Source organism: Bradyrhizobium sp. NBAIM03 (genome assembly GCF_020194055.1).
Lineage (GTDB): Bacteria > Pseudomonadota > Alphaproteobacteria > Rhizobiales > Xanthobacteraceae > Bradyrhizobium > Bradyrhizobium yuanmingense.
The window spans coordinates 57672-115342 of sequence record NZ_JADYVS010000021.1 but is presented as its reverse complement, the minus strand read 5'-3'; the positions used below and the strand labels follow the sequence as shown (position 1 = coordinate 115342).

Genomic DNA, 57671 nt, shown 5'->3' with positions numbered 1-57671 from the left:
CAAAGCCGTTCGCTACACCGAAATTGTCGGCCCGGTAGATCGCCTCGGCCTTGCGGATCGCATTGGCGGAGCTGCCGGCCTCGACGATGACCGTCCACTCTTCGTAGTCAAACGCCTTGACGACGAACCGGCGGAAGGTAGCGGCGCTCATCGCGCCGCCTCGTTCTTGGCATGGGCCTTGGCGGTGCGCACCACCAGGCGCCCGTTAAGCGGCAGGGCCGCCGTGAGCGAGATGTTGTAGCCGTCGCCGTCCTCGTGCGCCCAGGCGGCGCCGACCTTGGTCGTGAATCACCTTCGCCTTCGACCACGTAGACTGTGTGGGTCGGACGGCTTTGACTTCTGAAATGGCTCAAAAAATCAGGATGCTGCTGTCCTGAAAAGGCGGAGCTCGCGCGCATGCGCGAACGCGTCGCAGCCTTTTCGGCCGTGAGTTCGGATCTCCTAAAAAGAGATCGAGCGACGAACGAAGGAAGTCGCGTCTTGAGCAGCTGTCGATAGGGGCCTAGTAGGTGACCAGGTCGCTGATAACCACGGCGAGAGGTCCTTCGTCCCCCTTAAAACTAGCAATCATCGCATCCAGAAAGTATCCGGCTCAAGATCTTCGAGGTCGATGGGATGACCGGCATGATCGGCCAGAAGGAGGAAGAACGAAAGCTGCGTGCGACCATTGCCTTCGCGGAACGCGTGAATGACGTTGAGTTCGGAGAGGAAGTGGGCCAGCGGCCCCGCCCCGGCGGTGCACTTGAAGGGAGGAGGGTGAAGAGCCGGGGCCGCGTTCCGCTAAAGCGCGGACGGGCAGTGTGCCCAAGCTGCGCGCGGCTCGCATTAAAGCAGGTAAATGGAGGTTCGCTGCGCTGCAGAGCTCGAAGCTCACTCCGAGCGGCATTTAATTTTCTTGGTATTCGACACCCGGAGAAATGTATTATCCGTATTTGATTCGCTGATGATTATTTTCACAAGAGCATGTTCATGGCCCAGCGAGCAGTATCCCGTGAGGATGTCCAAAGCTTATTCGCCTTCTATGCATTTGTTGCCCGACACCACAACAAGCATGACGGCGCATCTCGGTGGCTGAAATTATTCACGTCGAGCCAAAACCTTTCCGATGAACGTCTGAACCAGTGGTCAGAGCGTGTTGATGCAGTCGGTCCGGAAATGGTCGGTCGCGTGCTCGATCCGCGCGCTCGCGCGGTCGTGGACGGTGATGCAAATTATGACCATGCGAGCGCGTTTCTCCACGCGCGACTCAAGGCATTGGATGAACCCCAGCACTAAACTCCGCCGGCCAGCTTCAGCAGCGAACCAACTTAGCAGGACGCCTGCGCCGCCACTCGCAAGCGCAATGATGCGACCGCCAGTCAGCCGAGCAGTCGGGCTTGCCTAAAATGAAAACGACTTGGAGTGAACCCCTTCGCCACGGCGCGCACGTGGGCTTCGCATGTCTCCAACGCAATCTTCTGGGCGAGCATCACGTCTCCTATCGGCAGAGAGCCCACCGGCATGAAACACAATCCCTCTTGCGGATGATCGCGCTCGTCCACCACGCAAACATTACCGGAAGTTCCGGCGTAGACCCTGTATTGGCTCCCACTCTCGTTTCCGATCACCTCGAAGTAACCTTTGCGGGCTAGCTGCTCGCGTTGCGCCTGCGAAAGCCACTCCCGCAAGCGCCGGAGCGAGCGGCCTTCCGGCGTGCTCTCGGCGCCGTGCTTGATGAAAAGGGCTCGTGTCGCTCTCATGCGAGAACGGCTGCCCATGCCCAACGATCGGAAGGCCAACATGGCTGGGGCTCCCACTAACCTCCAACGAGCCTCGGAAAAAAGATGGTCTCTTCCGCATTCCGGTCGAATGATTTGATTTGTGATAGCTGGTCCGTTCCGGTACGGACCGCAGCGGTGAAGCCAACCTTCGTCAGCTCATTGAAGCGCTGTTCGGCCCTGACCAATTCCTGTGCGTCGTGAAGATTGAAGAGATGACGGCTGTCGCCGGTGCGGTCCATGACGATCTGGATTGCCATAATTGCTCTCCTCGAGTTGCGGGTTTTATGGGCTGAACGCACGGATATTCAGAAGACGAACTTCAATCAGAACTTACCCGTGTTCTGCTGATGGTAGACGGCGGTACGCCCGGATCGGGAGGTGGCGCTTGCTTGCGATCGGCGGCATCGCCGAGGCTCAAAGTGAACTCGTGAACCGGCGCTGCTCGCCCCTTAGGTTGATACCGCTCCACCAGTTTCAGGAGGCGCCTTTTAACAAATGGGTCAGCCTGCTCTGCGAGTTCACGCAGTAACTTAGCGCGCTGTTCATTGAATTCGTGATCCAACATGTCTATCCCCTACACAACGCGCATGCGGTCATGCTCTGTAAGAAGACACTCAAAGCGGCTCATCACGTGAGCCAAACAATTTCGCGATCAAAAGGTCTGGATGCAGAAGATAGCGCCTGAGCGGATCAGTTGGCTACAAATTCGATCTCAGATTTGAAATAAACTGAAATCTAGTTGCCGAATGCCACTAACCAAAAGCTTCCAGGGCATCCTTTCTGTGACCGAGATGCAACGGGGCTCCACCTTCGGCTCGGAACTTTGCACGCCGGGCTGTTCACCCGCAGAGCTTAAATTATCACAGATGCCGCCGGAGCTGGGGTCAGCCGCCCTGGTTTTTAGCCCCGGTGGCCTCGGAATGTCCGAGCGGCCCTTTCCTTATTCGCGGGCCGCAATAACTTGAAGTACGGCGCTGCAAGGCGCGGCTAATCGGAACCCAATGGGTAACAAGGGACTTAGTACGGAGATTCCCTTGATTGGGTGCTACCGATGGCGATCGAGGATTTCAGAGAAACAAGGCCGATCTTTCTCCCGGAGCAATTCTTTGTGGGGCGGATCGAAGGCTGGGCGGTGCTGGAAAGCCTCGTTGGCGGATTGCTAAAGCGCGCGACGATTGCGGCGCACGGCGAATTCGAGACAGATACCCAAATCGTGATCTTCACCGAGACGTACACATTCGATGATGGCCATTGCGACACGATGCACTGGACCATACGAAAAGGTAACGAAGGCAAATACACCGGATTGGAAAACCGGCTGGAAGGTGAGGCTCTTGGAGAGCAAGCCGGCTGCGCCTTTCATTGGAAGTACACTCGCGACACGCCGCAACCAGGCGGTAAATCGATCAAATTGAATTTCGATGATTGGTTCTACGCAATAGATGATCGCGCCTGCATCGTGCGTGGGAGCGCCGGACGTGCGGGCATCCCGTTTGCGACGGCACACATTACCTATCGGAAGCTGTGATCCCAATGCCCGCGGATGTCGAGCGCTCTGGCGCAGCATTAAGATGAGATTGTAGGCGCAGGAACCGATCCTTCGACAAGGCGCGCCAAGCTCTTGCATGCCAAAGCCACCTGCAACCACCTCATCCGTTCGGCCGGACAGGTCGCTGCGATCGCCTTCTTCATTGCCAGCACGGCTTCAGCTTGATGGTCATGTTCTCGGTCTGGATGACGCGCACTCCTACTCCGCCGCCGAGCACGAAGGGTTCCGCAACGCTGTTCTCTCACTTTACGATTACATCTTCAGCGCGCTGTTGTCCGCCGAGATGACGAGCCGCCAAAATACGCTCTTTCACTTCACGATTGAGCTGTTGCTGACTATTCCATCTGCAACACTCGATACCCTGATTACTGGACAATGAGGTGTCGGTAGAGCGATCTGGCGCGAGCTTCCTAGAAAGCGGAAGTGCCGAGTTCTTTCATCGCACTGAACGGCTCTACGAGCTCGCGACAGCTATGTCCGCCGAAGCGCTCTCCGTCTACGACTGGCTTTGGGGATACGGCTAGTCCTGACAATCGTTCTCGCCTGAGCGGCTCGTAGGCGACGGCGGAGAGTCTGCAGTTCTCGAAATAGTGCGACCAGTCCCTCGACCCGCTCGCCCAGAATAGTCGAATAGTGAACCCGACCTCGATTACTCATTACTGGAAACCATAATTGTTAAAGGCAACAGGCGGTCGACAACGGAAAAAATATGCAATCCAAGGTAGGAAAATACAACCCATAAACTGCGGCGGTTAAAAAGGGCCACGCAAAAGCCCCGATACCAATGTCACAGCGCACTCCTTTCGCTTGTCTTTCGGGTCAGTTTCGTTCTGAAAGTTCGCCCAGTTCGGCAAAGCTAAGCCTGGTATCGCGGCATTCACGTGCGCCCGGTCTCTCGAGCTGGTAGTCCCATTCTGCCCTTTACTCGCGCAACGGCTGCCTAGCCCGGCGCGCTCCTTCTCGCGAAGGCAGCCCCTTCGCGCTCTACGACTTCTCTTTAGTCGTGCCGAGCGCACCGGCAGTTAAGAGTTAGTTTAGCTTCCGGCACGATCATTGGCGACCGCAGGGAGCCAAGCATGCAATTGCACCATGCGAATACCTTGGAAAGGATCACGATCGCCCCAGATCACGGCAGTGGCGAGCTCACGTGGCCCATCACTCGCGATCAATCGGATTTCTCGACCCCCAATCGAGCTCTTGGCGCTATTGGCGCCGGGCCGGCCTCCAAAACTGACTATTTGTCTCGTCGCGGCGGCCGCATTGGGGGCGGGCTTTGCGTTGGGTTGGGCTGGCGCTTGGTACGGTCCTGCAGCTATCTCGGCTCTCGACCCGACTGCTCAGGTAGAAACGGCTTCGCGCCGCATGCGAGACACAAGGGCAGGCGGTAAAGCCGAAGGCCTCCGAAAGATTGCATCGGGTTCGCGAACAGCGCCTGCTTTGGGGCAGCCCTCCACATTCATCGCGAGCGTTGCTCCGAAGCCTGGGACCAAAGCGCCAAATGCGGCGCAATCGGCGGATGCTCTCGAAGTGGACATGTCTGTGACGGGCTCGATCCAGCCTGCGGGGCCGCTCCTGTCGGTTCCCGAGACAAGACCAACGACCCTGGCAGGTTGGGCAGTGCTGGACGTTCGCGGCGGAACAGCGGTGCTCGAAGGGCCCGATGGGATTCGAATGGCAGCACGAGGTGATGTGGTCCCCGGCGTCGGGCGAATCGAATCTATCGTGCGCTGGGGCAACCGCTGGATAGTTGCAACGGCTCGTGGATTGATCTCGACGCCCTAGGCGTGAACGCTGGCGACGCAATCAATTTTCATCGTCAATGCTCAGTTGAGCACGTTTGAGTTTCATATAACGATGAAACCGTACAAATATACGTAAGAACACAGGCCGCTTGGTCGTCTTGAGAGACCTTGACGGCTCGTGCGAAAATGCTGCCAGCCGGCTGCCGAAGTCAGGCTATTTATCCGCCGTGCAGAGCTGGTACTTGTCTTGTTGTTCATGCTTTTCCACGTTCATTCGCGCCATGTATTTGTCTTTGACCTCCTCCGAAGGACAAAGACACGGCGGCTTGCTGCCGTAGTGGATCTTCCAACACTCGCTTGCGGTCGCATCAATGAGCTCCCAAGCAATGACATTTTCTGTCTGCACGAGAACGCCAGGGCCAGGAATTGCTGTCGTCTTTTTTCCGTCTACCTTGCACGCAGGAGATAGAAAGACCTGAGCGGGATCAAGTTCGGTCGGGTAAACGCGGATAAATCCCTCGACGGTCGCATAATCCTTTACGATCGCTCGTACCATCGCCTTCGTATAGACCAGCGTGTTGTTCTCACGAGCATCGATAGGACGCACAGCCACACAGGTGAAGCTCTTCTTTAGTACGTATAAAAGCGGGTGGTCTTGAGTTGTTTTGGTAAGCGACACGAAAGGTATCTTGTTCACCGCCGTGATTACCCAATCATCATCGTAGGCAACCGACACGAAAATTCCGAGAACCAGCGCGACTACATATGCCAGCACTATCTCCGCCGTTGCGACTGCTTGCGCTGGTTTCCGCTTCTTTGCGCGCCATTGCCGCATCGCGAGCGAGGCAATCCCAAAGGATGCGATGCTGATCGCAATCGAAATAAAGGCGTATGCAAGTTCACCGAACCGCAGATCGACCAAATAACTTGCGAGGCCCAGACCAATGAAGCCTGGCAGGAACGCGGCTACAAACTTGATAGCCTTCTTGGGATCATCGGAAATCATTGCCACTATTTGTTACAGCAGTCGTTGTTGCAAGAGCCGTCCTTGCACTTGCACGCGGAGCCATTACAGCCATCGTGAACGCCGCCACAGTCGGGACACAGCTGGAATGAGCCATTGTCGTTCATGACGTACACGGCGAGCTTAGGCTGACGACATTCGCCGCCGGCCATAAAGTTGAGTTGTCCAAGGACGGTATCGAACGAGTCGGCACGCATGCTCGCAGCAACTCGGTCAGGAGCAGGATCATTCCGCGCGGCGCGTGACAGGATTTGAAAGGCTGCGTAGCCATAGTAGGCATCCGCTCCCTTCATGTCCCTCAAGGAGTTGGGCAAGCTACGTGGCTCTCGAAGGCTGGGATCGTGCGGCGCGATAACCGCCACTTTGATCTGGTTTCCGAGGCGGCCGATCTCCAGGAGGCTGATGCCACCGATGAGAAGGCTGTTTGATGGGAGTTCGTCCAAACGAATGTTACGAGTATCCCCGCCAAACATGAACACAATCGCCGGCGAGCCAGCTGTGCCATTCCAATTTTGCAACGGCAGCTGGCTGACTTGGGCTTCACGGCTGAGCGCTTCGGCGAAAAACTGGCTTTCAAAAATGTAGCTCGTACGACGATCTTGATTGTCTTTCGCATACCGAACGGCGAGCTTTGCAAGCTGCTCGGCGCTATCGCCGATGTGGAATGAGTACTTTAGTCGCTGGTCCGAAAATGGCCCCTTAGATAGCCCGACCAAGACGGTTGGCGTCTGTTGCTGTTCGCTCACCCCGGACACGGCCAGCATTACAGATGCGCCGCCTTTTGCAATCAGGAAGTTGACGCGATCGACTTCAATAAGCTGGCGGGCCTTGTTGACCGCGATGTCCGGCTTATTCTGATGATCATGGAAAATGACCTCCACCGGTCGGTTGGCTATTTGCCTCAGATCATTCTGAGCGGCGGATACTCCCGCCCGAAACTGCTGGCCTTCATTTGCCCCGAAACCGGTGAAGGTCGCCACTACACCGATACGAATTACTGGGTCTTGCGCCTCTGCCGGAAGGTGCATGACGAGTAAAGTTAAGACTACTGCAAAGATCGTTTTCCAGCGACCCATGTGAGCCTCCTATGGATACAGTATGGCAAGTACTGTCCAGATAGTTCTGGACGAGCAATAAAACGCGCGAAATGATTCAATTCCAAACTCTACCTTTGGTAGCTTTGAGGAACAAGAGGGCACCAGCTGGGACGTGCAAATTTGTGGTCGGCCGACTCGAACCGCTCGGTAATCCCCGTTTCCCTGCGGAGCACTTGCCACGATCTTGATCTTATCGGTGAAGTCAGTGAACAGAGATAACTCTGTGCCAATGGCATCACGGCATCTCTTGGCCGATAGCCCCCAATCGGAGAGCCATTTTTGAAAGAAGCGAATAAGCTCGTCTACGTGCGCTTGATCAAGCGATACTTCGGTAGTTCACGTGAATTTTGGATCTTGCAAGCCTGTTCTGCCCAGCCATTTATGGTGCCACAATAGGTAAAGGCATCATGATCAGGACAACTCCGCTCATACTCTCCTTCGCGAACCGAGAAACTAGTTGGTTGAGAAGAGGTTGGTGGTGTTCCGGAGCCGGCGAAACAACAAATGGGGCGATGATGCAGATTGAGGGGATAAGCTTTCCCAACATAACGTCTGGCTCCTTTCTTAGAGACGCCGCGATCGCTGTCAGGTAGCACCAACCGTAGAATATCAGGTTGCTGTCCACAAATCAGCGACGTGCCCGGATCTAAACGTAGAAACGACCGAGCAGGCGTGGGCGGAGCAGGAGTCAGGCCGGAAAAGCATCCGCCGCGTATTTCCCCGCCGTCATCGCAGGTGGCAACTTGGGGTTCGTACTGTGCCAAGTCGGTGGCCATTGGTTCGGCCTGTGTCCCCACATGTTGAGCTGTCCCAGGGCGTCGAAAAGCCCAAGGTATTGATAATAGCTGACGCCCTCGACATCCGTCGAAATCGGGCAGCCGAGCGTTACGAGCCGGAGTTCGTGTGATCGGTCCGGTGGAAGGGATCTGATTGCATTGCCGATCTGCAGGGCGCCCTTGCTGTGTCCAACCAGAAGCTTGAATGCCGCGTCACGATGAAGGAGGAGTGCGTGAAGAACGTCTGAGGAGCCGGAGCCGTGGCGAAAGACTGGCGCGCCGTGCAGGGACTTTGCATCCGGCGTAGACGCGGGCAGTTGGCGGCCTATGCTCGCTGTCCGGGGCGCGGCATTGGCAAGAGCGTTCTGGATCTAAGCTCTTTGCATGCAGATAGTCGTAAAGGCCGAAGCCGAACCAGCCCCCTAGCGCCTGCAGAATGACGTCGGCCATGCCGTATCCCGGGACGATGGCAAGCACAGGTTTTCCGAGTGCTATCGAGATGTCCCACGCCAGCGCGGCGCTGCCAAGGGCCGAACTACCGACCCCCGTGATTGTTACGATCTCGACAGCCCGCGTTTCCGGGTGAGGCGAAGTCAAGAAGACCTCCACATTGGTGTATCTGTGCACATATGGTGCGGTATTAGCGTCGATGAGCAGAAGCGAGCCTTCAGGGTCACTGAGTGCATCGAGCTGGACGATCCGGGAGGGAGGTTTCTCCTCCCGAGCTCGCACGGACGCGTCTTTTTCGGCCAGCTGCGCGGCCAACGTCGCTACATCGTAAAAGACGATATCCAGCGCCGTGTTGAATAGGCGGCAGGCGCGGACGGCGGGTTCAATTAACTGTGGCGGCGGCTCAAACAGATTGAGAAAGGATCGCTCAGATTGGGTCGGCAGATTGTCTCCGATTGGCATGTGAAATTCTCCTCGAGGCTCAATTGAGCATGCCACACTTCTGTGATGGCGTTGGAAGCATGCAATGCGCGCGGGTCGACGGGACGGGGCGAGTGTGGGGAGTAGAGAGGGACAATGACGCCCCCGGTTCATTTTTAAGTTCTTCAAGCCGCCGATTGCCCGGCCGTTTTTTAGTCGTGCTAACGGTCGACGAGACGTTCCGCTCAGACTTTCTAGGGGGGCGGTCTTCGGTGCGCCGTCAGACGACGACAACAATCGCGATCTCGTGCCGTTGCGGGATAGCTTGCCATGGATCTCCCCTTATCACCTCGATGCGGGCCTGCCCTGATCGAAGCGCACGAAACAAGATGTTGGTTGGCGGTCCGAGTGGGCTTAGCACCCGGCCATCGTCCGAGAGTACGCCGGTCGAGAAGACACCTAACAGCTCGATCGCCGTCTCGCCTTCCAGAAGACGACCGCCGCTTGCTCCAAACATCAGTACGTCTCCCACCCGCACGTGCAGCACGGGTGGAAGGTCCTGGGAGGCCTGAATCTCGACGAGGCGCGGCAAAGCGTTACGGTACCAGTTCCTCGTCCACCTCCACATCTTCCGATGGCGACCATTCGTCGGCGAGGCCCATTTGAGCTTGGATCGACGGTGCACCCTCTGACGAAACCTTCGGGTAGATCTGTCCCGCGAAGGCATAGTCGGTGGCGTTGATGTCCGAACCTCCCCGGATCGGCTGACCGTCTTTGGTAATCGATCCCGGAAGTTGATAGCACATGATCGAATCTTGGTCAGGTGGGGTGGCCATTATCGAGTCCTGGCTGAGCGGTGTCAGCACCTGTTGGTCCACCATCTCACGAGACCATCCCTGTGTGCGCAGGAAGAACTCATAGGCCTTTTGTGGGTCTATGAGGTCAACCAGCTCCTCACGCATGTGTTCATGCGGGAAGCCGAGCGTGTGCCCAGCTTCATGACGCACGACGCGATGGAATTCGCTGTCCGCTGTGTTCATGGTGAAACCCTGGAGGTTCAACGTCGGCCGATTACTGGGAATGTGCAGGATGTCGGTCCCGAGATAAGACCAGTATCCTGCTTGATTTCGCGAGATGCGCACCTTACCCACACCACGGGTCTCCACGAATGAGATCCCTGCGGTTTGGTTCCAGGCATTCATGTGCTGAATGATCCGGCGGCGCAGATCACTTGGCCCGCCATCCAGGAAGCTGACCGTGAGCCGGCGCTGTTGCGGGCCCCAATACTTACCAACCAAAACTGCAATCGCTGCTGGCGAGAGTACCAGGCCGCGTGCCACGGAGCCAATGGCACCGAAGTTAACTCGGTTCATGGGATTGATGGTCGTTGCAGTCTTTGCCGCTTTTTCGGCTAGACGGCCGGGCAGTTGCTTAATTGAACAATGCGCGTTTTTTCCACCCGCGTGGTTATGGGGGCGCCGCGCAGCTTCGCCGCCATTCGGCTTATCGTCCTCGTCCACATATCGTCCCGTATCCGACGCTGCCTGAGCCACCTCTGCGATTCTCATTAATGCTTGGCGGAGTTTCTGTTCGCTATCGCTCATGTCGTTCTCCTCTTGCTGGTTGCTGGACACCGACTGTTCCACCAAAGAGATGGCATATACCGGATCGCGACAGTTGGTGGCGGCTGCCGCGCTTCGTCCATCTCTTCGAACCGCCTTTACCGTCAAGATGGTCTGCTTGCGCTCGTATTCGGCGTTGATCCGTCACGGACTTTCGGATTGCATAGCGAACTCGGCCGTCCGGGCCGAGGATGACGGTTGAGCCGCCGATGACTTCAGTGAACGTTCCCGATATCTGCTTGCACCAACGCCGCTGGGTGATCTCGGCGACCGTATCGAAGGTGACCTGCCGGTCCGGGCCGATGCGGCGAAGGGAGCGAATAGAACCAACAACTGCAGGATCGACGTGATCTCCGTTCAGTTGCACGTCGCCCGGTAAAGCGCAGCCGAACGCGCGTGCGTACCCCGGCCGCATGACGTAGGATCCGAGTGCTTCGGCCTGCCGGCGCAGTTCGGTCTCGTCGGCTGCTCGTCCCGGGTCGCCCGCGAAACGTAACCTCTTGAAGTGCAGGTCTTCGATCGGCTCCATTTGCTTGTCAGGTGGTCGCCATAGCAGAGTGTCCTCCGCGAGATCGGGCACGTCATCCGGGTAGATGCGCCGACGGGCGAAGGAATCGATGATGGCCTCGCGATAGCCGAAGGGGTCGTCCTGAACGAGATCGAAATCCGCAGTGATAACTGCTCGCAGATACTCGCCAAAACACAGGTCGAACGGCGGGCAGTAGTCGATGGCACGTATGCAAACCGAAAGGAACTGTGATGCCAGTGTGCTTGCTTGGTCGGCGAGAATTTCGCAAAGCTCAGAACCTGGAGCCTCACCGGGAGTTAGACGTGCCAGGCGAATGAATCGCTTTGTCTTCCGGCGAAGTATCGTCGCGAATGCTTCGAAAATGGCCGTTACTAGAAGCGAGCCACGCTCGTGCGGTTCGTCGCCAGCTTGATCATATCGTCGGACGCTGCGCTCCTCGTCTTGTCCAAGCCCCGCTGCATCGATGGCCGATCGCAACGGCCCGCCCGAACCCGTGGTATGTCCGAATTGGTTAGCGAGTGACAGAAGCAGCGCATCGGTCTCGAGTTTGCCGCCTGACCTCTCAATTGCGGCGCGAACGACATCCGAATACGAGAAGTGCATGAGCATCGCCACGAGGTCGGCAAAACCCTCGTGAAAGGCCGCGACATCCGGGTGGGTCGGCAGCCGAAAGCGCGGCCGAAGACCGTCCAGCAACGCATGGGTCATCTCATGCACGATGATGTCGTGTGAGAGACTCGTGAACACCCGACCGCCGGGTCGATTTCGTCCCTGAACGCTACCATCGGCAGTGTAGTAGCCGAACTTGAGTTCCCCTGCTGATGAATCGTAATAGGCATTGCGGCCGCAGAAGGCCTGTGGCCGAATTCTGAGCTTTGCATAAGCTTGACCAGGACGAGAGTGAAAGCCCCAGCACGGATCGCGTCCGAGCGCGCGTCTGAAGACATCGTACGTGGCCGCGCAGACCGCGTAGACCATCTGCTGCCGGAACATAGGGTCGGACGGCGAGGGGGGCCGTCCATTTTCTATCAGGATGCGAGGATCATCCAACTCGACCGGCTTGTTGAGCCGCCCCGTCGTCTCGTCCCAATCGACCACCTCCAGGATGCTGCCCGCGGGCCCCGAGCGCAATCGCTCGAATGGGACATTTAACACGGCCACAGCGCCATCCTGCCGACTCGCCGCTGGATCAAGCGTGTAGATCCTGAGCGGCCGATGGATCGGGTCCTGATGCGTTCGTTGATACGGTTGCAAAGAGGCGGTAGCTAGAAAGACCGGGTCCACTACAAAATAGTTGGCCGATGCAGTCAGCTCACGCTGTACCTTGCCGATCCTCGGGAAAGGTACACTCGATGCCCTTTCAGGCTTCACGTAAGGAAGGGGCGGGTGCGCCTGAATATCCATAAAACGACTCCCCAGCACAATTCAGCCAGCAGAGCGCGATCCTTTTGGCGTAGATTTCACCCGGGTCACCGAAACACTTTTTGTACGATGGCGACCCAAGTTTATCGACATCCCACGTCAAAAGCGGCACGCAGATATTGCAACGTCCTTGGCCGCCGGCGTGTGAGCTGGTTCACTCTACAAGCTTGAAAAAGCCACCCGGCATTTAGCAGCCTAACTTAGTTCAATTCTTGCCAAGAATGGCGGGTCCGCCAATGTGCCCGCGAAGAGTATTGCTAAAGGTAAAGTAACTCGCGCAGTCGACGCTTGCCGCGGCCACGGTTGTCGCGTTGCCTGCTGGGGTCTCGAAGGTCATGTATGCTGCCCGACGACAGATTCCGTAGTTTAGTCCAAATCTCAACCGTCAGGTAGTTTTTGTCTCTCGGACAACTTGTCGCGCAACCGCCGGCGCACTCATGAGACTCTCGCGGCTTCGAATCTAGAAGGTTCGATGCTGATGGCATCTTGTCTCGCGGCAGGGCCGTTTGGCACCGGGCATTGGCTTTCGGGAATTCGCATCGCGCGGACGGGCGGTTCGAACATTAGCCGACCCCTTCAAGCACACCGCGATCTTCTTGGATCTTATTAGACATTTCATCGTTCGGTGATGATGCGGCAGTCGATGGACTCGCGCACCACGCGACCTGCGCATAATCGGCCCTGGAGCTCTAAAACTATGTCCCGCATCTCTCGTATATCGGAAACCCGTTTGTGCCGTTGGTTGCCAGTTTTCCCGAGGATCGTTTTGAACGCACCGAAGCGATCCACGGTGCCGTTCGCGTCACGCATGATCTGAATATCAGCCTCAATCTCTTCAGATCTCTGACTTTCGCCGAAAATCCATTAATGTCTTGCACGACGATGAAATGCAACAATACGCATCACACCAAGTCACCTTCCTTGTCTCAAATTCGTGCACCACTTGGTGAAGGTAGCCGTCAGAATATTCAATTTCTTCAAGTATTCGTTTCCTTCGCGTTTCATCGAAGAGATCGCGCTTAGCAGATCTATGCTCCCAGCGGGTCAGCTCCAGTAGCCATCGGTAGCCATTCCGCTTCAGAGAGCTTGGAAGCCACGCTAGATCTGGATAAACTTGTTACGCGACATGCTGCAATCGTTGGATTGACCGGCGCAGGAAAATCGAACACCGTCGCAGCAATTTTGAAGGCCCTCACAACAGGATCCTTTCGCATAGCGAATACGGCGCCGCACGTTCAGACGAGTAGTCGGCGCGACGGTCTACGCTACGCTCTCGCCAGATCTGCCGTCAACGAGCCCCATTGTTCACGGCCGCGTTTATCGGGTCAGATAGGAAGCTTTGTACGCATTCCTCTCGGTTTTCTCAACGCATACGGGATCGTTTCGATGGTCGGCGCGGTGGCAGTGCCAGGAGAGGATCCGCTCATGACGGCGCGATCAGCGGAGTGTACGTTGGAGATTAAGCTCATAGGTGAGGCCTACCGCAATTCACCGTTTCAACGGGGACTAAGCGTTTATGCGATATCGCCTTAGGTGCCCGACAGGGCTTTTGCGATCCATAGTGTGCTGCTCGCACCTAGGGAAATCCCTAGGGTGTACGGGCGCTGATGCGGCTACGCCGATTTCGTATGACGGCACGGAACCAGCTCTGTGGTCGAATAAGGGTGGCACAGAGCCTCGTTGAACGGCACTTTGCCTCCTTGTGACTGACTATCGCCACGCTGTTGCCGCGAGTGGTGCATCGTGCAAGAGTCGCGCGAAGGAAGGCTACAGGGCGCGGGCTAGAGACTACAATTCCATGGGGCGACGACGGGGTAAATCATCTGACGCCGGAACCATCTTCCTGATCCTGATCGGCGGATTGGTGGCGGCCGTTATGGCCATCTACCGGTTCGTTGTGGAACACGCAGCCGCAATAGGAGCGTTTGTTTTGGGGGCCGGGGTCGTTTGGCTCCTCTATCTCGCTCTGAGGGGCAGGTCGCAGAGCGTTTCTCCTTCCGACGGGCATTCCGAGCTTCCGAGTTCTGGTCAAAGCCCGCCACCAGCGATAAGCAAGCTTCGTTCGAGTGAGTCGCCGGCAGTGTGGTTGGCGGCGGGCGAAAGGGCAGTCTTCGGCAAGGCAGAAATTTCTGGGGGCATGTTCTACTACGGCGCCTTGATAGCTGGGCCGAACGGTGAGACCAGGCAGTATGCCATAAATCCCGCTCTGCCGGCGTACTCGCGGCAGCCCGATGTCGATGGTCAGTCGATGCCTTATTGGCCATCGTACGAGCAAATCTCGCCGGCCGCCCGACGTTCTTTTTTGGACTGGATGCGTACTGGACGGCGAGATCCCAGCTACGGCATTGGATATGTGTTTCTCTTCTTCTATGGCCTTGAGCACCGCGTGTTCATAGATCAAGGGTCAGATGTTCCCGCGGTTATTCAAGAAGTCGAAAGATTGCTTTCGATCTACGGTGCGAACAATTCCTTCCAGAACTACGCCACGAAATTCCTCAACGTTGTTCGGATATCGCGCGGCATCCGCTTGGCGTTGCCACCCCTTTCTGCCGAACGCAGCGTCGGTTCGGAGATGGAGCTCGCCACGCGTCTGTATCTGGCCGAGCGGCTCGCAGCGTCCCCGAGCGTTTCGGCTGACGACGCGCTCTATTGGGTTATGGCGATGCCGGACACCTATCTTAGAACCCCGGCCGTGAGGTGCTTCGAAGAATTTGTCGCATTGTGGAAGCTGCGTTTCGGCACACGCTTTCCCAAGGGTTTTGCCGTGAATTCCAAGGGCAACGTCTGGCTGCGGTATCGTGCTGCGAGCGGTGCGTTCGAAATCGACGTTCCAGGACAACATCAGCGCCAGCCTGATGCGAGCCTCCTCGTGCGAGACTTAGAGATTTTGAGGACTTTGCTAGACGATTGCACAAACGAGCTCGACAGCTTCAGCCGTCTGGTCGGTCGGAAACCGGCAGCAAGGCATTCGATGGCCGCGGCGGCGCTTCTTCCTATCGATCTTCAACGGGCGGCCAAAGTCGGTCCCGTGGAAGACTTCAGGCGCCAGATCGATTCCCTGGTAGGAAGCCAAGGCCGCGGCAGTACGACCGCACAGGTGCTCCTAGAGATGGCTGGGATCGAAATACCGGAAGGAGGCAAAATACCAAGTGCCGCTCTGGATACGCTGAGCGGCGCCTTGGATGTCGTTGGGATCGCAATAGAGCCCGATCGCCGATACGGGAGCGGCGCGCCTCGGGCGGACGACCAAGTGTTCGTGTTCCGGGCGGCTGACGGCGGCCCGGTGGATCCAGCCAGGGCGCCGTTTCGAGCGATGCGAGCGCAGATCGAAGTCGCTGTCCTGGCCGCTGCGGCCGACGGGGATGCATCGTACGAGGAATTACAGCGCACCATCGCAAGGATTAGGGCGGAAGGCGATCTATCGGGGGTAGAACAGGCCCGACTGATCGCGTTCGCCGTCATCACATTCAACAATCCGCCCAAGCGCGACAGGGTCATGCGCAAACTTGCAGAAACCAGTCAAAGCGAGCGGCAAGCAATAGCCGAGGCTGCGGTCGCGGTGATCGGCGCAAATCAGAATATCGATGCCGGAGAGGTCAAGTTCCTTGAGCGACTGCACAAGTCGCTAGGTCTGCCGACGGAGCGTGTGTATGCCGGTCTGCACCGCGCTGCCGCCGAGAAGGATGAGCCGGTAGCATTGACGGAGGAGGCTCGGGCGGCAGGCATCCCCATTCCAAAGCAGGCGCCCCCGGCTCCTCCCTCGGCGGGCATCAGAATCGATGCGGTCCGCTTGGAGAAGACCCGAAAGGATACGGAAGCTGTGTCCGCCTTGCTCGCCAACATCTTTACCGACGAAGGCCCGCCTCCTGTCCAAGCCTCTCCACTCCCAGCCGATCAATCCTTGGAAGGATTGGACGGTCCTCACGGCGAATTGGTCGAGTTACTTGAGCTTCGTGGATCAATGTCGCGTACGGAATTTGAGCGACATGCCAAGGAGGTCCGCCTGTTGCCGGACGGCGCAATTGAGCGCATCAATGACTGGTCGTTCGACCACTTCGACGAGCCGCTGATCGAAGAGGGAGACGAAATCGTGATAGCGGCGCACTTGAGAGAACGCATCGCCGAGATGAAGGCCAAGGCCGCATGAGCAAGCAAGTCAAGACGATCCGTCCACGCGAACGCGATACTATTATCCAGGCTCTTTCCGCCGGCGTTGTCCCACGCATCGGATTGCCTCACATCCAGGTCGGGCGGGCCAAGGAGATCGCCGCGATGCTTCGGGACATCGATCGCATTGCCGACGCGGGCGCCGCGATCAGGTTCGTTATCGGCGAATACGGGGCAGGGAAGACCTTCTTTGCCAGTGTAGTCAGGCTAATCGCGCTCGAGCGAAAATGCGTGACTATGCATGCCGACCTCTCGCCCAATCGGCGTATTCAGGCAAGTGGGGGGCAGGCCCGGGCACTCTATTCCGAGGCCGTCAACAATATGGCAACGCGCAACAAGCCTGAAGGGGGAGCTCTCCAAAGTGTCGTCGAGCGGCTGGTGACTGACGCCGCAAAGGAGGCGGCGGAGAAGAGCGTATCTGTCGAGAAGGTGATCGACGAAAAGCTCGGAGCGATTGCGCAATTAGCCGGTGGGTACGATTTTGCGACCGTGCTGAAGGCATTCTGGCGGGGCAGCGAGGAATCGAACGAGCTTCTCAAGCAAAACGCTATCCGATGGCTTCGTGGTGAGTATTCGACCCGTACCGATGCGAAGAGAGATCTCGGTGTGCGGACCATCATCGATGACGAGAACCTCTACGACAGCTTTAAATCGCTCGCATGCCTGGTAAGAGTCGCGGGCTACGCGGGACTGCTCGTTATGATTGACGAGATGGCCAACATCTACAAGCTCCAGAGCGCTCAAGCGCGAAAGCAGAACTACGAGCAAGTACTCAACATTGTAAACGATGCGCTTCAGGGAAATACATCAGGCATCGGTTTCGTTATGTGTGGTACGCCAGAGTTTCTTCTGGACACCCGCAGGGGCATGTTCAGTTACGAAGCTCTTCAGTCGCGGCTAGCCGAGAATTCCTTCGCTGCGGGCGGTCTCGTTGACATGTCGGGCCCTGTGATCAGGCTGCAGAGCCTGACGCCTGAGGATCTGCTTGTGCTCCTCGGAAACATCAGGATGGTCTTTGCGGGCGGGGATCCTACGAAGTATCTGGTTCCCGACGATGCGCTTACCGCCTTCATGGAGCACTGTGACCGAAAGATCGGGGCCGCATACTTCCGTACGCCGCGCTCGACGATAAGATCGTTCGTTCAAATGCTGTCGGTACTGGAGCAGAACCCGGACAGCCGGTGGCAGGATCTTCTTGAACAAGTGCCGATCGCTCCAGACGCACCCGACGACGTAGCGGAAGCGACGCCTAACAACGGGGACGACGATGAGCTCACCAGCCTCCGCCTCAAATCTTGAGGGGGCCTACGACAAGCTGCATCCGACGATCCGCCGGTGGATCCGAAATCAGGGATGGGACGAGCTCAGGGAAATACAGGCCCGTACCATCATCTCAGTCCTGGACGGCGACCGCGACATCTTGATCGCCGCCTCCACGGCAGCAGGGAAGACTGAAGCCGCGTTTCTGCCAGTTCTCACGAGCGTTGCCGATCGGGCGCTCGCTGGGTTCTCGGTCCTCTATATCAGCCCGTTGAAGGCATTAATCAACGATCAGTTCAAGCGGCTGGACGAACTCTGCGAAAACATGGCCATTCCGGCCGTGAAGTGGCATGGAGATGCCCCACAGACCGCGAAGAAACGGGCAATGGCCGACCCGCGAGGGATCTCGCTGATCACTCCCGAATCCATCGAGGCGATGTTCGTCCGCCGTCCGGGCGACGCGAAGCGGTTATTGTGCTCGGCGGACTTCATTGTCGTGGACGAGCTGCATTCCTTTCTTCAGGGGCCTCGCGGTCTCCATGTCGCTAGTCTGTTGCGGCGCATCGATGCCGTGTCGTCGCGGCCGGCGCGACGTATCGGGCTTTCCGCGACGATAGGCGACCTCGGTCAGGCCGCCGCTTGGCTTCGACCCACGACGCCTCAGCTTGTCGAAATCCTGGAAGCCAAGTCGGATTCACCCGAACTCAGACTTCAGGTTCGCGGCTATGTTGAGCCTCCGCAGCTGGACGACCCAGATCACGCTGAAGGCGCGAGCGGCGTTCCCGAAGAGGCGGTAGTCCGGCGCATAGCTCTGGACGATATTGCGGACCATCTCTATTCGACACTCAGAGGAACCAACAATCTTGTTTTCGGCGGTTCGCGTCGGACAGTGGAATCGACCGCGGATCGGCTCAGGAGGCGCTCTGAAAAGGCGAAAGTGCCCAACGAATTTTACCCCCATCACGGGAGTCTTTCGAAAACCATCCGCGAGGAGCTGGAGAACCGCCTCAAAGACGGAAAGTTACCGACGACCGGTATCTGTACGTCTACCCTCGAACTGGGGGTCGACATCGGATCGGTGAAGTCGGTTGCCCAAATAGGTGCGCCGAGATCACTCTCCTCTCTACGTCAACGCCTTGGGCGAACGGGACGCAGGAGGGGTACTCCGTCGGTCCTAAGAATCTACATTCGTGAACCAAACACCGATCAGGATACGGGTGTCATCGACCGACTACGCTCGAACACAATACGATCGGTGGCCGTCATCCGACTCCTGCTCGAGAAATTCGTCGAGCCGGCGGGGCAGGTACCCGAGGTTGCCTCCACGCTAGTCCACCAGATACTTTCGGTGATCGCCGAGCGCGGCGGAATACGGGCCCGCCCACTGTACGAGTTGCTGTGCGGTTCTGGTCCCTTCGCGATGATTTCTGCTGCGGAGTTCGCGCTTCTGTTGAAGCACTTGGGATCTGACGAGATCCGGTTTATAGAGCAATCACCCGACGGCACGATCATGCTGGCCAACGAAGGAGAGGCAGTCGTTCAATCGCGCAACTTCTTTGCCGTATTCGAGTCAGCGGAGGAGTGGCGGCTTACTGTGTCCGGGAGGACACTGGGGACATTGCCGATATCGTTCCCGGTCCATAAGGATAGCCTTGTCGTTTTTGCCGGGCAACGATGGATTGTACAAGATCTCGACGAAAAGACCAACACACTTTTCGTGGCGCCTCACCCCGGCGGCGTCGTGCCACGGTTCGAGCGAGCGGATGGCGAGCGATTACACGATCGCTTAGCCGCAGAAATGAGGGCTGTCTATCTCGCGTCGGACGAACCCACTTATCTGGACCAAAGAGCGCGCGATTTGCTGGCGGAGGGCCGGGAGGCTTTCAGCGGTTTAGGTCTTGACACCACGAACGTGCTTCAAGAGGAGAAGGACGTTCACGTCTTTCTGTGGCGTGGATCGCAGGTGACGGCGGTTTTTGGAGCTGCCGCCGCTATGGTTGGTCTTCCCGGCCACGTGCATGATTTGGGATTGACCCTATCCGAAACGACCGTCGCGATGGCAAGATCTAAACTCGCAAGTCTGGCGGACTTCACTGCTGCAGACGCAGTTCGGGTTTCTTCGGCGGTCCAGAATATCACGGCTGGGAAGTTCAAAGATCAGGTCCCTGTCGAACTTGCAAGAACGCTGTGGGGCCGACAGAATACCTGCGAAATTGGTGCGATACCGGGCATAGCTCGGAGTATCTGATCCACAACGAGGCGTAGCGGAGGGGAAAAATGTATAAGCTCGCTGATTTAGCGCGCTCCCGCGATCGGCTCCGGTCCTGATCTGGGGAGCGATCTTCGAATTTCGTTAGCTAGCTCAATCTCCCGCTCAGCTTGACTCCCTCGGCCTCGGTCCCCGGCGCAAGCCATTCGGGCCGGCGGCTTCGCAATCGGCCGCCGACCAGCGCGGCGTGGTCGTTAGGGTTGGAGCTCGCCTTGAACCGGCCGAGACGCCGAGGCCTGCTTTTGGCTCACGGCAGCAGAAATTCATTGCGCCCGAAGGCGAACTCAATCTAAGCTTGCGCGCATATTTGACGCTTACATGGATTCCGAAGTTCTTTTGACCTATCGGCGGCATCGCCGAAAGAACGTGTGTCTTGCCGAATGTCCTCCAATCGATCTCACATATTGACCTCCGACGCTATCGAGTACCAAGGTCAGCGCTGCGTTGCGTCCCACCAATCAAACTTCGAAAAACATCGTATACATGCCGATGCGTTTGCCGCGCAGCTTGATGGAGAGTTGCTGCCCTGCGGCGACGGTGCAGATCCAGTCCCGACGCAGTCGTTCACTTGTGAAGTGCCCGGCGCCGACAATCCGCTCCTGACGCCGCAGGAAGTCGCCTGCCTCGAATGGTGCAAAGAGGGGAAAACGAACTGGGAGATCGGTGGGATTCTCCGGATTTCCGAGAAAACCGTCGAGTTTCATCTCGGCAACGTAAAGAGAAAGCTTGGGGCGACGAACAGGATCAGCGCGGTCGTTATCGGCCTCCGGTATGGGCTCATCTCGCTCTAAAAACTTCCGTCCCCCAACGGCAGTTGGGCTGCTCTGTGGGTCCGCGAGAGGTAGTGTCGGCAAACTGAGACACTGCCCGCGAGGGGGATGGGGGAGGCAGACTGCACTCGCCTATTCCAGCTCCGAATAGACCGGTGCGTGTTGCCGTTCATGGCTGCATTGCTATCGCGGCTGAAGGTGGCGCTGGCGCCTCTCTCCACATTGTCTGGTTGGGCTTTGGTTTGTCACCGAACGTGGTTCTCGCGGCATTGCGCGAGCTTATCAGGCCAAACCACATTTCTAGACAAACTCCGCCATAACGTCCGCGCCAAGCCGCAAGCAGGTCAACATGGATTCGAAATTGGCCGCCGAGGCCGCACTATGAGCTTTCCGCACATGATCGCCGAACCTTTTATCATCAGGGAAGAGGTCACGGCATAAGTTGGAGCTGTCGCGAAGCAGCCTGACCCCTTCAGTGTAGATCGGAATACCGCACTTGATTGCAGTTACGAGCTCGTCTGGCACACTATCTTGCTTACCGGTAGCTATCCATTGCGCACATTGCAGGACATGCACGTCGGGCAGGTCAGGATTCATTTCCCTCAGCCGCGGGATAAGTTCATCAGCGTAGGGGTGCCTTAGCTTGTAGAGAACGTAAGCTGCCAAAATGCTGGTGTTCGAACTCGGCATGTCTTGAGGATTTCGCAATCGCTCAATGAGATCATCAAGGAACAGGCGGGCACGCTCCATGGCGCCTTGACGTACGTATTCGTACAACGTCGTTGCAAGGGCATCTTCAGGAGAGGCCGGATATGCGGATAAAACGGATCCACTCCGATAGGCGGCGAGCTCGGAACTTGCCGCGAGCTTCACCGCCTCTCCTTTGGGCCCGGGCAGCCAAACGACTAGAGCAGCGTTGTGGCTAGATGGTTCGGAAATCTCAACATAGAAGCAGTTGGTCGGCGCGATCCCAGAAGGAACGGATATTTCTCCTTGAGCATCTACTTTACCGTCTCCACCTTTCCTCAAGACCAATGTTGAGTGCGTCCGGCCGGGGGTCCACTCAACGAACGTTCCCCAGCGGTAGGACAACTCAATCGGAGAGCCAGCATGCGCGTCGTGTGCAGTGCGGCGGTGTTCAGAGTTTTGAATGCGCGGCGATCCCGGATCTGCCGAACTGACGTCAGTAATGACGACCTGTCCGCGGAATCTGTCCAAGAGGCGGGTAAGCGCATTCCTGCCAAGTTCTGCGATGTTCTCAAGTGCGCGGTTTCCGAGCTCGCGGAGGCGCTCACCCAGCCAAGGCGGCATGGTCTCGCCGGGCTTACGGCTCGCTTGTATTGCGGTTGCGATTTTCATCAAGGACTCGGCTTCGCGCCAGAAGTCTGCAATCGCGTCAGTTTCCTTCATGTCCAGCACAGCTTCGCCGATAGCTAGTCCGTTGGTACCTGTTTCTGGGGTTGCGACGGTGATCGAAATAATGCGCCCGGAAGGAAGAGCGGTTCTCACCAGGTAGGAGCCTGGACCCGGCACGCCGACGTCTGTAGGACGGCCGGCAAGACGCAACGCCGCGCGCTCGGCCTTTCCGGCCTCGGAAAACACTTCCACGGCTATGGGCGCGCCGGCCAGGTCCGGTGGCACATTTTCAGCTGTGATCCGGACGATGTAGCTGGTCACGGCTTCGCCCCATCCGGTTTGCCTGTGTCGCGCTGCTTGATGTCTATGATGACTTCAGAAGCCGGAAGCTTCGGCTCGAACGGTTTAAGGCCGGTTTCATATTTATCGGTGTCAAAAGCCGCATTCGCCGTCCACTTTCCGATGGGGACGGGCGTGCACCACGGCCCGTCCCTCCGTTTTGCTCGGCTTAGGCGTCTTTCACCTGGCGCCTCTTCGGCGACGAACAGATCTGCGGCTGACATCGCTGTGCCAAGGCTACACCTTACCTTGACCAGGACTTCAGGGGGGCCGACAAGATCGCAGAGAACGCCTGTCGTGTTGACGACACCCGGCTTGCTTTCGGAGAAGATGATCCCGCTGTTATCTTCCGTCTCAGCGCGATGCAACGCCGCCGACTTTAGAGCAATTGCCAGTGATGACATAGTCACCGGGCATCCATCGACCGTTGGGTCACCAGCACGCTGCGTCAAGCAATGTATGAGTTCCTGCGTGAAAAAGGGCGCGTCTTTCGCGTCTCCGTAGGCCTTACCGCCTGCGTATGAGCCAAAGTAGATTGAGGCATCTCTTTCCGAGATGGCGGCACCGCTTACAGGCGTGCAGAGCGGGCGACCTATCACTTCGAGCTGGTTTGCGATCGCCTCGAAGTTATACTCGGAGCAAGCGTCGATGAAGAAGCATTGCACGCTGGGCTTCCGGTTTTGTAGGTAGGTCGCGCTCGCGATCGTCGCGATCAGGTTGCCTCCCTCTTTGTCGTTGGTAGGAAGCCGCGCGTCTTGGGCGAACAACGTCGGCTCGGACTTGAATATGCCGTGGCCGGCAAAGTACCAGATCGCGGCATTTTCCAGCATTGTACCGGAACGGTCCAACCATTCACCGAACCGCTTGCGGATATTCTCGAATGTAGCTGGTTCGGCTGGCATCGCAGGACAGGTAGTTGCAAACCCGAGCTTCGTGGCCGCGTCACCTTCCAGTTTCCACTCGCCCTGCTCTGGTGTTGCCGAACATAGGAATTCGACCGAGCCTAACGGGCGGTCAACCTTGGAGAATTTCGTCAGTGCCCACTCGGCGAATTTCCTGGCTCCGTTCACCGATGTAGTGACCGTCGGAATGATGTCCTTTGAATCGTATTCGCCGACGCCAACGATCATTACGTGAGTTCTAGGCTTGCCGTCACTCGCAGCCTTCTTCAGAGCTTCTTCTGCTTGTTTGACAAGCGTCGTATATCTTTCGACGGCATCCTCTTCGGCCTTGCTCGCGTCGAGAAATGGAATGCCGTCTGCGGCCTTTAGTTTACGGCGTCTAACTATGGCCTCGCTCATTTTCAGCCAAGCCGGAGCGAGGGCGTTTTCGCCTGTAAACCCTTCGGCCCAGATCAGGGCCATAAGCGCCTCCAAATCAAACTTGCGCTCCCTTTTCTTCAAACAACTCCTTTACTCTTTCACGCAGGCGGGCAAAGAAGCGGGGAGTGTCAAAATATGCGGCATGGGAAATGATTGGCAAAGCATCCGTCTCGAACTCAAAATCGAGTACGTCTTTGAAGACGCCCTTGGTCGCGAAACCAACGTAGTCGGTCAAATCATAGACGTTAATCCAGCGCGATACTGCGGCAGGAAGATCAGCAGGCTCGCCCTTTGCGAAAGGCTCCGCCAACTCGCTAGCCGCTGCTAGGCGCCCCATCTCCGCGAACAGTGCGACCTGAGAACCTACGGTCACAAAAAGGTCGCACCGCAGGTCCTTCGCAAAGTGGGTTAGAATGTCGTAGAGAATAATGCCACCGAAGCTATGGCCGACAAGATAGAGTTCTTCGTCGCCAGGGCGACGGGCCGCGTTTGCTTCCTTGATCGCGGCAATGACTCGTTCGACAATTGGTTGTCGGTTGTCCATGTAGGTGAACACGTCGCCCACGAAACGTCCGGCGAATGTGGAAGCGGAAGGACGGACGTATTCGGAGAGGCCGAGGAACGCTGCACGTGTTGCATCGACTGCAGCACCTCCCACGGCGTCTTTTACGTTCTTAGTCACTTCACTCACTGCATCCTTGATCGCGGTGGCGCCGGTCTTAAGCCAATTCAGAACAGAGTTTCCAATCGCCAACGTTTGGATTGTTCCATTGGCTCCTGTGGCCGCTTCGCTCGAAGTTGCAGAAAGTGCCGTTACCGAACGAAATAGCTCTTCCACAAACTCGCTGTCGTTCTTGACGGTCTGCAGCCAGGACGGATTGCGGTTGGCAGCCGCGTATGCCTCGGCTACCAGAGAGAACCGCGCCACGTCCGGCAACGCATTTGTCAGTGCCTGTGCTAATGGACCAGCCTTTGGAGCGTTCGAGGAGCCAGCGAATAGCAAGTCCACCGCCGCGGGCAACAATCGGGCCCTCGCAACGGTTAACAGTGGATCGCTGTTCAAGGTGGGTTTGTTGACGAGTTCGCCGTCCAACTTTGCTGCGGTAGAGGTCACCAAGTCCACACGCGCCGGCTGGCCAACCGCTAATGTTTGCGCGCCGGACGTGGGCAAGCTGGCGAAGTTGCGGGCAAACTTGACTCCGAGGTCTCCCCAGTAGGGCGCAAATGTTTTCAGTCCGTCGGCGGTCTTTACCCGATCGATAAAAGCAACATGCGCCAGCTGTTGCTGGAGCAATGTGCTTCGGTCATCGAAGACCCGCTGCTCTTGTGGGGTGTTGCCTCTGCGCGTATTCACGCCATGCACGAAAACAAGCGGCATTGTCGGGCCCTCGTATAGCTGGTCCATCTTAAATGGCTAGCGTAGCAATAGACAATCTGAAATGTAGCCCGGAAATTTGCTCAGCGGCGTATGCCTCGCCTGCGACCTAGGGAAATCCCTAGGATGCCACTGGCAACTAGAGGTTGGTTCGCTGGTATTGGAGGCGCCAGTTCGTTTGTCCCGCCCGGGGCGCTGCCTGCCCAGTATCCCGCCGACGCACAAGAGTAGTGTGCGTAAACGGCGCAGTTTCCAACGTCCGAACAACAAACGACGTTCGCATTGCGATGCTTCGATATTCAACAGCGCTCCACTCTCGACAAGTCAGCCAGTCGCGATAAGGTTGCACATTGGACAACGGGGCAGGACGGCATGAGCAGAGAGCGAGCTACCGATGGTCCGCTGCGGGTACGGGCTATAGCCGGTACACACGTCGTACTGATGGCAATCGATATCGATCCCGAGCGACTGGAGGGCCTCAGGGGCTTCGCATTCCAGGCTAGGCACGGTCAGGAGACCCGGTGGTTGCAAGGAACCAAATATTTCGAAAAGCTGATGCCCAAACCAGAAAAGAGTGCGAAGTACTCGACTTTGCAGCACCCGATCCAGAGCTTCCTTTGGTCAGACTACGAAGCTCGCCCTGACACAGAATATGAGTACACGATCGTTGCGATGTACGGTGAAATCGACGGGCTTGAGCGGAGGTATAGCGCAGCCGTCAGAATCAGGACAGAGAAGGAGAACGACGGAGAACACGGCGTTTGGTTCAATCGAGGGGTAGTCGCTAGCCGGGCGTACTCTGTGACTTTCCAAAACCGCACGCTGACGGAGGAGATGTACAACGCCGTTGATGATAAGAATCGCGTCTCTGAGGAAACCTCAGTCTGGCTTTCGCGGGGGCTTGAAGAGGCCTGTGTGACCTTCATCAACGAAGTCCCAGAAGGCGACAAGCTCCGTGTTTGTGCCTACGAATTTACGTACCTTCCGCTGCTGAAGGCTCTCAAGGCGGCGATCGCTCGGGGTGTCGACGTCAAGATCATCTACCACAAGACGAAGGCGAACGAAGATGCCATCGATGAGGTGAAACTTCCTGCGGGGAGGCTGATCGAGCGAACCCGCCCGCAAACGCCGCACAACAAATTCATCATTTGGCTCGATGACCAAGCAAGTCCGAAGGCAGTTTGGACCGGATCAGTCAACTTCACTCCGTCTGGTTTCCTGGGGCAGACGAATGTTGGTCATGTGGTGACTGACGCGAGCAACAAACCAACCGCGATCCCACGGAAGTACCACGAATATTGGAAGGTTCTTTCCAAGAACCCTACCGGAAAGCCGGCGCGCGAAGCGGCCATCGAACTCTCGCCGAACCCGCCGAATCTCATCCCGGAGCAACCAATCACAGCATTCTTTTCGCCCAGGATCGCGGATAACCTGCTCGACTGGTACGGAAAGAGGATCGAGAACGCGCAAACGTCTTGCATGTTTACGGCCGCCTTCACCGTCGACCCAATACTGCTGAGGTCCTTGGGCAAACAACAGAACTCAATGCGCTTCGTTCTCCTCGAGAAGCCCGCTACTGCGGATGCCCGCAAGGCGGAACGCAGTAGCCGCGGCCGCTTGGTCATGTCGAATGGCTCAGTGCTCGGAAAGGTGACCAAGCAGTCCTTCGAAAAGCAGGAAGGGGAGGGCGGTACAAAGCTGGTGCCAATCCCCAATTTCCCGCTCGAGAAGTGGTTCGTTGACGAAGAATTGGCTCGAAAGGACGGAAAAGGCTTCGTCTTTTTCGTGCACACAAAATTTCTCTTAATTGACCCGCTTTCGGACGACCCATTCGTTTGCACCGGTTCAGCGAACTTCTCGGGTAATTCCCTTACGGCCAATGACGAGAACATGCTTTTCATCCGGGGCAACACCCGTGTCGCTGACATCTACCTCACAGAGTTCGATCGTATTTTCCGTCACTTCTTCTTTCGAATGAGCGCCAACCGTGCGGCCATGGCTGATGAAGAAGAGGACGAAGCTGCCAAAAAGGCGGTGTTGCTGGATACAACGCCGACTTGGATGACGCCGTATTTTGAGGATGGCGACTACAACTGCAGTCGTCGAATTATGTTTTTCGCTGACCCGCGGGCGAATTGGTCGACGGAAGCGGCGGAGGATACGAAAGACATATTTGCTGACGAAGTCGAGCGGGCCAAAGCCAAACGAACTAAGGCAAAAGAAGCAAGGGAAGCGAAAGCGGCTGCCGGACAAAAGTCTGCGGCGGCTGCAAAAAAGAAGCCCACTAAAACGGCTAAGGCAAAAGCGGGTAAAAAGAAGAAAGCAGCAAGACGGGGCGCGTGAAGAAGACCAAAGCGTCGAAATCGAAGCGAGCTAAGACACGCAAACAGAAGCCCCGGACAAGGATTAGGGTCGTGGCGAGCTATGTTCTCTACGTTCAGGATGACAGGGACAGCGCCTTCAAGCATTTCGGCGTTGTGATCCATGATGAGGCGGAAGCCATCGCCAATGCCACTGGACACCAGACCCTAATCTTCAAGGACGGAGAGCCATGGAAGCTCTTTGACGGATTTGGGACGTCCTACTCGATCGTGTTAGATTGAGGGATTCTCGGAGGGTATGAACGCCGTACGTCGGAGAAATCCAATGAGTTTCATTGGAAGAGCGGGATTGCTCGCGCTACTTCTTGCCGCTTCTACCGGGCCTGCGCTGGCGGAGAAGCGCGACGCTTGGCACGTTGACGGCAGATTGCTCGGGAAGGACGGTGAGAAAGCCGAGGATGTAAGTGGGATGGCCTGCGCCACTGACCAGGGCTTTCCTCGTTTATGCGTCGTCATCGACGACAACGTACAGCATGCGCAGTTCGTGGAGGTTCACGATGGAGAGATCATTGTTGGCAAACCGGTCGACTTAATTGCTAACAGTTTTGAGGGGAAAGCGCTCGAGCTAGACGGCGAGGCCGTCGCATTCGCAGATGGTTTCTACTATGTGATCGGTTCGCACGGCCATCCGCGCGATAAGAAGGGAAAGCTGAAATCCAAGGCAAATGCTGCGGAGATCCGAGCGAGGATCGCTGCGAGCAGCCAAATCGTCAGATTTCGGGAGGATGGCGCGGGCGTCGATAGGTCCGCAAGGTTGCGGGATATTATCGCGGCCGATCGGACACTTCGCCCATTCATGGATAAGCGTCTGGAGAAGAACGGCCTCACCATCGAGGGCCTAGCGTTTGGGCCAGGTGGCAAGTTGTTCGTCGGCTTTCGAGGGCCCGTCCTAAGCGGGAATCGGGCGGTCGTGCTGTCGGTGGGGGCGAAAGCTTTATTTGAAGGGGGAGACGATCGGCATGAAACGTTTCGGCTTCGATTGGGGCCCGGCCGCGGTGTTCGCGACCTGACGAGCTTCGCTGGCAGCTTGCTGATCTTGGCAGGCCCGGCCGCGGACGAGCCTGGGTCTTATGCGCTCTATCTCTGGAACGGAAGAAGCGAAAAGGTTCGCCTCCTCGCCGAATTGCCATTCAAAGGTAAGCGCAAACCGGAAGCCGTGCTTCCCCTAGATGTAACGAAGTCCAAATTGAGAGCCCTCGTCCTCTTCGACAGCGAGAAGGAAGGCTCGCCAACTCCTGTTGAAGTTCCCTTACCGTGAGCGTTGGGAGATTTAGTGATGCGCCGCATACCTTTAGCAATTATCGCTCTTCTTGCGTTTTGCACCAGCGCTTCGGCGTGGGGCGACGAGGGACACAAAATCGTCTGCGAGATCGCCTATCGACTGGCGCTGCCCAATACGCGTGCCGCGGTTCGCAAGCTCATCCGAGCAGACACGGAGTTCGACACCTTTTCCGAGTCTTGTGTATTTCCCGACCATCCGCGCATTCGTACTCAAGACCACTTCGTCAACCTTCCACGAGACTCGCGTGGGCTCACGTCGGATGACTGCCCGTTGGCGCCAAGCTGCGTACTGAAAGCCATCCTGAACGATTCGAAATTAGTCAACTCGAGACACGAGAAAACGGTGGATAGGCTCATTGCGCTGAAGTCACTCGGTCACTGGGTGGGAGACATTCATCAGCCATTGCATGTGTCATTCGAGGACGATCGCGGCGGAAACAACATTCGTGTGCGAGGAGAATGTTCGGGTAATTTGCACAGTGCGTGGGATAATTGTCTAGTCGTGCAGGCAGTTGGATCCGATGTGTTCGACGCTGCATCGGAGCTCATCGACGAAATCACCCCGGAGATGAAACTGAAGTGGAGCTCGTCCGAACCTCGCGACTGGGCGAACGAGTCATTTGCCATCTCTGAGTCAGTCAAGACTGGTTATTGCGTTATGCATAGCTCGTCTTGCGACCTTCCGGAGGGTACGGTCGCCGTCAGTGAGGATTACCTTGCCGTCAATGTTCCTATTGTAAAGCAACAGCTTCAGAAGGCGGGATTCAGACTTAGTCGGCTCCTCGACAGCGTTTTTGCTGACCGGTAGGGCACCCGTCCCCGTACCTCGGGATTTCCCTAGGGCCGACGTGGCCCAGGCCTCGCTCGGGCGGGTGATCGGGCTTCCAAGTGCTGCACAGCCTGCAATGAATCGGGTACCCTTTTCATGCCGAAGAACTCCAAGTCGCGGTCAACGATCCCCAAACGCTTCCAGGCGCGCGAAAGGTGGAGATTCTCCGCTCGCTGTCTGACGATCGAGATGTAGAGGAGCTTCTCCGCAGGCGCTTATTGATATTTGCTGCGCGATACGGCGATCGTGATGCAATGTCCAGCTTGATCGACACGGCCGATGAAATGGAGGTCCAGGAATTAAGCGCTACACCTTGCAGGACCGGCAACATTTGCTCGACCTTTCGTTCCTGCAATTGGTCGTCTCTCGCTGCTCCTATAATGGGGCGTCCGGTTCGGTTGCGCATGATCGCGGCTCACGGGTCTCAACCGGCCCTAGATTCGCTACTGCTCATCTATGAAAATGCCGCGCATCGGGACCTCAGGGAGGTGGTTTTGGGTGTGCTTGAGCCCCTGGCAGGGAGGCTAGGAGTGCGGATTCGCGAAGTCGACGACCGATTGGGCGCGGTCGCGATTGGCTAAGCTCTGGCTCCGATAACGGCTTGCAGTCATATCGGGGCAGCGTTGACCGTCTTCGGCCTAACGCTCGACTCGAACTTAGCCTCCGAAGCGAGCCCCGTCACGTTCAGGTTGTCCACCGCCTAGGGAAATTACTAGGGCGGCGGAGCTTGCGCGAAGCGAAAAGCCCTAGCATTGTCGCAAGGGGGGGGTGACCAGTCGGCGCATGAATTTTCAGGAATGGATTGATAAGGCACGCAATCTCGAGGCGGAAATTGCTGCTGCACCTTCGATAGAAAAGAAGCCGCTTACCACGGTATTGTGCCGACTGCATTTGCTTGCGTGTGAGGCGCCAATCCCTGTTCTCGCGGCCTACGAGCGACTTTCAGAAGCGACCCTAAAACATTTGACTGGCCGGCGGATCGAGACGATGACGCGCGGCACTCATCGCTGGACGCCGCGCTCGCTATCCCCAGAGGACTGGATGCTTTCTCTGGGGAGCCAGATTAGAGCAGTCGATGAATACCTGTACACGACCTCCGGGACGGATTTTGGGGACCCTGATTCGGAGCTAGATGAGTGGCGTTGTCCTTCGACCAACATGCTCGTCGTGCCTCGCCCGCGAAACTTGCAGGACTCTCGGCTCGCTGGGCGACCTTATCTCAAACGCGGAATACTGAGGCATCGCCTACTTCCCTCCGAGGTAGGTGGTCTCGAAGTCGTCCCCATCCGCATAGACCTACGGGAAGCTGGCGAGAAGTCGGGAGTTGCGGCCTCGCTGTTCTCCAACCTTCAGCTTTTCACTCGCGAAACTCGCGAAGGCAACTTCATCGCCGAAAACGTCACGTTCGACGATATCGATGAAACCCTGGACAATCAGATCGAGCAATCGATGTCGAATGGGTGTGCAGGCATCGTCTGGCCGGAATTGACAATCGATCAATCCACGCGACTTAAGATCTGCGACCTCTTACGGAAGCGCACCATTGCCAGTGATGATGAATTCCCTCTTCACTGGCTGCTCGCCGGAAGCTGGCATGAAGAGACTGATGTAGGCTATTTCAACCGAGCGACGGTCTTGGACGGATACGGACGTGTGATCCGCTCATTCGATAAAATTGTTCCGGCTCGGGATGAAAAGGGCCGTCTGGAGGATATCAGATCGGGGGAATGTATCCCCGTCCTTATTACCGACAGCCAACTGATCGGCTTGGCCATCTGCCGAGATTTCTGCGATCGGGCCTCGATGACATCGCCTTACCTTACCTTGCCCGTAGATTTTTTCGCTGTGCCATCTATGGGGGAGGAGTCCACTATGGTCGCTCACCTCAACGTCGCGGCGGAGGTGCAGGCAAAAACGGGTGCCCGCGCTCTCGTGGTGCAGCAAACGGACGCCCGCTTGGCGTCACAGAAGGAGCTTGGCTACGTCTTACCCCTGCCGCCGTCTCCCGCCTCCATTTCCGTCAATTCCTTGAAATCACTTATGAAATGGCAGTTTGTTTCAGAATGAAACATGGGGTTACTTCGGGACCAAATCGGGTGTAAAACGTTGTAAAACGATCTCTTAAACCTTAGATGGGATAACGGTTCCATGTTGGCTTTCGACGATATCGCTTTAGGCGATGCCTCTCCCGAGGAAGCGCGGCACATCATTCGTGCTGCCCTAACCGACGGCGGCGCCCGTGCGGCTGAAAGCATCTACCGAGCCCTCCGCGCCTGGACTTGGAAGTGCTTGTCCGACGGCCGGCGAGACGAAGAATTGCGGCGCTGGCACGAGATTATGGCGCGAACTGGGGCTTATCTGGAGGTCGATCACAAGACCTTTGCAGACAAGATCAGTGTGCTGAAGGAGTTGGTCTCTGAATCCATTACTGCGGGCGAGCGTCTGTCATCCGCGGATGTGTTACAGCGTGAGCATGTCCGCGACATCCTCATGGAGATTTTCCGTGAGCCGCATCGTCGAATCTACAGGGCAGCACTGCTGCGCCACTTTGGCCTTGGACAGGCAAATCTCTCACGAGTGCTGAATATGATGACGGTTGCCGGTCTTATCCGGCGTACCAGTTTTGGTAAGCACGCGGCTTTCAGTCTAACCTCGGTCGGCTTGCGGGCCGCCAAGCTAATCGCCGAAAGAGAAACACCAGCACACAGTCACAAGCGTGTCGGAGTGCCGACGACAGTGACTTCGCATCCAATCAAACACGGGGGAGCGAAGCAGGTCCAAAACGCCAAGGAGCTGCTTCATCCAACCAGAAGCGCAAACCAATACGAACCCGCTGCATTCAGCAAGGCAGTGGCTGTTTGAGCGGATGTAAGTTCGGATCGGAGAAATTCAGATGGCGAGTAGCCGGGCCGTAGACGCCGCTTCGGAAAGCGAAGAGCGGACTCCTGACGCAATCCGCATGTACGGGGATTTCCTCGACAATGTGAGCGTCGTGAAAAATTCGCTTATGTCCTTGCTCCTTTCCGTCGGTGATATCGAGGCCGCAGGAGACGAGAGCAAAGTCGCTTCCGGTGAGGAAACTGCGCCGGGTCGGACAGTACTCGTACCGTTCGTCGAGATGAAGCTGGAGGGCGAGCAAGAGCCGTATTTCGCCAATGTGCTTACCCTGGATAACGTCGCCTATCTGATCTACGATCTCGCGCAGGACTTTGAGGTGGTCTGCCAACAGCTTTTGACTGTCTCGAACGGAGGAGTGCCGCCCGAGGCCCGGCGCATTGAACAATCCGCAGAATGGATGAAGCGGGCCGGTGAACACGCTGGCCGCGCATTTCAGTATCTGGAAAAGATTTCGGACCGCATAGAGTCGGTCGGTTAGGATGAGCCTATAATGGGTTGAGGGCTCTTGAACATGCCAAGCTTAACGGCTCGCGACAGCGCCTGAATGGCTAACTATTTCAGCTTGCCGTTCGGCAAACATGCGATAGGCACTTTCTGCACTGAAACGCGGGTGACTGGAATAAATTGTGCCACGCCAGTCACAGCCGCGTCCTCCAGGTGATGCTAACTGGCATTTTCGTCGCGTCGGCCTTGGACGGATTGCCAAATCTGATGCCGCGACCCCGCGGCGTCCTCTCGATAGGACAACGTGATCAAAGCGTCGGAATCTTGGCGTCGATCCCAGCTCTTGGCATTTCCCTTACAGTCGAGAACGGAGTTTAGTGCGGCTTTCGTGGGATCACGAATTTCAAAGGTCCGCCGTCGCACATACCATCCGCCAAGATTACCAGCTCATATTCGTCGCTGACGTCTCGCAACACCGCCAACGCCTCCGGCTTGAGCTCATCGTCGCACTTGCGGAGCTTGACATCATCGAGTCCAAGGCCGGTAACGTTTTTCAGTTTCGCCACGTCGGCGTGAACGCCATCCCACAGGCCCAGGATCCAACCGGCCTTCTCATTGGCGACATCGTCGTCGGGGCCAGCGAGGACCAGTACGCCGTCATTCACTTGAACCAGATCCCTTATACCGCGGCCTTCGCCGACTTCGACCAACGTGACGTCCGCCTTCGGTGTGTCGGATTCGAATAGTGCGACGGCATCTACCGAGAGGATCGGCGCTCTTGCATCTTTCGCCGGTCCGCGAAAGCCGAAGTGCAAAGTCCCGTTCCGTATTGCGACGCCTTCGATGTTGACGCCTCGTTGCCCTTTGAGGTTGGGAGCCTTCTCGGGCGGCTCGGTTCTCAGGCATTTCTGCTCGCCGATGCTGTCCGACAATGCGGGTAGGGAGCTCATTAAACGCCAGAGGGCGTCGGTATCCTTGTAGTCGGCGAAGTGCTGCGAGGTATCCAGTTTTGCCCTTCCGCTCGTGGGGTCGATAGCGAACCGGATAACATGCCGGCTCCCCGGATTGCTCTCGCAGGTCTTGCGTTTTGCCGAATGGGAGCCCGTAACGTAGAAATATTTGCCGTCGGTGGTCGCCCCTTCTGCGTCCAGTTCCTCGTCCGAGGATCGGAGCGGTACAGCCGCATTGTCGATCACATAGCCCGAGGACGAGACGACCACGTAGTGCGCCAGCGTAGCATCGTCGAAAACGACTAGGCAGGGGCTGCCGGCCCCTGTATTGCAGGCTATTCCGCTGAGCGACTTCCGTGCTTTGTTGGCATGCGACGGGAAGATGAATTGTCCGGCTTCCCACGGGCCCGCGACAGGCTTTACTGTCGGGACGGTTTGAGCGTGGACGTCTGCGGCAATGCTTGAGTGAAGTCTAATGAGGAAACGGAGTTCCCAATGAAAGCCTCGAGCACGTTGCTCGCATATTGGCACCATTTGACCATTTCACTGGGAATCAGCCCTTTCTGTCGAACGATGTGACAACAGATGGAATTCCGTTCTTCTCATAGTGAGCCACTTGACCACGAAAGAGGGCGTTGCCAGGCAGGTCGGCCAAAGCTCGACGAAGTTCAGCGGTAAGATATACATTTATCCGGGAGACCATAACCCGCCTCATTTCCACATCAAAGGGCCGAATTCGAACGCACTTATCGATTTGGTGACGCTAAGTGTCATTAGGGAAGGCATCGAAGAAGGATCTAGACGAAGTAATCGCCTGCGCAAAGAAGGCGGAAAATCGAGCGTTTCTGGCAGCAGAGTGGAGAAGGCTAAATGAGCGAGAATGAGACTATCGATAGCGGAATTCCGCTTCCTCGCACGGCATCGATTAAGCCCTTCGCTCCCTACACCATCGCCGTGAAGTCGGCGGATGGTCCACGCGCCGGGCGGGAGGATGCTATTGATATCAGTCCAATAATCTTCAGTTACAAAATCTACAAACCGCTTCGTGAGAAGGCCGGTTTTTGACGGCGTGCGGATTCCAATGATCGCGCGCAGGTATTCCAATCTGATGCCGCGCAGCTTTCCAATCTGATCGCGCGCAGGTGAAGTACCCGATCGTTAAAGGTAATTGGCACCATCGTTAGTCCGTGGTCAAGCGGCTGCCGAGGAGATCACGTCACATGTTTTGATGGTGTCGTTCGATGGAGCGAAGCTGATCGGACGCGCACCCCCAGCAGTGCCGTAGCGGCCGGTCAGCTTCGCGGGCTGCGGTCTCGGTCTTCATCGGCCGACATGCCATCAAGGCCGAGGAAGAACCGGCGGGCGACGCATGGAGTCACCGTGCAGTTCGAGCCTGTGAGCGTTGTGAACGAGGCGATCAAGTATGGCATCAGCGTAAGTTGGGTCATCTATGAGCTCGTGCCATTTGGCAATTGGAAGCTGGCTGGTGACGAGTGTTGATCGACGGCCGTAGCGGTCTTCGAGGATTTCGAGCAGATAATGCCGGGCATTGGCGTCGACGGCTTGCAGGCCCCAATCGTCCAAAATTAGGAGGTCGACGGCGGCGATGCTCTTCATCTGCGAAGCGAGTCGGCCATCGCCTCGGGCAAGGTCCAGTTCTTCGATCAACCGCGGCAGCCGGGTGTAAAGCACAGAGTGGTTGTCCCGGCAGGCCTTGTGGCCGAGCGCACAGCCAAGCCAGCTTTTTCCGACGCCGGTTGGCCCGACAATGGCGCAATTCTCATGGTTCTTGATCCAGTCTCCCTTGAGCAGCGTGTCGAACAAGCGGCGGTCGAGCCCACGGGGAGCGCGGTAGTCGATATCCTCGGGCACGGCATGATGACGCAGCTTTGCCTTGCGAAGACGAAGCGCCAGGCGCCGGTTGTTACGCCAAGTCGCTTCATGGTCCAGCAGCAACGCCAGCCATTCGGCGTGAGCGAGACCCTGGACCTCCTCATTGTCCGTGAGGCTCGTGAAGGCCTCGGCCATGCCGCTAAGGCCGAGCCGGGTAAGCAAGTGGAGTGTGGGGTGTGTCAGCATTGTCTTCCCTTCTAGTGATAATAGTCCGAGCCTCTGATGTTGGTGTGTACGATCGGCTCGCGCTCGGGGGACGCGGGCGTTGCAACGCGATCGAGCCCCTTCTCGAGGATCGATTTGACGCTTGGGTAGTTGCGCGCCTGGATCTCGAGCGCGCGCAGGGCCGCCGTCTCGAGGCGCTCGGCGCCAAAGCGCTTCTCAAGCCGGAGGATACCCAGGCACGAACGATAGCCCTGTTCGGGATGCGGCCGATCCTCGATGATCCGGTCGACCAGCTGGCGCAGCATCGGGCCAATCCGGGTTGCCTCGCTGCGGATCTTTGCCTGCGTCCACTCGCCATAGCGCCGGTGGCTGGAAGGCATATGGGCGCTGATCGTCGTGTGTCGCCCGTTGCCGCTGCCGCGCATGTGCGCGGCGATACGCTCGCCCCCCAGGAAGATTTCAACCGTTCGCGCGCAGATCCGCGCTTCGACCTCGCGACGGGCGAAGCGATAGGGCACCGAGTAGTAGTGTCGTTCGATCTCGACGTGATAGTCGAGCCCGACCCGGCATCGGCGCCATTCGGCATGGACCCACGGCTCGCCAGGAAGCGACTTAAGATTCGGCGCATCAATTTCCTCGAACAGCTGGCGCCGTGTCCGGCCATACTGACGCAGCACCCGTCCGTCATTGAGCTTGGTCAGCCACTCGGCGATCGCACCGTTGAGTTCGGCCAGGCTGTAAAAAATGCGGTTGCGCAGCCGCCCCAGCAGCCAACGCTCGACGATTCCGACGCAGGCCTCGACCTTCGCCTTATCTCTCGGCCGACGCGGCCGTGCCGGCAAAATCGCCGTGCCGTAATGCTGCGCCATATCGCTGTAGCTGCGGTTGACCATAGGGTCATAGAGGCAGGCCTTGATCACCGCGACCTTGGCGTTGTCGGGTACCAGCAGTTGCGTCGCGCCGCCAAAGAAGCTGAAGGCCGCGCTATGTCCCGCGATCCAGTCGCCGAGCTGCTCGGTCCACGTCGCCAGCGCGAACGACAAGCTGGATGCGCCCATGACCGCGACGAAGATGTGCGCGTCACGCACCTCGCCCGTCTTACGGTCAACCACCGGCACCGTGTCGCCAGCATAGTCGACAAACAATTTCTCGCCCCCGCCGTGGTGCTGGCGCATCACCAGCGGCAGCCGGCCCTCCCAGTTGCGGAACAAGTCACAGAACCGGCTATACCGATACCCGCCGGGATGCTCTGCAATGTACTCGTCCCACAGCACCTGCAAGGTCACATGCTTGCGCTTGAGCTCGCGGGCAATAACGGACCAGTCAGGCTCGGCCACCTTGCGGCGACCCGGCTTCACGCCAGGCACCCCATACAGCCGTTGCTCCAGTTCGGCGTCGCTTATCGCTTCCGGGACGGGCCATGTCAGCCCGGCGCGCGCAAACCGCTTCAGCGTGTCACGGACCGTCGTCGGCCCGACGCCGACACGCTCGCCAACCACGCGTGTCGAGAGCCCAGCCTCAAGGCTCAACCTCACAATCTCGCGCACCTGGCGCATGATAACCCTCCTCGTCGGCATCCAATTCTCCAAGCTGTTCCAGCCGGAGAAATGGCCAACGATCAGGCCTCACACCATCCGAAACTGCGCGCGATCAAGTCGGAATGCTGCGCGGAGAATGCTCGGAACGCTGCGCGCGATCATTTCGGAGCCCCGCGCGCCATCAACTCGGAACGGTGCGCGCGATGATCTCGGAATCGGCATGACGGCGCGCCTTGTCGACAACGATGGGGACGCGGTCATTTGGGATGGTGGCGATGATCTCACGATGTCGGCGGATATGATCTATGCGCTAGCTGAGCAGATCATTACGCCCAAGGAGTTTGCAACTTTTCTCGCGCGCAACAACCTGACTCAAGAGGCGGCTGCGGCCCATCTTGGACGCAGTCGACGCCAGATTGCGACCTACGCAACAACCGGCCCTATCCCCCGGATCGTGGCTTGGGCTTGCTATGGTTTCGACGCGTATCGACGGGCCAAAGCTATGGCTGAGAAGGTTGAAAAGGATGAGCATGCTAAAAACAACAAGACGGCTTAAATTCTATTGATCTGCCACAGCATGTGCTGCTCCGGACTTGTTCGTATCCGAGCCCGTTTTTCGTAGGAAGCAGCGCCAGGATTATTGGAAGAATCGCGTTCGCCCGTTCTGGCAAGAGGTCTGGCCCAAGTCCCGAAACCTTGCTTCAAATAGCATCGCGGACTCGCTGGCTGTCCTGAGCATCGCGGGTTTGCTTCAACCTTAGGCGCGGTTGTGGACTGGCTGCAGCCCCTGGAGCATCCCCACCATGTTGTGCACGAGCTGGATGAGTCAGGACTGTGCGCCCGATTTCCCAAAGCCGCATTGCGTTTGCTCGACGCTATCATCAGTGATCAACCTTGGGCTCCCAGAGAACTTGTGAAGTGCCTGGAGGCTATCGTGCAAGCGATACCGGGGTTGCGAAAAGACAATCGATATCAGCGCTTGGCTGAGTATGCGCGAAAACACAGGGTCTGACGTTGACACTTAAATCCGCAAAAAATTGAGATGGTGCATGAATACGCAAGGCATCTCGCAGGGAGTCTGCCCGCCAAGGATCGGACGATGCACCTCAACCAGTGCGACGGTCTCGTTTCGGTTCTTTGGCGTCACGGACGACGGTCACAATCTCAAAATATGAAACACTCGCAAGCCGGAATACCGCGCGACAGATCCTGCTGAGGTCCTGAATGCCGCTTTTGACGAACGATCCCCTTACGCAACTCGCGTTCTCCATCTACGAGAGCAAGGGCGTGTTTGCGCTCCTGTTGGGGGCCGGCCTCTCCCGTGCCGCCGACATTCCGACCGGATGGGAAATCACGCTCGACGGAGACTATAACGACGCCCGAATCTTAAACACGGAATCCGAGCTGAGCGGCTACCCGGCGCAATACGACACCTGTGCGGTTGGTCTGGAGAATGGGATCATGCCCTTCGTGCGGCGTTTCTTCGCGCGCCGAACCCCGGCGATACTCGATGTTCTGGGCTGCGCGCGGTACACTTGGCGACGGCCGCAGCAGTTGATCGAACATCGGAAGGCTCCGACAATTCCGATCATCGATGCGAATAAACGCATGATGGGACGGGTGCGCTGGTAAGTCGTGGCACGCGTTTGTTGCAATAGAGAAGGAGCTGCCAGATGAAACGGCCGACCCCAGGAACCCAGCGTGCGAATTTCAATGCTCTGGCGAATTTCAGGCGTTTTTGGCGAGACTGCGATGGTTGGCAATCGAACCAAGCGGCCGGGTTCGCCTCATTTCCCGCGTCGATAGAGTACCGATGGAGGGGTAACACACGGCTATTTCGCTCTGACGTAACAATCATATCTCACAGCGGCCCGGACGATGGGAGAGTCGATATTGAGGAAGCACATAGGGTACATGTTGACGACTTCCACCTTCGCTTCGAAGCGCGTTGGCAACAGTACACATTCGACGAAGATTCTGGCTCGCTCACCATTACGGGATCGTCACACAAAATGGGAGGACCGTATATTGTGAACGTCATGCCGATCTTGGTGAGAGAGGACCAAGGCGAACCTCGCGAAGGCGATTGAGCGCAACATTCAGTACGGCTGATGGTGGGGCTTTGTTGTACTCGGTGCCTTTTGACCTTTCCGGGGTAACCTAACTGGCAACCACCTATCGCTTCGACCACCACGCGCGTTCTTGGGCCAGCGCGTCCGGAGGCGTCGCAGGATGAACCCGGCCGGGAAAGTAGGGCGCCGAATGACTGTAAGCGTCAGCCCGCTGGTGCCGCTAATCCGGACGCCCGTCGGCCCGCCAACCACCGAGCCGCCGTAATCTCGCCCGAGCCGGGCGAAGATCAGAGCGAGGATCTGCTCCGGATCCTTCTGAAGGGTTACCGGCTGGTAATCGGCCTCGACGATTGGGGGGGCGGATCCTTGAAGGTGCGACTGTAGGCATAACCCGCCTTCGCGAGCCGGCGTTCGTTCACCGGCCGACTCCAAATTGCGATTGCCGCGGCGCTAACCGCGGCGCCTCTTGCGGTGGCACGTCGCTTTAGTGCGGAGCAATCGTCTGCCACCAATCATCGAAGCTTCCGAAGTCCGCTCGTCACCTCTCGGTAGTCCGCCCACGGTCAAGGCCGTCTCTCCGGCGACATAGGCCGCATCAGCGGCCCGCTTGACGAATTCCTCCAGATTCTCGTTCGCTTCGCGCTTCCACCTCAGAGTGCCGGCGTAGGCCCAACTGATCGGCCCTGGTGGACCGCCTTCTACGAACAAGATCCGGAAAGCCTTGTCGGTCGGGTGGCGCTTCGCGTTGAGCTTGCGCTCGATCGCGGCGAGCCGAGCTTCAATCTTCTTCGTCATTGGTTCCGGTCCTTTGTTCGAGTTGCGCGAGGCGCGCTTCGATGTCGGCGGTCTCGATCGCGCGGCGTTGCATCTCGATGGCGGCAGAAACCTCCATGGCCTCGGCCGGCGATAGCTCACCGTCCGCCTTGGCTGCCGTGACAGCATCCAAAGCGGCCACAACGTCGCCCGTAGTTTTCATCCGCGGCAGCGGAAACCGCACGGGGCGGCCCCGGCGCCGCGGCATGACCCGGTCCAAGATCAATCGAGCTGCGCCCATGTCGCCGCCCTTCGCTTTTCTGACGACCCTAGCGACCACGGCTTCGAGGTCAGCCGACATCAGCGCCTCGGCCAGGACTGTTGTCGCGTGACGAGTCCCTGGCCGTTTGCCTGCCGGATTTCCAGAACGACCCTTCGGAAAGGGCCGGCCGCGGACTCGCTGCTTTGGCGCTGCATTTGCTGCAGCTGAACGTTCCGTCGTCACGGCTTCAGTTGCGGGTTCCGATGAAGGCGACGTGCCGAACCGGACGCGACATCTGCTTGAAGATGGTACCGTTGCCGAGGAAGCGCGTCGCCTGGTGACCACCCGGCAGCGTCTCGCGGATCATGCGGTGCTCGAACGGTTTCAGGTCTGGCGGGTTGAGACCATACTCAACCGCTCGGCGCGGATCTGGTCGCACACCGTGTTGAGCGTGGAGCTATCCCGCGCGATCACTGCAAGCTCCGTGTCTTTCCACTTTTGGAATGCCGCTGCAGCGCGGTTAAGCCTGACCTGATAATCGAGAATGCTTCCGTTCATCATCGGAAGCGAAGCGCGCTCGCCGAGCGCGACGTACGCGACGTCGGCCCTGGCCCGCAAATCGGCAAATGCATTGCGGGTAGCCGGCGTCTGATGGACTGGTTGGCGAAGCTGCAGCTCGCGCACGTGCGAGAAGAGTTCGATTTCAGAGCGCGAGACGGAGCCGGCCGCAGTGCGCTGTGCTTTCGTCCGGATCGTTGCCCATCGGATCGCCGTCGTCCTCGTCCTTCTTCTTAGCGTCGGACTTGAACTGCTTCAGCTCACCATCGAGCGCGTCGTATTTCGCGTTCATCTGCTCGCCGACCTTCGCTACGTCGGCGCGCGAGCTTTCGGCGATCGCATTACTCGCAGGAAGAAGTGCTTCGGGATTCACTCGTGGATCTCCTGGGAGTGCGTGTGTGAGTGCGTCCCTGCGTCGATTGAACCTACTGCAAATCCCGCGCGCTCGCGAATAAGGGTAACAAGCGCGCAAGTTGATCTGTCAGCACACATCCTGCATGATCATTCGCGCTGATCCGGATCTCCTCTTTCCAGCCCAACCGCTCCGTCGTGCTGACGTGCCGGCAACGGCGGGGCGGTTTTTTAGAGACCCGACTTAGCGCGGACGTACCGCCGATCGTTCTCGTTGGCCCCGGCGTGAGTGGTCGCGCGCCGGGGCCATTAAATCCGCGAGAGTCTTACGCTCTTCCCGGAGCTCCGCCGCCGCTCAATTGTTTGAGCTGTTGGCTAATCTCAGCGAGGAAGTAATTGCGCAGCTTTTCCAAAGCCAATGTCGATACCTCCGGCGAGCCATCGCGCACCACTTGCTCGAATGCGCTCACGATCCGCTCGAGCTGAACGATTATCTGATCATCGGGCAGGCCCGCGAGCCTTATGATGGCGGCGTCGACCATCTGCTTGAATGTCGCGGCATCTTTCTCGTCTGGCATGTACTAGTGCCTCTAAGAGTTGCTTCCCTTCCGGGCAGCCCCGCCGCGCTCCCTGTGCTGTCGGCGCCTGGGATTTTCGGACAACTGAGCGACCGATGTACTCGATCAGCCGCGGCCGGTGCGTCATGTGTCCATGCGTCGCGGAGTGCGTAACGACAAACAGCGGCCGCGCAGCACTTCGACGAGAAGACGATGCTCTCATTTGAGGCAGCGATGGCCGTCATCGACGCGCGGCTTGAAGGGGTTGGGCACTCAGTTGAGATTCAAGTTCTCGGATCGCTTCATCGGCCTTGGTCACAATGTCTGTGAGCGTGTTTATAAGGTCATTTCTCGTGTGGGCTTCAGCCTTCGTGAAATCAAACTCGATATGTCTGCCGATTGCTGGCTTGTCGGGCTGATCTTTGGCGATCCGGGCGACATATCCCGCGCTCTCCTGGTACTGATAATATGCTTCTGTAATTTTCTGAACCTCGATTGGTGTAAGCAATCCTAAGTTCTGGATGTTGGCAATATATACCTTGAAGCTGTCGACCAGAGGAATCCAGGTGAAGTCGTTGCGCTCAACATAAGCGATCTCTGATCTCATCAAGTTCGCCAGACTGGTGAGTTCGGCCTTGAGCGAGGTGCGTAGTACGGTCCGTGTGTTCTCGCGCAAGCGACGCTCCGTTCTTGGCGTTTGAAGCGCATTCCATCCAAGGCCCGCCAATACTCCGACGAAACCAAACACGCCGGATACGATAGAAGGCAAGATGCTGATGCTTTCTGCTGCCATCGCGGATCCTCAAGTGATCCTACACATTCTACACGCCAAGGCTTTACCGAAAAAGGTTGCATTTTGGCGCACTCCGACTCCTTACTCCCAGAGATAGGTGCGCCGCCATGCTCATGGCTCCCGGATGATAGGGAGCACCTTGGTTGGTGCCCTTGCGGCTTCCGCGCATTTTGATGCTTTCAATCGCGAGCGCTATGTGCTCTGCGCTGTTTTCGGGAAGGCGTTGAACTTGGTCACCCAGCTCTAGCCGTCCAGCTGCCTATCATTGCCCAAGTGGTGCATCGACGACAAAAGGAAGGTGCCTTGCTGCGCAGCACTCTGGTAGATCAACGACGACATGGTCTGCTGCGAGTTCGTAATCAGCGTCTTTGGCATCCGGATTTCATCGCCGATTTTCAAGTCCGCGCGCATCACGGTTTTGAAGGCGATCGACGGTGCCTGAATCCATGTGGGCTGACCGATCAGATCATTGGAAGCGATCTGCTTTGCGCCGGACTGGGCGCCGCCGAGTAAGTAGCGGATTGCCTGACGCGGTCCGCGCGTCCGTAAGCATTGAAGCCCACGTCCGGTAATGACGACCTGCCATCGACCGATCACGTGAGTGAGGTGGGGCATGCGGCTTTATTGCGTTCTAAACAAACGAGTGAAGAAAAAATGCGCAAGGTGGCGGATCGAGAGCGCGAAACATCGACATCACGGGTTTTGATCCTCAGCATCGAAAATCTCTTGACGATTCAAGAGAATATTCGATAAATCGCGCCACTACTGTAGGTTATGTTCTCAATTTTCGGGTCGGTGTCCGATAGGAGATCTCCGCTCAATTTGTTGCGGGCCGCCCGCTATCTACCGCGCAGGCCCTCGACGAGGGCTGGTACGAATTTCTAAAATCCAAGCCTATTTGCTCGCTCAGGACTATCTCCGATGACAGTATGGGAAATTGACGGGATGACTGTGCGCGAGCAGCTCTTTACATTACTGCGCAACCTGCGGTGGATTGCTGTCTTCTCGGTCCTCATTTCAATATTGCTGTACTTGCCAGATCAGATTCAAGAGCTCTACCGGATAGCCGCTGACGATATTGGGTGGGTAACGCTCAAGGAGTTCGTCGCCGTAGGCGTGATTGCGCTTACGATCTGGGCGGCCGCTTTTCAGCTTAGCGCCGCAACCCTGCCTCATATCCCGCCCGCTAGGGGGACCGTGGCGCTTTGTATCAAAGTTGCACCCATTGTACTCGGAGCGTTGCCGATCATCGCCGCGACGGCAGGTCAACTCGCCTCGCGGCCGGCTGAAAAGATCGGAGAGGTCGAGGAGGTCGGGAGTATCTTCCGCATTCAGGACCAAGCGCTCGCCTTCGAGCGGAACATGCTACTCATCCTTGCGCTTGCCATGTTGATCCTGCTCGCCTCGTTTGTCGTATTCGCTTGGCAGATGGGATCAAAACATCGCTCGGCGGCACTCGCGAACCGGGCGAACATCGCCTATTTCATCCGCTATAGATTTCTCGCGCTCACGATCGGCGGTATCGCCCTGTTGACGACCGGGTTCGTTTTGTTTCCGGACAGACTTGCACAATTCGTCGGATCGTTCGGCGTAATCGCTCTCTTTGCGATGTGCGTGGCCGGTCTCACCACCCACTTTGCACTACTGACGATCAGGTTCAATTTTCCTTTTATACCGGTTGTGTTTGGCGGCTTGTTCGTGGTTGCCTCATTGTTCGGAGGCGATGACCACGGGCTACGCAGCGTGGCCGGAGCAACCGGCCCATCAGAAGACATGCGCACTTCTGCAGTCGAAGCATTTCGGGATTGGCTTCGGCAAAAACCGCGCCTGGCCGAGGCCGAGAGGCTCGGAGAATATCCGGTGTTCATTGTGGCTGCCCAGGGCGGAGGCATCTACGCAGCCAACAATGCGGCGCGCTTTCTTGCCAGGATGCAGGATCTCTGTCCGGCATTTCGGCAGCATCTGTTTGCGATAAGCGGCGTCTCCGGGGGGAGTGTCGGCTCGGCAATCTTTGCAGCTGCGCTTCATGCCGACAAGGCGCCACTTGATACGGTCGCTCCCGACGCAAAGACATGCCCGAAGATCGCCGACTTTCTGGCCGGCGCCGGCCGGGCCGAGGATGTCGATGCCCCCGGGCAGGTGGAACAGCGCGTTGCAAGCATCTTGGAGACTGATTTTCTCTCGCCCTTGGTTGCCGGTTTTCTATTTACCGACTTCACCCAGCTGTTTTCTCCGTTCGCTATCCCAAGTTTTGATCGCGCGCGTTTTCTGGAGTACACGCTGGAGAATGCTGCAGACAGAATGCTCAAGAACCAAAAGGGTGTTGGCGACCAATCCAATCTGCTAAAGGCCGATTTTCAGTCACATTGGACACCTTCCAACAATATGCCGGCGCTGTTGTTGAACACGACGGATGCCGGTAGCGGCAAGCGCGTTGTGATCTCGCCATTCGATATCGACCCGCTCCACGTGAAAGACAAAGACCTCTGTATTCTCTCGATGCTTGATCGTGCCGGCACAGGAGCCGATCAAAGTGTCAAGAGCCACTCGCTGCGGATTCCGCTTAGTGCCGCGGCCTTTACCAGCGCTCGGTTTCCATGGGTGACGCCGGCAGCGACGGTCTCCTTGCGGAACGATTGTATTACCGCCAATCCGCAGGCCCGCCTCGTGGACGGCGGATATGTCGAGAATTCCGGAATAGAGACCGCGCTCGATTTGATTGAGCGGCTCAAGAGCATCAAGGGCACCTCTGACGCGCCAAAATTCCGGATTTATCTGCTGTCGCTGGTGAGCGGTCAGTTTGGAGACCACGGCTCTTTCAAGTTCGGTGAGCTCATGGAGCCGGTGCGCGCGCTCTTGAGCACGCGAACCTCTCGAACCTATGTTGCGCTCGACCACGCGAACAATATCGATCGTCGGCCAACGAGCGATGTAACGCCTAGCGTGCAACGCTTTCCAACGTTCGGTCGAATAGACATCACAGGCTCGTTTTACAACCTGCCGCTTGGTTGGACGCTATCTGAGAAAACCGAAGATATCATTTCGCTAAGCAGCGGCCGCTTTTGGGATTGTGTGCCGAAGGATGACTTCGATCAATCCCGCAAGAAGCAGAGCAACGCGGATTGCTTGCAAGTGAAATTGTTTCATCTCTTGAACGGATCCGTCGCATCTGCATTTGAGGCACTTAGGGATGCCAAGCTTGCAAAGGCTGCTTACGCCGATGAGTTGGAGAAGGAATACAGGCCCGCTTCAAAGATCAAGCCGCAGCCGTTACTTGCTTGCTATGAGAGCAAGTGGTTGCAGGAGCGTGGCTATCAGAAATACCAGGATAAAGTCTCTGCGTACGAGCATGAACTGGCCGAATCGAGCAAGAATCATGCGCCAGTTCCTGCACCCGTGCCGCCATATCGCAAGAGCTATATGGCGTATTTCCAGGCCGAGCAGGTCAAGGCTTTGCTGCAGGAATGGGACCGCATCGAGGAGCGCGATCCACGGATCCTGGCCTATATCCTGGGGGCAATCTCCTACGACAGCGCCGATTTTACACGCAGCAGCGAAGACTTCTCTTACAGCGCGGTCTCTCAACTGCCGCGTAAATGGCGCGACCGAATAGAAAAGAACAACGCCGACCTAGCGGCCGCGAACAAATCGCCCGTCGGCATGGAGGCGTTGCTCAACCATCCGAAGGAATTGGCCAACTTTGTTCTTGGTTACGAGGGCAACCCCTTCGGAAACCAGGTGGGGACGGACGACGGTTGGCTGTTTCGTCCACGAGGAATGTATCAACTGGTGGGACGCGAGCAATATCAGGAAGCGCAGAACCAAATGCAAGAGATCGGAGAACTGGCCGGGCTTGATCTCCTCACGCTTCCCGATGCACTGCGCGATGCGAAGATCTCAGCCAAGGTCGCCTTCGCTCACTTTCGGCTTCATCCCTATCGGAACCGAACGTTGTTTGAGTTGCTCAAGGATCCCTCGAAGGACTGGATCGCCGTGCGCGCGCTGCAAACCGACATGGAGCATGGCCCAACCGATAGGGAGCGTGTCCATGCAAGAAGCCAGATGTTTCTCGGCTGCATTGAAGAGGCGTTACATCCGACACAACTCAAGACCTTGCAGAGTAAATTTTACGGCAGCGAGTAAACATCCTGATACCGGGCCGCGGGCGGGAATTATGTGACTGAAAGCGATGTAGATCGGACTTTCGATTGTTTAGTCTTACAGGGGAATTGCTGACGATGGCAAAAGGTGAAATCCGCCGGTCAAAACTTGGTTGGCTGTTTACAAGTCTGTCCGCAGCGGGGCTGATCGTCGCCGTTGCCTTGGGAGCAGGAACAGCCCGGGCCGAGACGCCATCGAAGCCGCTTTCGGCCAACGACGTGTCCATCCTGTTTCCTCCACCGAAAGCGCCAGCAGACCTCGTCAATCTGATCGCGGTGTCCGACCTCGCCGGCCCCACTGGGGCTCCGCAGCGGCTTTTGTCCGATGAGGATTTTTCGCGTTTCGTTGCAAACGCCGAAAATCCAGAACGCGAAGGCGTGCCGGACTCGGGCACACGCCGCATTCAGCTGCCTGATATCGTGAAAAAGATCGATGCCTGGTTCGTTGCGGGCATCCGGATCGATCCGGGAGCCCCGGGATTATCTACTGATGTCATCGCCCAGTTTGGCCGGCAACCGCAAATCCGCCTGATCATTCAGCCGGTGACCAATGGACCCCAGGGATTGAAGGTCCATGACACTGCCGGTCATCTTATCTTCAGTTTCAACCTCGAGCCTGATTCACCTCTTGATGGTTGTGGGCCATTCCCGCGATTTAAACCTGACGATCAAGCTTTCAAGGCAATCGTTCGTGACGTTGCATCATTGCGTGATCAACTTGCGGCGGGAAAGTTCGGCAATGTCAAGGTCTCGACTGCCGGTGACATGAACGTGCACCCGGGCCTTATCGGTGCATCCGCAAAACCGTTTCGTGATGCCCTCAAAGCTTTGCTGGAAAAGCATCTCTCGCCGCAGCGCCTCAACACCATGGCTGTCATGGGGATTTCACCGCCCGAACCCTGGGTTTTCGTCTCGATGCTGAGGGTCCCGCAGGCCGGGTTGATACCAGTGCCTGGCCCGACGCTCGACGGCCTTCATGCCGCGCAGATGTTCAGCATCGTCGGCCAGACGCACGTGGTCCCGCGGCCTGTCACGAACAACCAGAATCCGACGACGTGTCGCCACGCGGCGCTGCAGAATCCTCCCTTGGACCCGGCCGATCGTAAGGGTGTTTCGACAGCCGATTTCATCGATGCCAAGGTGCCAAATAGCCGCGTACTCGAGATCGTCAATGTCATTGCCGACACGAAGAAGAGTCATTTTTTCAATACGGATTGCGTGAGCTGTCACACCGAAACCGCCCAGCCGCTGGCCAGGAAAGTGCAAGGCTTCGCGGTGTCAGGCGTGAACCGAGCCGTTCTACCGAAAGAAGACTGGAATGTTCGCAATTTCGGTTGGTTCCCCTCATTCCTGCATGGTGGCCCAGCGGCCGCGACCATAACGCGACGCGCGGCAGCCGAGACCACCGACGTCGTCACCTTCATCAATAGCCAATTGCTGAACAAGTAATAAGCGCCTTCGCTGGCCGGCGCGCTCGCGCGGCGGCAGGCGCATCTGAGATTAAGGAGAATTTTGGGATGGGGGCACGTTCGTTCAACCTTTGGGTGGGTGGCGTGGTGAGGCGGTGGCCTCATGTTGTCGGTCTCTTGTTCGCGATTGTGTTCGTCGTGGCGGCGTCAATAGGGATGGCGTATTTCGTACCGGAGAAGCTTCGCGATGCGGCGCTCAAGGTCAAGAATGACGCAAATCTGGTTGCCCAATTGCTGCCCGCGACGCTGCCCGCGCCATCGAAGATCGATAGCGCATACTGGCTGCCGCAGAACTGGAGTGCGCGGCAGCGTTACTGGTTCCACCACACGTCCCAAGGCACGGCGACTATTCCCGTCCCCTATAAATGGTTCCTGGCTCTAGAACGTCCTGAGTTGTCGGTCCGCTACACGAGCCTGACGGACAACGATTATCTGCGACGCCTTGGTTTCATCCCAAGTCCGAGCTCAAAGGACTTTGACGCTAGCTCACCCGCGTACGGCTACCAGGAGGACGCCAAGGGCGCTAGCTCCACTTGGACAGCGAGCATACCTGACAACGCAAATGGTTTGCCTGTGGGTTTCGCGATCCTGAAAGGGGGCGTCGACCCGACAACGGGAGATTTCTACGAAGATCAGATCGGACTAACTTGCGCCGCCTGTCATACAGGTCATCTCGAGTACAAGAATGTCAGCATTCGCTACGATGGTGGGCCCGCGATGGTCAATCTCGGCGAGGTTGAACGGGTCATTGGGTTATCGATCGGCTATACGCTGATGTTGCCGTGGCGGTTTGAGCGCTTCGCCGACCGGCTGGAAAGCATTCAAGGTCGCAGCATCGACCGCAAGAAGCTTCGAGGTGATCTGGAGCGCGCACTTCAAAAGATCAAGAAGCAAAAGGCCGCAAACGATAGCCTTTTGACGAGGCAGGGCGTGACGAACCTGGACGAGGGTTTCGGTCGGCTTGATGCCTTGAACCGGATCGGCAACCAGGTCTTCTACACAAATTTTCTCGATCCAGCGAGCGGAGAACTCCCAGATCCGCTCCTCAAGGGCAACTTCGCGCGCAACGACGCTCCTGTGAGTTTTCCGCCAATCTGGGACACGCCGTACTTCCTATGGGCGCAGTATGACGCCTCTGTTCTCAACGAGCTTGTTCGCAATTCGGGCGAAGCGCTCGGCGTCAGCGCGAAAATCAATATGAGGGCGCCCGCGCCGGGACGGCCGCTATTTGAATCATCCATCCATCTAGCGGACATTGCGCGTTTTGAGGAGCTTTTGCGCGGCACCGATCCCTTTTCGTCGGCGGAGGCAAGCGGCAGGAAATTCAACGGGCTTGTCGCGCCACGGTGGAAGGATGCGCAGGACAGGTTTCTAGGCGACCCGTCCTGGGCCATTGACGAGAAACTCGTTGAGAAAGGGCGCGATCTTTATCGCTCGCACTGCTTTGAATGCCACCGAGGGCCCGTTAACGATCCCGCATTCGACGCAAAGTGGCCGGAAGATTCGTTCTGGAAGCCGGAGAACCCAGATCGCTCTGCCAAGGGCGAGAAGAATTGGGTGGAGATCGGCGGACGCCACTATTTCAACGTCGCTCAGCTGCCGGTGAACGCGATCGGCACTGATCGCCAACAATCCAATGTCCTGACAACTCGGCGTGTTCACTTACCTGCCTCACTCGGCCTCAATCCGATCGATGACCTGAACAAAACCTGGGGATGCGGCCTTCCGGCCGATCCGGCGCCAAACCCCTTATTTGTGCTCGCGCTAATGGATGTCGTGGGCAAGACGATCGATCAATGGAACCTCGCGAACAACTCCTCCGAAAACACCAAGCAGCAGATGTGGGGGCCGAGGAAGAATTGCCAAAACCCGCGAGCATACCTTGGGGCGCGGGTGCGCCGTAACAGCAAGGACGAAGATGTCCTTGCCCTTGAACCTCAATACCGGGCGCGTCCGTTGGACGGCGTCTGGGCAACGGCTCCATATCTGCACAACGGATCCGTGCCGACGCTGAAGGACATGTTATTGCCGCAGGGTCGGCGGCCGAGCTCTTTCTGCGTGGGCAGCCGCAAATTCGATCCTGTTGACGTCGGGCTCGTTGCGAAAGTACGAGCGAACGACGCCTGCGCGGCCGGGCTGACGGACTTCAACGTATCTTTGCTTGGGAATAGCAATCGCGGGCATTCTTTTGAGGGCAAGGAAACCGACATAACGAAGCTGCCGCCTGGGGTCATCGGGCCAGAATTGACCGACGCCGAACGGCGGGCGCTTCTAGAGTATTTGAAGACGCTGTAAGGAAGCCGTTACCCTGGAAGCTCGGCGCTCGTCGCCCGAGGGCAGACCAAGTCGATCTTTTTGGGAACGCCTCGTAAACTCATCCGCGTACTGAGGGCATGTCACTCAGTGTCCTGAAAGGGAGTTGCCGGACTTTCTTTCGCGGATCGGATGACGGCGGCGGTCCTTGAATCGATTGCGGTCATGGAGGGGCGCGCCGGGCTTGGCTTTCAATTCGATCAGACGGCTGAACTCTGGCCAGGATTAGAGCCTTCATCAGGAGGAGAGCCGTGATCTTCTTCGGTGCTGCTGACTCAGGAGGTGCTCCCGCGCTCGAGCTGGGTGCAGAGTGCGCAGACATCTACTCAGAACGTGAACTGGATCGCGCCCGCGGGCTAGTCTAGCGTCATCGACAGAGCTTGTCGGGTTCACGATATCGAATAAATCGCCGATCATTGATGATGCGCCACGAGCTGACATGTTCAACCACGAGGCCCAGCTTAGCGCGGACAAGACCATCAGGCTATCGAACGACTTACCCGAGTATGTCGGTAATCTTCGCTAAAGACACCGGACTTGATGACGCGCGACGTTCTTCATTGTATGATCATGCAACCTTAAGTGAAGATGTTTAATTTCCATCGCCGTTCACATTGGCAGTTGATAGTATTTATGTCGTGAAATTCGCCGTGCTGTGCAGTCATTGCACCGCTCCATTGGAGGAGACCTTCTATGCTCAACTCCGAAACCACCGCCTGTCTCCGTCGAATTCTGGATGAAGTGTGCAAGGGGCTGTCGCGTGAGGAGACCGGCATCCGAGCGCACGTCGCTTCCAAAATTCTAGAAGCCGCCTCTCGCGGCGAGACGTCCGTCGAAGTTCTCAGGCAAGTTGGGCAGAACGCCTTGACCAGTGCTCCCTCGATGTGGCTACAGCAAGGCTCTCGTCGATCTTCATCCGAAAGTAGCGGTGCCGGCGAACCTACCGGCCCAACCAAACAGGATTAAGCACGCCGATCCGAATCCATCAGCAAAGCGCCCGCGAACTGGAACCATTCAGGGAGCGCGCTGTCGTGGAAGCTGACCCGGAACGGCTAAGCGCGCGAAACGGCATTTGTCGTAAACGGAATCAATTCAGGGTTGGCCAGCGGATCTCGCGAAGCGGGATCATAGTGGCATCCGGCGATTGACCAAGCACCCGCAAAGAACCTGGGCGATTTGGTGGGCAAAGACGGCGACCAGCGCAAGTTCGAGTAAACTATTCTAGCTGGTGGGACGAAAGCGCGCCGGAGGCTCAAGGAAAAAATATCAAGCCTTGCGATGTCGCGTTGACGGATTAGAACCATTGAGCAACTGTCGCGAACTGTCACTCCGGCCGGTCGAGATCCTCCGGCTGCTACATGCCGCGCGGTGCTGACTTCGGATCGGATCGCGCGGAGAGTGCTGGAAACTCGCTGGATCTTCGGGAGCGGGCCTTGCACGAAGGCTCGTTGTGATCGGGCGCAAGGGGGCGACGTGATAAAACACGTTGCGCCTGACCCGATCGGCGAGCCAACCCGGAGCAAGCGAACGGAAAGGGCGAGAAGACCGGCAAAGCGTCGGCTGCTTGCATCGCAGATCCTGCTGGGCGCCGGCGATCAAGTTCAGACTTCGCTCTTCGTTTGTCGCATAGCTTGCGCCATCTAGCAGCTCTTACAAGCGGCTTCTCTACACAAGCAAGCAAGCTTAACGGAGTTTACTGCGGCCTGTGACGAATCTCAGGTTCTTGAAAAGTATCTTTGTTGCGGCGATGCGCATCTTGCATGATGGCTCGTTCGTGTTGGCGCGTTGTTGCGCAGCTGGTGCATTCTTTCATCGTCTTCTCTGAAATCCCGCATTTTTGGTGCGTGTGTGATCATGTTCACGCGCCTTAAGGCCATTAGACGAAAGCAGGGCGATCTTAGGAAGTTGGATCCTGGCTCATGATCTTAGATCAGGCGCTGCCTTCAGCCTCGTGCTGCCGATAGGGGCAAAAATAGCCTGACAGTACTTGCGGCTGGCAATGTGTGAGAGCGCGAAGTCGCTGCATTGTCTCGGCGGCGCACGGTATTCCTCCGGGGGCCGCGCTCTGTCTCTATTTTGTGCGGTCAACTGCCAGGAAGCTAAAACAAGCTGCGCGCCGTAAGGAAAATCTACGCCTCCGGACAGAGCCAGGAACGTAGGTCACAGCCCTGACGACCTGCATTCGGTGACACGCGCAGATTTCGCAAATCGAGGGATTGAGTCCGTTGTTTAGCTGCAATGGGAGTTGCAGCGTTCACATTTTGCGCGACTTTCCTGCTCGGCAAGAAGAACAACCCAATCAACCAGCCGACGAAAAGACGACGCGCATTGGACAACTCCAAGTCGCGAGGAAGTGATTGCGAACTCGTTGGGGTGGTTGTAGATAGAATATACGCCTTAAGATAGAATTGGCATACCGAGGCGAGGCGTCCTGTCGTATCCGCTTCGCGAGCGCAGGCCGCGAACGAGTTCAATTCTTGGCGGATGAGGCCATACCGGTCGCGTGAGGTGACGACGCAATTGTCCTTCGCAGATTTTTCAAGCACGAGTTCTGAGACGAGGCGAACGTTACGCAAGCTCGAAAAGAAAGCTGGTTTCGTTTCATGGACTGGACATGGATTGCGTCTATGATCTGCACTGTTGATCAGGCAGCAAATCGATCTGGTGGCCCGATATGCGAGTGTCCTTCGATGGGAACGGCACTGGACGCATCGGCGCGCAGAGGGAGTGAGATCCTAAGATGCTGGTGGTGTGTATCAAAAATCAGCCGCCTAATTGTGGGGAGTGATGACCCACGCTCAGACAATTCGGATCCGTGTCCTCAAGACCGCCTTGGCGGGATTGTCGCCAGGCACGACCACCAAACACGGGGCTTGTTTAGACATCCACGGAGAGAGGCGCCGACATGAGTGGCACAATGACTGTTGATAACGTCATCCCGCGAGCAGACATCGTCAAGCACGCGGACCGGCTTGGTGCCGAAATCAAAAATATTACGCTGTCGGAGGATTTGCCAGACGAGGTCATCGTAGCCTTCTACCGGCTGCTGCTAGAGCATAAGGTCATCTTCTTCCGTGATCAGGGAGATTTCGATGATGCCCAGCAACAGCGTTTTTTGCTTCGGCTCGGCTCACTGATACCGAATCCCGCCATGGTGGACACAAGGGGAGGTTTAATAGTTGGGAAGACGGTGCCTGATCGCGCCCGCAGTCATATCGACCAGGTGAAGGATGAGGTCGTCTTCAGTGCCGGCCGCGCAACAACTTCAGTGCTGCGGGATGCATCGATCCTGCCTTTTCGCGGGGACATCGCTTGGTCGAGCACGGCGGCAGCTTATCTTGATCTTCCCGATCCCCTGCGGATGCTTGCAGATAACCTCTGGGCTGTGAGCTTCGTCGCATCCGATCTCACTCCGACAGAGGGGGCCACCGAATCCAACAAGCGGCCATGGGGCGGCGTATCCACCGGAACGATCTACGAAACGACACATCCGGTCGTTCGTGTTCATCCCGAGACCGGCGAACGTATGCTCTGGCTCGGACGCTCCGTGCAGAACTTCGTCGGTCTGCAGCGCTATCCTAGTCAAAGACTGTTTGAGCGGCTGCAGTCGTATCTTGTCGCGCCGCGGAATACGGTGCGCTGGAACGGGAAATCAGGCGACATCGTAATCTGGGACAATCGCGCGACTGAGCCGTACCTCGCCAACAAAATCGGCAGTCCTCATTGGGCGATGGAGCAGCGTGCGATTGACGCCGGCGTACCGCACGTGAAGCGGCCGAAATCAAGGGCTGCAAAGGCTGCCTGAGATTGTCTGCACCTCCGGATGTCGTAAGACGCCTGGTGACCCAAGACCAAGTTGCGGCGCTGCGACGTCGAGCGGAGCCCCGCTTCTTATTTCCCCGGGACCGGCTAACGGGCGCAGCTGCCGCCTCCTCGACTTCTTCCAGGCCCAACTGCATTTCATCTTCAGGCATCGCTCTCTCGCCGGCCAAACCGATGCCGCTGCATTTTTGATGATCTGATACAGCCGTTGGCTCTCGCTTACCGAGCGGCATCGCCCTCATCGTCTCGGAAAGTAAGGCCGGGTGTTGCTCACTGCCAATTCAGAAAATATTCGCCCATCCGGCGACGCATCCGATGATTTTGATTCACATCGCGCAGGGCCGGCAGAAACTATCCCGGTCGCGTTCGTGCCGGCGTCTTACGTGTTTCCAAGAACAAGCTGCCAGTCGAGATTCTCAGCAGCGTCTACAATTACCTCTCGGCAAGCGCATCGCACCATGCTCGACCTTCGGCCAGCGGAAGATACCATCCTCGAGCACCAGCTTGATCCTCCGGCCGACAGCTCTGGAGAACGGGTCTGCTCCCATGCTCTTGCGCAACAGGCCAGGGTAGCAAGTCCTTCATGCCATTGCGGAAGTCTCTTTGTTTGGCCTTGCCATCCCGAACCGCACCCGACACTCCGACCACAATTCCAAACAGACTCTTCGGAAACCTCAGGCTTAAGCGGTTGTCCGTAGGTTTACGCGAGCGGCGCAAGCGTTCATTTTTCGAGGATACTCACATTATATAATACGCCGCTCCGGGGGGAGCGGGGCGCTAAGCGGAACCGTGCTGGCGCGGCATCGGCTGGGGCGGGCGATGGCAATTGGCGGCCCTAGATCGAAGGGAGCACGTGGCCGCTCCGTTTCGCCTGCTCCCGTCGTTAGCTGAAACATGGCTCTCTCGACAATTACGTCCTGTTCCGGCGAAGCCGTGCCGGCAACTGCATTTCTCTTGCTACCACCGAGACGATCTCCATGAGCGAGGAGCAGTATCTCAACTACTGGGCTGGTTTCCACGATATTCCGAGTCAGGTGTCCCCCGAGGTATGGACTTCCATTCTGCAAATGGCAGCCGAGACGTTCCGACATAGGCAGCCGACGAGTATAAGATTTCGCTCTATGGCATGGCATTCTCAACGAGACTGGGCCGAGTGCCAGTCTCATAAGCTCAGATTAAAGACAACGATCAACAATCGGGAGACGCGACGGTTAGGTATGAGAACCGAGGAGAGGGCTAGCGATCATCTGGAAGGATGACAAAATCGTTGTCGCGGCTCTGGGCTGCGCAGAAATCATCAGTTACGGCACACTCTACTATTGCATCGCCGGTGTGGCTAACGAGGTTGCCCGTGACCTCGCAGTCACAGGTGCATGGATATTCGCTTGTTTTTCCTTCGCTCAATTGGCGAGTGCGCCAATGTCGTTGATCGCCGGTCGCCTTATGGACCGATACGGTGCCGCCAGAGCGATGGAAATCGCCTCAGTTCTGGGCGCTACCAGTTTAGGAATAGCCGCAGTCTCCTGGAATGCGACCGTATTCGCGTTCGCGCTGTTCAGCATACAAATAGCGTCTGCCTTTGTTTTTTACGAAGCTGCAGTTTTGTTCTTGATCCAACGAGATGGGGTGCAGGCAAAACAGCAGATCGCTCTGCTGACCTTGATCAGTGGGTTATCGTCAACGCTGTTCTGGCCGCTCACCTCTTTGTTGCTCATTTGGATATCCTGGAGAGAGGTGTTTGGGATCTATGCGGGCTGTAATGTTCTCATTGCTCTTCCGTTAATGGTATGCGCTCGTCGGAGAGCCCCCGTTGGCCCTGCAGCTCTAGATAAATCGTACAAATCGCAAGTCCACTCACAGTCCTCCCCCAAGGCGATTGATTGTGCGTTGATAACGTTTGGTTTTTCGCTCACCGCATTTATCGTATCAGCATTCCTTAGTCAGATGACTCCAATCCTCTCAACGTTTGGCTTAGGTCCGGAGGGCCCTTTGATTTCAGCGCTTTTTGGACCGTCTCAGGTCTTAATACTGCTTTTTGCGGCTTCGCTCACCGAGAGAATGGCCGAAATACATCTCACTCTTCTCTCATGCCTCCTGCTCTTCGCGGCTACGCTTATCGTTGCACTAGCTTCTCACTCCGTCCTTGGAGTTACGGTTTTCGTTGTTTTGCTCGGATTCAGCTCCGGTCTAAACTGCATCTGTCGTGGAACGCTACCCCTGGCGACGTACGGGCAGGACAGATACGGAGGTCGAGTTGGGTTGATCAACGGCTTTCGACTGTTGTCGGCGTCTCTTGCGCCATTATTCTTCAGTTCGGTCCAAGATCATTATGGCGTCACCGCCGCATTAGTATCCCTTGCGGTCTGCGGAGCGGGGAGCGTGCTCGCATTTGGCCTCGTGAGCATCCGATCAAAGCGATCTTAGCGTCGAGTGATAGTGTGGTAGAGGGAAAGAGATGAGGTGGGGCGTCGATCCTCAAGCACGAGTTACAAGCGATCCGGCCGCCATGCGAGTGCCAACAAAACGATCAAAAACGGAGGTCGCCACAGACGTTGGAATCTGATCGGCAAGCATCGCGAATTCACCTTGTCGTTCCATGGAAGCCGCAACGCGATCCTCTCACCGCTTTGGCGTCGTGGATCCGGGTGCCCGGCGGTAAGCCGGCATCGTGATCGCTGGCTTCGGCCGAAACATCGCCATCATTCGGCAAGCCTAGTTATGCTAGAAGGCGCTGCTTGTCGGGGAAAAGATAACAGCGGACATTCTGGCTTTCGATCGTTGGCGGAAAGGCGATCGATTAAGAAGCAAGGCGCCCAGGCGGATTGAGGCCGGCGAACTGCTCAAGGGCCTCTTTTAGACCGGCAGGGGGGCCGCCGTCACGGGGCTTGTGAATTGCATTATCCGGCGCGCAGGCCGCTGCAGAACTGCAGCAG

48 protein-coding genes (1 of these 48 only partly in view) are annotated in these 57671 nt (G+C 57.3%); 20 read left to right on the top strand and 28 right to left on the bottom strand.

Features of this window, described 5'->3' with window-relative positions:
* Window positions 1-151, bottom strand: partial view of a hypothetical protein gene (locus I6F21_RS27185; protein ID WP_225130054.1) — the 5' portion only. 47 nt of this gene lie to the left of the window's left edge; 151 of the gene's 198 nt are visible here — the first part of the coding sequence; it begins with the start codon at window positions 149-151; its stop codon lies beyond the left edge, outside the window.
* Window positions 152-567: 416 nt separating this feature from the next.
* A complete protein-coding gene (locus I6F21_RS27180) occupies window positions 568-690 on the bottom strand; it encodes a hypothetical protein (RefSeq protein WP_346277073.1) in 123 nt (40 codons plus the stop codon).
* A gap of 279 nt (window positions 691-969) precedes the next feature.
* Here I6F21_RS27180 and I6F21_RS27175 point away from each other — a divergent pair, with 279 nt between their 5' ends.
* Window positions 970-1275: a hypothetical protein gene (locus I6F21_RS27175; RefSeq protein ID WP_225130052.1), complete on the top strand. Its 306-nt coding sequence runs from the start codon at window positions 970-972 to the stop codon at window positions 1273-1275.
* 83 nt (window positions 1276-1358) lie between these two features.
* Here the strand turns inward: I6F21_RS27175 and I6F21_RS27170 are convergent, their stop codons facing one another.
* The 3 genes from I6F21_RS27170 to I6F21_RS27160 all read right to left on the bottom strand — a co-directional run bounded on the left by I6F21_RS27170 (window position 1359) and on the right by I6F21_RS27160 (window position 2325).
* Complete coding sequence (locus I6F21_RS27170; RefSeq protein ID WP_225183764.1) at window positions 1359-1781, bottom strand: hypothetical protein; 423 nt, start codon at window positions 1779-1781, stop codon at window positions 1359-1361.
* Window positions 1782-1795: 14 nt separating this feature from the next.
* Window positions 1796-2017: a hypothetical protein gene (locus I6F21_RS27165; RefSeq protein WP_225130048.1), complete on the bottom strand. Its 222-nt coding sequence runs from the start codon at window positions 2015-2017 to the stop codon at window positions 1796-1798.
* 62 nt (window positions 2018-2079) lie between these two features.
* Window positions 2080-2325, bottom strand: coding sequence for a hypothetical protein (locus tag I6F21_RS27160; protein ID WP_225130046.1), 246 nt, complete (start codon window positions 2323-2325; stop codon window positions 2080-2082).
* A 486-nt stretch (window positions 2326-2811) separates the two neighbouring features.
* On the opposite strand from I6F21_RS27160, the gene I6F21_RS27155 reads away from it, so the two are divergent.
* A complete protein-coding gene (locus tag I6F21_RS27155; protein WP_225130044.1) occupies window positions 2812-3288 on the top strand; it encodes a DUF3833 family protein in 477 nt (158 codons plus the stop codon).
* 97 nt (window positions 3289-3385) lie between these two features.
* Window positions 3386-3688, top strand: a complete 303-nt coding sequence (locus tag I6F21_RS27150) for a hypothetical protein (RefSeq protein ID WP_225130043.1) — start codon at window positions 3386-3388, stop codon at window positions 3686-3688.
* Between the two features lie 1577 nt (window positions 3689-5265).
* On the opposite strand, the gene I6F21_RS27145 is transcribed toward I6F21_RS27150, so the two are convergent.
* The 8 genes from I6F21_RS27145 to I6F21_RS27110 form a co-directional block, all read right to left on the bottom strand.
* Window positions 5266-6057 carry a hypothetical protein gene (locus tag I6F21_RS27145; protein ID WP_225130041.1) on the bottom strand — a complete coding sequence of 264 codons (792 nt, stop codon included), beginning with the start codon at window positions 6055-6057 and terminating at the stop codon, window positions 5266-5268.
* Window positions 6058-6062: 5 nt separating this feature from the next.
* Window positions 6063-7151 (bottom strand): ABC transporter substrate-binding protein, encoded by a 1089-nt coding sequence (locus I6F21_RS27140; RefSeq protein ID WP_225183763.1) that lies wholly within the window; start codon window positions 7149-7151, stop codon window positions 6063-6065.
* Window positions 7152-7474: 323 nt separating this feature from the next.
* On the bottom strand, window positions 7475-7948 hold the full coding sequence (locus tag I6F21_RS27135; RefSeq protein WP_225183762.1) for a hypothetical protein: 474 nt from the start codon (window positions 7946-7948) through the stop codon (window positions 7475-7477).
* 213 nt (window positions 7949-8161) lie between these two features.
* Window positions 8162-8860, bottom strand: coding sequence for a hypothetical protein (locus I6F21_RS27130; RefSeq protein WP_225183761.1), 699 nt, complete (start codon window positions 8858-8860; stop codon window positions 8162-8164).
* Window positions 8861-9098: 238 nt separating this feature from the next.
* Window positions 9099-9335: a hypothetical protein gene (locus I6F21_RS27125; protein ID WP_225130035.1), complete on the bottom strand. Its 237-nt coding sequence runs from the start codon at window positions 9333-9335 to the stop codon at window positions 9099-9101.
* Window positions 9336-9414: 79 nt separating this feature from the next.
* Window positions 9415-10422, bottom strand: a complete 1008-nt coding sequence (locus I6F21_RS27120; protein WP_225130033.1) for a M12 family metallopeptidase — start codon at window positions 10420-10422, stop codon at window positions 9415-9417.
* Window positions 10412-12373, bottom strand: a complete 1962-nt coding sequence (locus I6F21_RS27115; protein WP_225183760.1) for a hypothetical protein — start codon at window positions 12371-12373, stop codon at window positions 10412-10414. The genes I6F21_RS27120 and I6F21_RS27115 overlap by 11 nt, the downstream gene beginning before the upstream one ends.
* 633 nt (window positions 12374-13006) lie before the next feature.
* Window positions 13007-13201 carry a hypothetical protein gene (locus I6F21_RS27110; protein WP_225152492.1) on the bottom strand — a complete coding sequence of 65 codons (195 nt, stop codon included), beginning with the start codon at window positions 13199-13201 and terminating at the stop codon, window positions 13007-13009.
* A 1270-nt stretch (window positions 13202-14471) separates the two neighbouring features.
* Between I6F21_RS27110 and I6F21_RS27100 the strand changes: the two genes are divergently transcribed.
* Genes I6F21_RS27100 through I6F21_RS27090 form a run of 3 tightly spaced genes read left to right on the top strand, consistent with a single transcriptional unit; the run spans window position 14472 to window position 20066 of the window.
* Complete coding sequence (locus I6F21_RS27100; RefSeq protein WP_225130027.1) at window positions 14472-16538, top strand: TerB N-terminal domain-containing protein; 2067 nt, start codon at window positions 14472-14474, stop codon at window positions 16536-16538.
* Window positions 16535-17857, top strand: a complete 1323-nt coding sequence (locus I6F21_RS27095) for an ATP-binding protein (RefSeq protein ID WP_225145518.1) — start codon at window positions 16535-16537, stop codon at window positions 17855-17857. Before I6F21_RS27100 ends, I6F21_RS27095 begins: the two co-directional genes overlap by 4 nt.
* Window positions 17826-20066 (top strand): DEAD/DEAH box helicase, encoded by a 2241-nt coding sequence (locus I6F21_RS27090; RefSeq protein ID WP_225183759.1) that lies wholly within the window; start codon window positions 17826-17828, stop codon window positions 20064-20066. The genes I6F21_RS27095 and I6F21_RS27090 overlap by 32 nt, the downstream gene beginning before the upstream one ends.
* Window positions 20067-20545: 479 nt before the next feature.
* Here I6F21_RS27090 and I6F21_RS27085 read toward each other — a convergent pair whose 3' ends face one another.
* The 4 genes from I6F21_RS27085 to I6F21_RS27065 form a co-directional block, all read right to left on the bottom strand.
* Window positions 20546-20791, bottom strand: a complete 246-nt coding sequence (locus tag I6F21_RS27085) for a hypothetical protein (RefSeq protein ID WP_225130133.1) — start codon at window positions 20789-20791, stop codon at window positions 20546-20548.
* Window positions 20792-21157: 366 nt separating this feature from the next.
* Complete coding sequence (locus I6F21_RS27075; protein WP_225130021.1) at window positions 21158-22534, bottom strand: hypothetical protein; 1377 nt, start codon at window positions 22532-22534, stop codon at window positions 21158-21160.
* Window positions 22531-23955 carry a caspase family protein gene (locus I6F21_RS27070; RefSeq protein ID WP_225183758.1) on the bottom strand — a complete coding sequence of 475 codons (1425 nt, stop codon included), beginning with the start codon at window positions 23953-23955 and terminating at the stop codon, window positions 22531-22533. Before I6F21_RS27070 ends, I6F21_RS27075 begins: the two co-directional genes overlap by 4 nt.
* Window positions 23930-25252: a hypothetical protein gene (locus tag I6F21_RS27065; protein WP_225183757.1), complete on the bottom strand. Its 1323-nt coding sequence runs from the start codon at window positions 25250-25252 to the stop codon at window positions 23930-23932. Before I6F21_RS27065 ends, I6F21_RS27070 begins: the two co-directional genes overlap by 26 nt.
* A 522-nt stretch (window positions 25253-25774) precedes the next feature.
* Between I6F21_RS27065 and I6F21_RS27060 the strand changes: the two genes are divergently transcribed.
* The 7 genes from I6F21_RS27060 (at window position 25775) to I6F21_RS27030 (ending at window position 33116) form a co-directional block, all read left to right on the top strand.
* Window positions 25775-27592 carry a phospholipase D-like domain-containing protein gene (locus I6F21_RS27060; RefSeq protein ID WP_225183756.1) on the top strand — a complete coding sequence of 606 codons (1818 nt, stop codon included), beginning with the start codon at window positions 25775-25777 and terminating at the stop codon, window positions 27590-27592.
* 71 nt (window positions 27593-27663) lie between these two features.
* Window positions 27664-27852, top strand: a complete 189-nt coding sequence (locus tag I6F21_RS27055; protein WP_225130013.1) for a hypothetical protein — start codon at window positions 27664-27666, stop codon at window positions 27850-27852.
* 43 nt (window positions 27853-27895) lie between these two features.
* Complete coding sequence (locus I6F21_RS27050) at window positions 27896-28888, top strand: DUF3616 domain-containing protein (RefSeq protein WP_225183755.1); 993 nt, start codon at window positions 27896-27898, stop codon at window positions 28886-28888.
* Between the two features lie 18 nt (window positions 28889-28906).
* Complete coding sequence (locus I6F21_RS27045; protein WP_225183754.1) at window positions 28907-29719, top strand: S1/P1 nuclease; 813 nt, start codon at window positions 28907-28909, stop codon at window positions 29717-29719.
* Window positions 29720-30523: 804 nt separating this feature from the next.
* On the top strand, window positions 30524-31807 hold the full coding sequence (locus I6F21_RS27040) for a hypothetical protein (RefSeq protein WP_225183753.1): 1284 nt from the start codon (window positions 30524-30526) through the stop codon (window positions 31805-31807).
* Between the two features lie 81 nt (window positions 31808-31888).
* On the top strand, window positions 31889-32602 hold the full coding sequence (locus I6F21_RS27035; RefSeq protein ID WP_225183752.1) for a hypothetical protein: 714 nt from the start codon (window positions 31889-31891) through the stop codon (window positions 32600-32602).
* Window positions 32603-32633: 31 nt separating this feature from the next.
* A complete protein-coding gene (locus I6F21_RS27030) occupies window positions 32634-33116 on the top strand; it encodes a hypothetical protein (RefSeq protein WP_225183751.1) in 483 nt (160 codons plus the stop codon).
* A gap of 340 nt (window positions 33117-33456) precedes the next feature.
* Here I6F21_RS27030 and I6F21_RS27025 read toward each other — a convergent pair whose 3' ends face one another.
* Window positions 33457-34302 (bottom strand): DUF3616 domain-containing protein, encoded by an 846-nt coding sequence (locus I6F21_RS27025; RefSeq protein ID WP_225183750.1) that lies wholly within the window; start codon window positions 34300-34302, stop codon window positions 33457-33459.
* Window positions 34303-34902: 600 nt separating this feature from the next.
* Between I6F21_RS27025 and I6F21_RS27015 the strand changes: the two genes are divergently transcribed.
* Complete coding sequence (locus tag I6F21_RS27015; RefSeq protein ID WP_225183749.1) at window positions 34903-35097, top strand: hypothetical protein; 195 nt, start codon at window positions 34903-34905, stop codon at window positions 35095-35097.
* Window positions 35098-35370: 273 nt separating this feature from the next.
* Here the strand turns inward: I6F21_RS27015 and istB are convergent, their stop codons facing one another.
* Together istB and istA are read right to left on the bottom strand one after the other, a co-directional pair.
* Window positions 35371-36111, bottom strand: coding sequence for an IS21-like element helper ATPase IstB (istB, locus tag I6F21_RS27010; RefSeq protein ID WP_225183748.1), 741 nt, complete (start codon window positions 36109-36111; stop codon window positions 35371-35373).
* A gap of 11 nt (window positions 36112-36122) precedes the next feature.
* Complete coding sequence (gene istA / locus I6F21_RS27005) at window positions 36123-37646, bottom strand: IS21 family transposase (protein WP_225183747.1); 1524 nt, start codon at window positions 37644-37646, stop codon at window positions 36123-36125.
* Here istA and I6F21_RS27000 point away from each other — a divergent pair.
* On the top strand, window positions 37645-38184 hold the full coding sequence (locus I6F21_RS27000; protein ID WP_225183746.1) for a hypothetical protein: 540 nt from the start codon (window positions 37645-37647) through the stop codon (window positions 38182-38184). The two genes, istA and I6F21_RS27000, sit on opposite strands and share 2 nt — an antisense overlap.
* Before the next feature lie 668 nt (window positions 38185-38852).
* The gene (locus tag I6F21_RS26995; protein WP_225183745.1) at window positions 38853-39260 is read left to right on the top strand and encodes a hypothetical protein; all 408 of its coding nucleotides are present in this window, start codon (window positions 38853-38855) and stop codon (window positions 39258-39260) included.
* An 890-nt stretch (window positions 39261-40150) separates the two neighbouring features.
* Here I6F21_RS26995 and I6F21_RS26990 read toward each other — a convergent pair.
* The 7 genes from I6F21_RS26990 to I6F21_RS26960 form a co-directional block, all read right to left on the bottom strand.
* On the bottom strand, window positions 40151-40495 hold the full coding sequence (locus I6F21_RS26990; RefSeq protein ID WP_225183744.1) for a hypothetical protein: 345 nt from the start codon (window positions 40493-40495) through the stop codon (window positions 40151-40153).
* Complete coding sequence (locus I6F21_RS26985) at window positions 40479-40958, bottom strand: DUF5681 domain-containing protein (protein WP_225129993.1); 480 nt, start codon at window positions 40956-40958, stop codon at window positions 40479-40481. The genes I6F21_RS26990 and I6F21_RS26985 overlap by 17 nt, the downstream gene beginning before the upstream one ends.
* Before the next feature lie 141 nt (window positions 40959-41099).
* On the bottom strand, window positions 41100-41399 hold the full coding sequence (locus I6F21_RS26980; RefSeq protein ID WP_225183743.1) for a hypothetical protein: 300 nt from the start codon (window positions 41397-41399) through the stop codon (window positions 41100-41102).
* 19 nt (window positions 41400-41418) lie between these two features.
* Window positions 41419-41646, bottom strand: coding sequence for a hypothetical protein (locus I6F21_RS26975; RefSeq protein WP_225129990.1), 228 nt, complete (start codon window positions 41644-41646; stop codon window positions 41419-41421).
* Between the two features lie 304 nt (window positions 41647-41950).
* Entirely contained in the window at window positions 41951-42202 is a 252-nt protein-coding gene (locus I6F21_RS26970; RefSeq protein ID WP_225183742.1) for a hypothetical protein, read from the bottom strand.
* Window positions 42203-42422: 220 nt separating this feature from the next.
* Window positions 42423-42974, bottom strand: a complete 552-nt coding sequence (locus I6F21_RS26965; RefSeq protein ID WP_225183741.1) for a hypothetical protein — start codon at window positions 42972-42974, stop codon at window positions 42423-42425.
* Window positions 42975-43217: 243 nt separating this feature from the next.
* A complete protein-coding gene (locus tag I6F21_RS26960) occupies window positions 43218-43589 on the bottom strand; it encodes a hypothetical protein (RefSeq protein WP_225183740.1) in 372 nt (123 codons plus the stop codon).
* Between the two features lie 330 nt (window positions 43590-43919).
* Here I6F21_RS26960 and I6F21_RS26955 point away from each other — a divergent pair, with 330 nt between their 5' ends.
* The 4 genes from I6F21_RS26955 to I6F21_RS26935 all read left to right on the top strand — a co-directional run bounded on the left by I6F21_RS26955 (window position 43920) and on the right by I6F21_RS26935 (window position 54721).
* Window positions 43920-47117: a hypothetical protein gene (locus I6F21_RS26955; RefSeq protein WP_225183739.1), complete on the top strand. Its 3198-nt coding sequence runs from the start codon at window positions 43920-43922 to the stop codon at window positions 47115-47117.
* 95 nt (window positions 47118-47212) lie between these two features.
* Complete coding sequence (locus I6F21_RS26950) at window positions 47213-48583, top strand: hypothetical protein (protein WP_225183738.1); 1371 nt, start codon at window positions 47213-47215, stop codon at window positions 48581-48583.
* Between the two features lie 68 nt (window positions 48584-48651).
* Window positions 48652-50898 carry a di-heme-cytochrome C peroxidase gene (locus I6F21_RS26945; protein ID WP_225183737.1) on the top strand — a complete coding sequence of 749 codons (2247 nt, stop codon included), beginning with the start codon at window positions 48652-48654 and terminating at the stop codon, window positions 50896-50898.
* 2935 nt (window positions 50899-53833) lie between these two features.
* A complete protein-coding gene (locus I6F21_RS26935) occupies window positions 53834-54721 on the top strand; it encodes a TauD/TfdA family dioxygenase (RefSeq protein WP_225183736.1) in 888 nt (295 codons plus the stop codon).
* 1603 nt (window positions 54722-56324) lie between these two features.
* On the opposite strand, the gene I6F21_RS38885 is transcribed toward I6F21_RS26935, so the two are convergent.
* Complete coding sequence (locus tag I6F21_RS38885) at window positions 56325-56453, bottom strand: hypothetical protein (RefSeq protein ID WP_276573623.1); 129 nt, start codon at window positions 56451-56453, stop codon at window positions 56325-56327.
* Window positions 56454-57671 lie beyond the last annotated feature (1218 nt).

What these genes read in the sequence shown, in the direction of transcription:
- I6F21_RS27150 (WP_225130043.1), top strand. Translation starts at nt 3,386, where the DNA reads ATGCCAAAGCCACCTGCAACCACCTCATCCGTTCGGCCGGACAGGTCG.
- I6F21_RS27125 (WP_225130035.1), bottom strand. Translation starts at nt 9,335, where the DNA reads ATGTTTGGAGCAAGCGGCGGTCGTCTTCTGGAAGGCGAGACGGCGATC.
- I6F21_RS38885 (WP_276573623.1), bottom strand. Translation starts at nt 56,453, where the DNA reads ATGAGCAACAAAGAGGTGAGCGGCCAGAACAGCGTTGACGATAACCCA.
- I6F21_RS27160 (WP_225130046.1), bottom strand. Translation starts at nt 2,325, where the DNA reads ATGTTGGATCACGAATTCAATGAACAGCGCGCTAAGTTACTGCGTGAA.
- I6F21_RS26960 (WP_225183740.1), bottom strand. Translation starts at nt 43,589, where the DNA reads ATGCCCCACCTCACTCACGTGATCGGTCGATGGCAGGTCGTCATTACC.
- I6F21_RS27115 (WP_225183760.1), bottom strand. Translation starts at nt 12,373, where the DNA reads ATGGATATTCAGGCGCACCCGCCCCTTCCTTACGTGAAGCCTGAAAGG.
- I6F21_RS26935 (WP_225183736.1), top strand. Translation starts at nt 53,834, where the DNA reads ATGACTGTTGATAACGTCATCCCGCGAGCAGACATCGTCAAGCACGCG.
- I6F21_RS26955 (WP_225183739.1), top strand. Translation starts at nt 43,920, where the DNA reads ATGACTGTGCGCGAGCAGCTCTTTACATTACTGCGCAACCTGCGGTGG.
- I6F21_RS26995 (WP_225183745.1), top strand. Translation starts at nt 38,853, where the DNA reads ATGCCGCTTTTGACGAACGATCCCCTTACGCAACTCGCGTTCTCCATC.
- I6F21_RS27065 (WP_225183757.1), bottom strand. Translation starts at nt 25,252, where the DNA reads ATGCCGCTTGTTTTCGTGCATGGCGTGAATACGCGCAGAGGCAACACC.
- I6F21_RS27035 (WP_225183752.1), top strand. Translation starts at nt 31,889, where the DNA reads ATGTTGGCTTTCGACGATATCGCTTTAGGCGATGCCTCTCCCGAGGAA.
- I6F21_RS26970 (WP_225183742.1), bottom strand. Translation starts at nt 42,202, where the DNA reads ATGCCAGACGAGAAAGATGCCGCGACATTCAAGCAGATGGTCGACGCC.
- I6F21_RS27155 (WP_225130044.1), top strand. Translation starts at nt 2,812, where the DNA reads ATGGCGATCGAGGATTTCAGAGAAACAAGGCCGATCTTTCTCCCGGAG.
- I6F21_RS27030 (WP_225183751.1), top strand. Translation starts at nt 32,634, where the DNA reads ATGGCGAGTAGCCGGGCCGTAGACGCCGCTTCGGAAAGCGAAGAGCGG.
- I6F21_RS27040 (WP_225183753.1), top strand. Translation starts at nt 30,524, where the DNA reads ATGAATTTTCAGGAATGGATTGATAAGGCACGCAATCTCGAGGCGGAA.
- istB (WP_225183748.1), bottom strand. Translation starts at nt 36,111, where the DNA reads ATGCTGACACACCCCACACTCCACTTGCTTACCCGGCTCGGCCTTAGC.
- I6F21_RS27110 (WP_225152492.1), bottom strand. Translation starts at nt 13,201, where the DNA reads ATGCGTGACGCGAACGGCACCGTGGATCGCTTCGGTGCGTTCAAAACG.
- I6F21_RS26990 (WP_225183744.1), bottom strand. Translation starts at nt 40,495, where the DNA reads ATGACGAAGAAGATTGAAGCTCGGCTCGCCGCGATCGAGCGCAAGCTC.
- I6F21_RS27135 (WP_225183762.1), bottom strand. Translation starts at nt 7,948, where the DNA reads ATGGCCACCGACTTGGCACAGTACGAACCCCAAGTTGCCACCTGCGAT.
- I6F21_RS27095 (WP_225145518.1), top strand. Translation starts at nt 16,535, where the DNA reads ATGAGCAAGCAAGTCAAGACGATCCGTCCACGCGAACGCGATACTATT.
- I6F21_RS27090 (WP_225183759.1), top strand. Translation starts at nt 17,826, where the DNA reads ATGAGCTCACCAGCCTCCGCCTCAAATCTTGAGGGGGCCTACGACAAG.
- I6F21_RS26950 (WP_225183738.1), top strand. Translation starts at nt 47,213, where the DNA reads ATGGCAAAAGGTGAAATCCGCCGGTCAAAACTTGGTTGGCTGTTTACA.
- I6F21_RS27085 (WP_225130133.1), bottom strand. Translation starts at nt 20,791, where the DNA reads ATGAAACTCGACGGTTTTCTCGGAAATCCGGAGAATCCCACCGATCTC.
- I6F21_RS27130 (WP_225183761.1), bottom strand. Translation starts at nt 8,860, where the DNA reads ATGCCAATCGGAGACAATCTGCCGACCCAATCTGAGCGATCCTTTCTC.
- I6F21_RS26965 (WP_225183741.1), bottom strand. Translation starts at nt 42,974, where the DNA reads ATGGCAGCAGAAAGCATCAGCATCTTGCCTTCTATCGTATCCGGCGTG.
- I6F21_RS27145 (WP_225130041.1), bottom strand. Translation starts at nt 6,057, where the DNA reads ATGATTTCCGATGATCCCAAGAAGGCTATCAAGTTTGTAGCCGCGTTC.
- I6F21_RS27045 (WP_225183754.1), top strand. Translation starts at nt 28,907, where the DNA reads ATGCGCCGCATACCTTTAGCAATTATCGCTCTTCTTGCGTTTTGCACC.
- I6F21_RS27000 (WP_225183746.1), top strand. Translation starts at nt 37,645, where the DNA reads ATGATAACCCTCCTCGTCGGCATCCAATTCTCCAAGCTGTTCCAGCCG.
- I6F21_RS27120 (WP_225130033.1), bottom strand. Translation starts at nt 10,422, where the DNA reads ATGAGCGATAGCGAACAGAAACTCCGCCAAGCATTAATGAGAATCGCA.
- I6F21_RS27050 (WP_225183755.1), top strand. Translation starts at nt 27,896, where the DNA reads ATGAGTTTCATTGGAAGAGCGGGATTGCTCGCGCTACTTCTTGCCGCT.
- I6F21_RS26945 (WP_225183737.1), top strand. Translation starts at nt 48,652, where the DNA reads ATGGGGGCACGTTCGTTCAACCTTTGGGTGGGTGGCGTGGTGAGGCGG.
- I6F21_RS27165 (WP_225130048.1), bottom strand. Translation starts at nt 2,017, where the DNA reads ATGGCAATCCAGATCGTCATGGACCGCACCGGCGACAGCCGTCATCTC.
- I6F21_RS27175 (WP_225130052.1), top strand. Translation starts at nt 970, where the DNA reads ATGGCCCAGCGAGCAGTATCCCGTGAGGATGTCCAAAGCTTATTCGCC.
- istA (WP_225183747.1), bottom strand. Translation starts at nt 37,646, where the DNA reads ATGCGCCAGGTGCGCGAGATTGTGAGGTTGAGCCTTGAGGCTGGGCTC.
- I6F21_RS27140 (WP_225183763.1), bottom strand. Translation starts at nt 7,151, where the DNA reads ATGGGTCGCTGGAAAACGATCTTTGCAGTAGTCTTAACTTTACTCGTC.
- I6F21_RS27170 (WP_225183764.1), bottom strand. Translation starts at nt 1,781, where the DNA reads ATGTTGGCCTTCCGATCGTTGGGCATGGGCAGCCGTTCTCGCATGAGA.
- I6F21_RS27015 (WP_225183749.1), top strand. Translation starts at nt 34,903, where the DNA reads ATGAGCGAGAATGAGACTATCGATAGCGGAATTCCGCTTCCTCGCACG.